The organism is Lysinibacillus sp. NPDC093190 (genome assembly GCF_050280425.1).
Lineage (GTDB): Bacteria > Bacillota > Bacilli > Bacillales_A > Planococcaceae > Lysinibacillus.
This window is the reverse complement of the sequence record NZ_JBNNVG010000037.1, coordinates 1-47,746: the sequence shown is the minus strand read 5'-3', so window position 1 is coordinate 47,746 and position 47,746 is coordinate 1. Positions and strand designations below refer to the sequence as shown.

37 protein-coding genes, 15 tRNA genes, 1 pseudogene, 1 riboswitch and 1 other annotated feature are annotated in these 47,746 nt (G+C 38.0%); of the genes and pseudogenes, 41 read left to right on the top strand and 12 right to left on the bottom strand.

The genetic code is table 11. The features are described 5' to 3' along the window. Position 1 precedes the first annotated feature (1 nt). The 16 genes from ACQKOF_RS21960 to ACQKOF_RS21885 all read left to right on the top strand — a co-directional run bounded on the left by ACQKOF_RS21960 (position 2) and on the right by ACQKOF_RS21885 (position 4,746). Positions 2 to 90, top strand: a tRNA-Leu gene (locus tag ACQKOF_RS21960). 19 nt (positions 91 to 109) lie between these two features. Further along, positions 110 to 186, top strand: a tRNA-Arg gene (locus tag ACQKOF_RS21955). 13 nt (positions 187 to 199) lie between these two features. Then, positions 200 to 276 (top strand) — tRNA-Pro (locus ACQKOF_RS21950). A 6-nt stretch (positions 277 to 282) separates the two neighbouring features. Beyond that, positions 283 to 358 (top strand) — tRNA-Ala (locus tag ACQKOF_RS21945). 26 nt (positions 359 to 384) lie between these two features. Next, positions 385 to 458 (top strand) — tRNA-Met (locus ACQKOF_RS21940). A gap of 7 nt (positions 459 to 465) precedes the next feature. Then, a tRNA-Ile gene (locus tag ACQKOF_RS21935) sits at positions 466 to 542 on the top strand. Between the two features lie 15 nt (positions 543 to 557). Next, positions 558 to 650: transfer RNA gene (locus tag ACQKOF_RS21930), tRNA-Ser, on the top strand. A gap of 49 nt (positions 651 to 699) precedes the next feature. After that, a tRNA-Met gene (locus ACQKOF_RS21925) sits at positions 700 to 774 on the top strand. 4 nt (positions 775 to 778) lie between these two features. After that, a tRNA-Asp gene (locus ACQKOF_RS21920) sits at positions 779 to 854 on the top strand. Positions 855 to 869: 15 nt separating this feature from the next. Continuing rightward, positions 870 to 945, top strand: a tRNA-Phe gene (locus tag ACQKOF_RS21915). A 3-nt stretch (positions 946 to 948) separates the two neighbouring features. Further along, positions 949 to 1,022: transfer RNA gene (locus ACQKOF_RS21910), tRNA-Gly, on the top strand. 1 nt (position 1,023) lies between these two features. Then, a tRNA-Ile gene (locus ACQKOF_RS21905) sits at positions 1,024 to 1,100 on the top strand. 4 nt (positions 1,101 to 1,104) lie between these two features. Next, positions 1,105 to 1,181 (top strand) — tRNA-Asn (locus ACQKOF_RS21900). A gap of 9 nt (positions 1,182 to 1,190) precedes the next feature. Next, a tRNA-Ser gene (locus tag ACQKOF_RS21895) sits at positions 1,191 to 1,281 on the top strand. 2 nt (positions 1,282 to 1,283) lie between these two features. Then, a tRNA-Glu gene (locus tag ACQKOF_RS21890) sits at positions 1,284 to 1,355 on the top strand. A 622-nt stretch (positions 1,356 to 1,977) separates the two neighbouring features. After that, positions 1,978 to 4,746 carry an S-layer homology domain-containing protein gene (locus ACQKOF_RS21885; RefSeq protein ID WP_427561712.1) on the top strand — a complete coding sequence of 923 codons (2,769 nt, stop codon included), beginning with the start codon at positions 1,978 to 1,980 and terminating at the stop codon, positions 4,744 to 4,746. Positions 4,747 to 4,853: 107 nt separating this feature from the next. Here ACQKOF_RS21885 and ACQKOF_RS21880 read toward each other — a convergent pair whose 3' ends face one another. After that, a complete protein-coding gene (locus ACQKOF_RS21880; RefSeq protein WP_427561709.1) occupies positions 4,854 to 5,492 on the bottom strand; it encodes an NAD(P)H-binding protein in 639 nt (212 codons plus the stop codon). A gap of 152 nt (positions 5,493 to 5,644) precedes the next feature. Here ACQKOF_RS21880 and ACQKOF_RS21875 point away from each other — a divergent pair, with 152 nt between their 5' ends. The 4 genes from ACQKOF_RS21875 to ACQKOF_RS21860 all read left to right on the top strand — a co-directional run bounded on the left by ACQKOF_RS21875 (position 5,645) and on the right by ACQKOF_RS21860 (position 9,305). Beyond that, the gene (locus ACQKOF_RS21875) at positions 5,645 to 6,856 is read left to right on the top strand and encodes a diaminopropionate ammonia-lyase (protein ID WP_427561706.1); all 1,212 of its coding nucleotides are present in this window, start codon (positions 5,645 to 5,647) and stop codon (positions 6,854 to 6,856) included. 191 nt (positions 6,857 to 7,047) lie between these two features. Next, positions 7,048 to 7,806: a MerR family transcriptional regulator gene (locus ACQKOF_RS21870; protein WP_427561703.1), complete on the top strand. Its 759-nt coding sequence runs from the start codon at positions 7,048 to 7,050 to the stop codon at positions 7,804 to 7,806. A gap of 74 nt (positions 7,807 to 7,880) precedes the next feature. Further along, complete coding sequence (locus tag ACQKOF_RS21865; protein WP_427561700.1) at positions 7,881 to 8,330, top strand: TraR/DksA C4-type zinc finger protein; 450 nt, start codon at positions 7,881 to 7,883, stop codon at positions 8,328 to 8,330. A gap of 48 nt (positions 8,331 to 8,378) precedes the next feature. Continuing rightward, positions 8,379 to 9,305 carry a dipeptidase gene (locus ACQKOF_RS21860; RefSeq protein WP_427561697.1) on the top strand — a complete coding sequence of 309 codons (927 nt, stop codon included), beginning with the start codon at positions 8,379 to 8,381 and terminating at the stop codon, positions 9,303 to 9,305. 26 nt (positions 9,306 to 9,331) lie between these two features. Here the strand turns inward: ACQKOF_RS21860 and ACQKOF_RS21855 are convergent, their stop codons facing one another. Next, positions 9,332 to 10,252 (bottom strand): 1,4-dihydroxy-2-naphthoate polyprenyltransferase, encoded by a 921-nt coding sequence (locus ACQKOF_RS21855; RefSeq protein ID WP_427561694.1) that lies wholly within the window; start codon positions 10,250 to 10,252, stop codon positions 9,332 to 9,334. A 382-nt stretch (positions 10,253 to 10,634) separates the two neighbouring features. Between ACQKOF_RS21855 and ACQKOF_RS21850 the strand changes: the two genes are divergently transcribed. The 6 genes from ACQKOF_RS21850 to ACQKOF_RS21825 all read left to right on the top strand — a co-directional run bounded on the left by ACQKOF_RS21850 (position 10,635) and on the right by ACQKOF_RS21825 (position 18,890). After that, on the top strand, positions 10,635 to 12,020 hold the full coding sequence (locus ACQKOF_RS21850) for an isochorismate synthase (protein ID WP_427561691.1): 1,386 nt from the start codon (positions 10,635 to 10,637) through the stop codon (positions 12,018 to 12,020). After that, complete coding sequence (gene menD, locus ACQKOF_RS21845) at positions 12,013 to 13,737, top strand: 2-succinyl-5-enolpyruvyl-6-hydroxy-3-cyclohexene-1-carboxylic-acid synthase (RefSeq protein WP_427561688.1); 1,725 nt, start codon at positions 12,013 to 12,015, stop codon at positions 13,735 to 13,737. The genes ACQKOF_RS21850 and menD overlap by 8 nt, the downstream gene beginning before the upstream one ends. Further along, positions 13,725 to 14,534, top strand: coding sequence for a 2-succinyl-6-hydroxy-2,4-cyclohexadiene-1-carboxylate synthase (menH, locus tag ACQKOF_RS21840; protein ID WP_427561685.1), 810 nt, complete (start codon positions 13,725 to 13,727; stop codon positions 14,532 to 14,534). Before menD ends, menH begins: the two co-directional genes overlap by 13 nt. A 64-nt stretch (positions 14,535 to 14,598) precedes the next feature. Further along, positions 14,599 to 15,417 carry a 1,4-dihydroxy-2-naphthoyl-CoA synthase gene (gene menB / locus ACQKOF_RS21835; protein WP_049667407.1) on the top strand — a complete coding sequence of 273 codons (819 nt, stop codon included), beginning with the start codon at positions 14,599 to 14,601 and terminating at the stop codon, positions 15,415 to 15,417. Positions 15,418 to 15,684: 267 nt separating this feature from the next. After that, the gene (locus tag ACQKOF_RS21830) at positions 15,685 to 17,109 is read left to right on the top strand and encodes an o-succinylbenzoate--CoA ligase (protein WP_427561682.1); all 1,425 of its coding nucleotides are present in this window, start codon (positions 15,685 to 15,687) and stop codon (positions 17,107 to 17,109) included. 563 nt (positions 17,110 to 17,672) lie between these two features. Then, a complete protein-coding gene (locus tag ACQKOF_RS21825) occupies positions 17,673 to 18,890 on the top strand; it encodes a transglutaminase domain-containing protein (protein WP_427561679.1) in 1,218 nt (405 codons plus the stop codon). Positions 18,891 to 18,973: 83 nt separating this feature from the next. Here the strand turns inward: ACQKOF_RS21825 and ACQKOF_RS21820 are convergent, their stop codons facing one another. The 4 genes from ACQKOF_RS21820 to ytzI form a co-directional block, all read right to left on the bottom strand. Further along, positions 18,974 to 19,975, bottom strand: a complete 1,002-nt coding sequence (locus tag ACQKOF_RS21820; RefSeq protein WP_427561676.1) for a metal ABC transporter solute-binding protein, Zn/Mn family — start codon at positions 19,973 to 19,975, stop codon at positions 18,974 to 18,976. A 109-nt stretch (positions 19,976 to 20,084) separates the two neighbouring features. Continuing rightward, on the bottom strand, positions 20,085 to 20,318 hold the full coding sequence (yidD, locus tag ACQKOF_RS21815; protein WP_082172819.1) for a membrane protein insertion efficiency factor YidD: 234 nt from the start codon (positions 20,316 to 20,318) through the stop codon (positions 20,085 to 20,087). Next, on the bottom strand, positions 20,315 to 20,476 hold the full coding sequence (locus ACQKOF_RS21810) for a hypothetical protein (RefSeq protein WP_370045009.1): 162 nt from the start codon (positions 20,474 to 20,476) through the stop codon (positions 20,315 to 20,317). Before ACQKOF_RS21810 ends, yidD begins: the two co-directional genes overlap by 4 nt. A gap of 70 nt (positions 20,477 to 20,546) precedes the next feature. Continuing rightward, the gene (gene ytzI / locus ACQKOF_RS21805) at positions 20,547 to 20,693 is read right to left on the bottom strand and encodes a YtzI protein (protein WP_427561673.1); all 147 of its coding nucleotides are present in this window, start codon (positions 20,691 to 20,693) and stop codon (positions 20,547 to 20,549) included. Positions 20,694 to 20,831: 138 nt separating this feature from the next. Here ytzI and ACQKOF_RS21800 point away from each other — a divergent pair, with 138 nt between their 5' ends. Further along, positions 20,832 to 21,149, top strand: a complete 318-nt coding sequence (locus tag ACQKOF_RS21800; RefSeq protein WP_132364602.1) for a transposase — start codon at positions 20,832 to 20,834, stop codon at positions 21,147 to 21,149. On the opposite strand, the gene ACQKOF_RS21795 is transcribed toward ACQKOF_RS21800, so the two are convergent. Further along, on the bottom strand, positions 21,133 to 21,393 hold the full coding sequence (locus ACQKOF_RS21795; protein WP_427561718.1) for an L-lactate permease: 261 nt from the start codon (positions 21,391 to 21,393) through the stop codon (positions 21,133 to 21,135). The genes ACQKOF_RS21800 and ACQKOF_RS21795 overlap by 17 nt on opposite strands. Positions 21,394 to 21,509: 116 nt before the next feature. On the opposite strand from ACQKOF_RS21795, the gene ACQKOF_RS21790 reads away from it, so the two are divergent. The 3 genes and pseudogenes from ACQKOF_RS21790 (at position 21,510) to ACQKOF_RS21780 (ending at position 23,757) form a co-directional block, all read left to right on the top strand. Next, positions 21,510 to 21,968: an NUDIX domain-containing protein gene (locus ACQKOF_RS21790; protein ID WP_427561670.1), complete on the top strand. Its 459-nt coding sequence runs from the start codon at positions 21,510 to 21,512 to the stop codon at positions 21,966 to 21,968. After that, positions 21,958 to 22,734, top strand: coding sequence for an alpha/beta hydrolase family protein (locus ACQKOF_RS21785; RefSeq protein WP_427561715.1), 777 nt, complete (start codon positions 21,958 to 21,960; stop codon positions 22,732 to 22,734). The genes ACQKOF_RS21790 and ACQKOF_RS21785 overlap by 11 nt, the downstream gene beginning before the upstream one ends. 83 nt (positions 22,735 to 22,817) lie before the next feature. After that, positions 22,818 to 23,757: pseudogene (locus ACQKOF_RS21780) on the top strand (MBL fold metallo-hydrolase). Between the two features lie 223 nt (positions 23,758 to 23,980). Here the strand turns inward: ACQKOF_RS21780 and ACQKOF_RS21775 are convergent. Both ACQKOF_RS21775 and pckA read right to left on the bottom strand, forming a co-directional pair. Further along, on the bottom strand, positions 23,981 to 24,937 hold the full coding sequence (locus ACQKOF_RS21775; protein ID WP_427561668.1) for an alpha/beta hydrolase: 957 nt from the start codon (positions 24,935 to 24,937) through the stop codon (positions 23,981 to 23,983). 335 nt (positions 24,938 to 25,272) lie between these two features. After that, the gene (gene pckA / locus ACQKOF_RS21770; RefSeq protein WP_427561665.1) at positions 25,273 to 26,859 is read right to left on the bottom strand and encodes a phosphoenolpyruvate carboxykinase (ATP); all 1,587 of its coding nucleotides are present in this window, start codon (positions 26,857 to 26,859) and stop codon (positions 25,273 to 25,275) included. 549 nt (positions 26,860 to 27,408) lie between these two features. Beyond that, positions 27,409 to 27,527: riboswitch (SAM riboswitch) on the top strand. Between the two features lie 288 nt (positions 27,528 to 27,815). Between pckA and metK the strand changes: the two genes are divergently transcribed. Then, positions 27,816 to 29,012, top strand: a complete 1,197-nt coding sequence (metK, locus tag ACQKOF_RS21765; RefSeq protein WP_370045038.1) for a methionine adenosyltransferase — start codon at positions 27,816 to 27,818, stop codon at positions 29,010 to 29,012. A 172-nt stretch (positions 29,013 to 29,184) separates the two neighbouring features. Here metK and ACQKOF_RS21760 read toward each other — a convergent pair whose 3' ends face one another. Further along, positions 29,185 to 29,706, bottom strand: a complete 522-nt coding sequence (locus ACQKOF_RS21760; RefSeq protein WP_427561661.1) for a gamma carbonic anhydrase family protein — start codon at positions 29,704 to 29,706, stop codon at positions 29,185 to 29,187. Between the two features lie 136 nt (positions 29,707 to 29,842). On the opposite strand from ACQKOF_RS21760, the gene ACQKOF_RS21755 reads away from it, so the two are divergent. The 3 genes from ACQKOF_RS21755 to ACQKOF_RS21745 all read left to right on the top strand — a co-directional run bounded on the left by ACQKOF_RS21755 (position 29,843) and on the right by ACQKOF_RS21745 (position 33,082). Continuing rightward, positions 29,843 to 30,649, top strand: a complete 807-nt coding sequence (locus ACQKOF_RS21755) for an alpha/beta hydrolase (RefSeq protein ID WP_427561659.1) — start codon at positions 29,843 to 29,845, stop codon at positions 30,647 to 30,649. A 127-nt stretch (positions 30,650 to 30,776) separates the two neighbouring features. Further along, positions 30,777 to 32,285, top strand: a complete 1,509-nt coding sequence (locus tag ACQKOF_RS21750) for an alanine/glycine:cation symporter family protein (RefSeq protein WP_427561657.1) — start codon at positions 30,777 to 30,779, stop codon at positions 32,283 to 32,285. Between the two features lie 158 nt (positions 32,286 to 32,443). After that, positions 32,444 to 33,082 (top strand): superoxide dismutase, encoded by a 639-nt coding sequence (locus ACQKOF_RS21745; protein ID WP_427561654.1) that lies wholly within the window; start codon positions 32,444 to 32,446, stop codon positions 33,080 to 33,082. Positions 33,083 to 33,370: 288 nt separating this feature from the next. Here the strand turns inward: ACQKOF_RS21745 and ACQKOF_RS21740 are convergent, their stop codons facing one another. Both ACQKOF_RS21740 and ACQKOF_RS21735 read right to left on the bottom strand, forming a co-directional pair. Continuing rightward, positions 33,371 to 33,949 carry a class I SAM-dependent methyltransferase gene (locus tag ACQKOF_RS21740; RefSeq protein WP_427561651.1) on the bottom strand — a complete coding sequence of 193 codons (579 nt, stop codon included), beginning with the start codon at positions 33,947 to 33,949 and terminating at the stop codon, positions 33,371 to 33,373. After that, on the bottom strand, positions 33,946 to 34,902 hold the full coding sequence (locus tag ACQKOF_RS21735) for a TIGR01212 family radical SAM protein (RefSeq protein ID WP_427561648.1): 957 nt from the start codon (positions 34,900 to 34,902) through the stop codon (positions 33,946 to 33,948). The genes ACQKOF_RS21740 and ACQKOF_RS21735 overlap by 4 nt, the downstream gene beginning before the upstream one ends. 271 nt (positions 34,903 to 35,173) lie before the next feature. On the opposite strand from ACQKOF_RS21735, the gene ACQKOF_RS21730 reads away from it, so the two are divergent. The 7 genes from ACQKOF_RS21730 (at position 35,174) to ACQKOF_RS21700 (ending at position 47,634) form a co-directional block, all read left to right on the top strand. Continuing rightward, complete coding sequence (locus tag ACQKOF_RS21730) at positions 35,174 to 36,352, top strand: MDR family MFS transporter (RefSeq protein WP_370045045.1); 1,179 nt, start codon at positions 35,174 to 35,176, stop codon at positions 36,350 to 36,352. Positions 36,353 to 36,521: 169 nt separating this feature from the next. Beyond that, positions 36,522 to 36,869 carry an ArsR/SmtB family transcription factor gene (locus ACQKOF_RS21725; RefSeq protein ID WP_370045046.1) on the top strand — a complete coding sequence of 116 codons (348 nt, stop codon included), beginning with the start codon at positions 36,522 to 36,524 and terminating at the stop codon, positions 36,867 to 36,869. Positions 36,870 to 36,934: 65 nt separating this feature from the next. Further along, positions 36,935 to 38,659, top strand: coding sequence for a SulP family inorganic anion transporter (locus tag ACQKOF_RS21720; RefSeq protein WP_427561645.1), 1,725 nt, complete (start codon positions 36,935 to 36,937; stop codon positions 38,657 to 38,659). Between the two features lie 490 nt (positions 38,660 to 39,149). Beyond that, positions 39,150 to 40,901: a dihydroxyacetone kinase subunit DhaK gene (dhaK, locus tag ACQKOF_RS21715; protein WP_427561642.1), complete on the top strand. Its 1,752-nt coding sequence runs from the start codon at positions 39,150 to 39,152 to the stop codon at positions 40,899 to 40,901. A gap of 205 nt (positions 40,902 to 41,106) precedes the next feature. Next, positions 41,107 to 41,319: a binding site (T-box leader), on the top strand. Between the two features lie 90 nt (positions 41,320 to 41,409). Further along, complete coding sequence (leuS, locus tag ACQKOF_RS21710) at positions 41,410 to 43,827, top strand: leucine--tRNA ligase (protein ID WP_427561639.1); 2,418 nt, start codon at positions 41,410 to 41,412, stop codon at positions 43,825 to 43,827. A gap of 1,453 nt (positions 43,828 to 45,280) precedes the next feature. Next, positions 45,281 to 46,552, top strand: a complete 1,272-nt coding sequence (locus tag ACQKOF_RS21705) for an L-lactate MFS transporter (protein ID WP_427561636.1) — start codon at positions 45,281 to 45,283, stop codon at positions 46,550 to 46,552. A 389-nt stretch (positions 46,553 to 46,941) separates the two neighbouring features. Further along, positions 46,942 to 47,634, top strand: a complete 693-nt coding sequence (locus ACQKOF_RS21700) for an AIM24 family protein (RefSeq protein ID WP_053485054.1) — start codon at positions 46,942 to 46,944, stop codon at positions 47,632 to 47,634. Positions 47,635 to 47,746 lie beyond the last annotated feature (112 nt).

Here is a 47,746-nt window from a genome sequence, read left to right as displayed (position 1 = left end):
TGCCGGGGTGGCGGAACTGGCAGACGCACAGGACTTAAAATCCTGCGGTAGGTGACTACCGTGCCGGTTCGATTCCGGCCCTCGGCACCATTTTTTATTTTAATAATTAGCGCCCGTAGCTCAATTGGATAGAGCGTCTGACTACGGATCAGAAGGTTATGGGTTCGACTCCTGTCGGGCGCGCCAAATTAATATTTATCGGAATGTAGCTCAGCTTGGTAGAGCACTTGGTTTGGGACCAAGGGGTCGTAGGTTCGAATCCTGTCATTCCGACCATTTTATGGGGCCTTAGCTCAGCTGGGAGAGCGCCTGCCTTGCACGCAGGAGGTCAGCGGTTCGATCCCGCTAGGCTCCACCATAAAAGATAACCAGTATAAAGATCCTGGCGGCGTAGCTCAGCTGGCTAGAGCGTACGGTTCATACCCGTAAGGTCGGGGGTTCGATCCCCTCTGCCGCCATCTTAAAGGACCTTTAGCTCAGTTGGTTAGAGCAGACGGCTCATAACCGTCCGGTCGCAGGTTCGAGTCCTGCAAGGTCCACCATTTATATAATGTTACGGAGGTATACCCAAGTCTGGCTGAAGGGATCGGTCTTGAAAACCGACAGGCGGGTAACACCGCGCGGGGGTTCGAATCCCTCTACCTCCTCCAGTTTATATTTAAATGGCGCTTGAAAAACTCGAAAAGAATATATTATTAACGCGGGGTGGAGCAGTGGTAGCTCGTCGGGCTCATAACCCGAAGGTCGTTGGTTCAAATCCGGCCCCCGCAACCAAAATGGTCCCGTGGTGTAGCGGTTAACATGCCTGCCTGTCACGCAGGAGATCGCCGGTTCGATCCCGGTCGGGACCGCCATTTTTTCAAAAATATGGGTCAGTAGCTCAGTTGGTAGAGCATTAGATTGAAGCTCTAAGTGTCGGCGGTTCGATTCCGTCCTGACCCACCATATGCGGGTGTAGTTTAATGGTAAAACCTCAGCCTTCCAAGCTGATGTCGTGAGTTCGATTCTCATCACCCGCTCCAAGGGCCTATAGCTCAGCTGGTTAGAGCGCACGCCTGATAAGCGTGAGGTCGATGGTTCGAGTCCATTTAGGCCCACCATTATTCCGAAGTAGCTCAGTTGGTAGTAGCACCTGACTGTTAATCAGGTTGTCGCAGGTTCGAGTCCTGCCTTCGGAGCCATTTTTTTGTGGGGAAGTACTCAAGAGGCTGAAGAGGCGCCCCTGCTAAGGGTGTAGGTCGGGTAACCGGCGCGAGGGTTCAAATCCCTCCTTCTCCGCCATTGGCCCGTTGGTCAAGTGGTTAAGACACCGCCCTTTCACGGCGGTAACACGGGTTCGAATCCCGTACGGGTCATACTGAAATGCAGTAGATGTAACTTACATCTACTGCATTTTTTTTATGATACTTTGTCAAAAGTTGCCCTTTAATCTAACAAGGCATTATTAAATTAGTGTTAGGCTTCGATTCATTTTTCCTCTAAAAACTTTTAAAATTGTTTTTTACGGCAGCACTCACGAAAAATGCTTTCTCATTCTCTCCTGCGCTGCTAAAAAGAATAGGTATCGCAAAATAAAAATCATTTTTCAACTCTTCCCCTCACGTGATAACAGCGAAAATCCCTTTCCGTCGATCTGCTGTTGCAGTTAGAATAGCCTGTTCCATCGATTTTGCTAATTCATACGTGTCATTCATTCGATAAATGTGACAACATTCTTTTGCTTATACGTTTAGAGACAATTGTGTATTACCTTTATTTAACCTTTGCTCTAAACTATCTAAAAAAGCCGCTAAAAACCATACCTTAAGATCCTCGCCTCTATCAAAAATAAGTTAATAGAATTTTGATTTGCTTTGTGCTCACTATTAGTTGGACAAATAATCCATGGAAAATCACTATAATATTGGTATATCCTTTGGAATAAATCTATCTTTCTTTTATAATGGAGATGAATATAATTCGTAGGAGGAAATAAATATGAAAAAAAAGCAAAGTAAATGGATTGTAAGTACAGCATCTGCTGCATTGGTTGCTGCAGCTGTTGTTCCTACTGCAAGTGCAGCTAACTTTACAGATATTGCAAAAAGTGACCATAAAGAGGCCATTTTGGCACTAGCAGATGCAAAAATTGTAGGTGGATATCAAGATGGCTCATTTAAGCCAAACTCGGTTCTTACAAAAGGCAATGTAACGAAATTTTTAGGGAAATGGCTTGTATCAGAGCACTTCCAAGTGCCAGCAGACTACAATAAAAAAGTACGTTTTACAGATTTGCCTACATCTTCAAAAGATAAAGAATTACTACAATATGCTGCGCTTATAAGTGATACTGGCATTTTCAAAGGGACTAACAATAAGTTATTACCTTCCGAGTATACCTCACGTGAACAAATGGCTTCTATTTTAGTACGTGCGATTGAAAAAGTTTACGATGTCGATTTAATTGCGATGTATAAAAAAGAAAACTTTAAATCTTCTATTACAGATTTAAAAGTAGCTTCAGCAGAAAATCGTGAAGCCATCATCGCATTAGAATATGCGGAAATTACAAATGTAAAGACATTTAATCCGAAAAACACATTAACACGTGGTCAATTTGCGTCATTTTTACATCGTTCGATGACGAATATCACTGAAATGGTAAAAGGTCCTGAAGTGTCCATCCAAACAGTTAAAGTTGTAGATGCAAATACACTACAAGTAACATTAACAGATGGGACAAGCCATAAGGTAACATTAGCAACACCGCTTACTGAAAATGTAGAAACAAAAGTAGACTTCAAAATTAATGACAAACCATATTCCGCAGTTGTTACATATGAAGTCAATGAGCTAAAAGTACAATCAATTGAGGGGATTAATGCCTCTCAGATTAAAATTGTTTTCAACCAAGCAATTGATCCACTATCTGTGCTAAAAGCAGATGGGAAATTACAGGATAATGTTGTAGCGTTCTCTAATGTGGATACTTTAAGAGCACTATCAGTAGTGAAAACAGAAATCAGCGCTGATCGAAAATCGATCATCTTTACAATGAATGAGCCATTAAAAGGTACACATCGCTATGTGTTAAATAACATCAAATCTGAAAAGGGCACAGTGCTTAACAAAGTAGATGCGAATTTCGTCATTGCTGGGGATACACAACCGCCTACTATTATAGGGACAACGCAAGGAAAAAATTCTTCAATCGTTAAAGTGCAGTTTTCTAAGCCAATGGCAGCATTCCCAAATGAACGCATTCAATTTACATTACCAAATGGTACAAAGGTATCGAATGTAGTAGGAAGCATTGAGCAAAACGCAACTGAAGCGACCTTTGACTTATCAGCTGCAACAATAAATGGTGTGTATTTAGCCCCTGGTACAGCTATTCAGATTACATTCGTAGCGGCAACAGATTTGTCAGGAAACATAATTTCACCAAACCCTGCTACTGTATCAGCGAAAAAGGGAGATAAGGATGGTGTTCCGCCGACATTATCTTCTGTGACACAAACTGGACCAAATACGTTCCAGCTATTGTTTTCAGAGGAGATTCAACCACTTTATCCATACGATCTTTCAATCAAAAGCGGTCAGACTTCAATTTCCGTTAGTAAAGTAGAGAAAGATCCTAAAAATGGTCGTTTATTTAATGTTATGGTTGATCCAAAAAGTATACTTCAAGGAATTACTACGATTAGTACAGCTTCTAGCCGTGTGATTACTGATTTATCAGGTGAAACAGCAACATTCTCAACAGTGTATAACTTTATAAGAGATGACAGAGCTCCTGCCCTAATGAGTTCTGAAATAGTTTACGAGGATAATGTAGAATATTTACAATTAACTTTCGATAAGCCAGTACAGTTGGGAGCTTACGCAAAAGCATCATTTAGTGGAAGCTATATGAATAACCACATTTTGTATGAGTTATCAAGAGGACCTCAAAGTGATATTTATAGCGTAAAAGATCAACCTACAAAATTACGTGTAAAAATAGCAGGACTGCTGGGCCCTTATGATTCAAAGGGAGCTTCTTACGATGGCAAACTATCTTTATCTAATGTTACAAATTTATACGGTGTGCCAATCAATGAAGTGCAAAATGTCAAATTTTCGCGTAATGGTGATTTAAATGTTAATGGTAATAAACTAGCATTAACACAGAACAATCCAATTCAAACATCTGCAACAGATTATTCTATAAAAGATAATAATATTGTTTATTTAAATTTCAATTATCCAGTCGATCCAGCACTTGCTCAAAACGTTCAAAATTATATTATTGATAATGCTCAGGTAGAAAGTGCAGTTGTAGAGGCATCCAATTTAAATCGTATTAAGCTAACATTGAAAAAGGATTCGAATTATTTTAGTGGCATACGTAATTTCACGATTAAAGGCTTAAGAGCAGCAAACTCTATGGAATCATTCGACGAGGTACGAACATCAGTTAATCTTAAAGAAAATATGGCACCAAAGGTTTTAACTGTTAATGTTAGCAATTCACAAACTTTAGAGGTTGTTTTTAGTGAGCCAGTAATAAACGTTAATAGTATGGACTTTGACATTATTGTGAATGGTTCTACAGTAGCGGCAACTACCTATTCACCAGGCAATGATAGAGTGTTGATTACAATACCACAGGGTGGATATTTATATGGAAATGTTACGATTCAAGCCTCACCTCGTAATGCTATTATGGATTCCAGTGGGAATAAGTTAGATTTCACTTCACAAACAATTACAGTACAAAGATAAAAGGAATTAGAATTTCCTAAGACAAAATGAGGTAAAATCCACACTAAAAATAGCATGCTAGATATATTCTCAGCATGCTATTTTTCTATGTCATGTTATTGCTCACACTAATGGGAGATAAACGGTGCTTTGTGCACATACTTTGTACTATCAATATGATCAATGATGAAGGTGGCGATATCTTGATTCGTAATTTTTGTACCAGGCATATCAGTAAGGTTTTCCTTTATCTGTTTTGATGTTAAGCTATCTTTTACAAATGGCAATCTAATTAAAGTCCATTTGATCTGTTTATTATTTGATAAAAATCCCCATTCCAATTTTTTATCCTTCATCATTTTCGAAAAGAAAACTTCAAATAACTTTGCTCCAAAACGATTCATTATGCTTTTTTTGTCCTCTTTAATCGTTAGAGAACCACCGGAAACACCTATATAACGACTAATGTTTAAATCTTTCATCACCTTAAAAATATTATTTGTAACTTTGCTATACATAGGTTCCTCTTTAGTTGGTTGACCAAATGTATTAATAACAACTTGACAATCTTTAAGAAGTTCTCGGATGTTTTCTATATCCTGTACTTGCCCTTTCACTATTTCAATTGCATCATTTTTATACAGTAACTTTTCAGGATTTCTAACAAGCATCCGAACATGATAGCCTTTTTGTATTGCATGAGTTGCTATATGCCTTCCTACTTTTCCTGTTCCTCCAATTATCGCTATCTTACAAGAGTTATCCATTATATACCTCCAATTAAATATACTAGTAGATATACGACAAATCTCTTTAAAAGGATTCGAATTTTTCTTTTTTTACCAAAGTATGTAAAATAGTTTTGTTTTGTGATTCTATAAGCTAAGATGATGATAGAACAAAAACTAGGGGGATATGGATGGGAAAATTATTGTGGACTGACAACCAACAATATTTGTTACAGAAGAACGTGGAGCAAGTAGCACCTTTTCTACGTAATTTTTCACCGGAACAAGTAAATCGTGTTGGTAGATTTCAGCGTACATATGAGAAATTTGAAAGCACACCATTACGTAGCTTAAATGCTTTTGCATCGTTAGTTGGGGTACGTAGTATTTTTGTAAAAGATGAATCATATCGATTTGGCTTAAATGCGTTCAAAGTATTAGGTGGCGTGTATGCAATTGGGCAGTACGTTGCCGAAAAGTTAAATAGAAATATTGATGAGCTATCGTTTGAGCAGCTTAAATCACCAGAAGTAAAGGAGCAGCTAGGGGACTTAACGTTTATTTCAACGACAGATGGCAATCATGGTCGTGGAGTGGCTTGGGCTGCTAGAGAGCTTGGTTTGAAAGCCCGCATTTATATGCCAGCTGGTAGTGCAGAGGAGCGCCTCCAAAATATTAAAAATGAAGGTGCATATGCTGAAATAACGACAATGAATTATGATGATACAGTTCGTTATACTTCACAACTAGCAATAGAAAATGGATGGGTCGTTATTCAGGATACGATGTGGGAAGGTTATGAGGAAATTCCGTTATGGATTATGCAAGGCTATACAACACTAATAAAAGAAGTCGTTGAGCAGTTGGAAAAAGTACCTACCCATGTATTTTTACAAGCCGGGGTCGGATCTTTTGCAGGTGCAGTTGTAGCTTTCTTACAACAATATTATGAGCAAGAGATTACATTTGTCTTAGTTGAGCCTTTTGCAGCGAATTGCTATTTTGAAAGTTTTAAAGCAGGAGCTGAGCAGTTTGTAACGGTTGGTGGAGAGATGCAAACAATTATGGCAGGTCTTGCTTGTGGTGAGCCAAATCCACTAGCTTGGGATTTGCTAAAGACTTATACGAAGGTGAGTATTTGCTGTGACGAGGAAGTTGCTGGAACAGGTATGCGCATTCTAGGAAATCCGCTAGCAACAGATGCACGAATTATTGCTGGAGAATCAGGAGCTGCACCAGTTGGATGTTTTTATGAATTGATGACGAATGAGCAATATACAGAATTGAAGGAAACATTACAATTAGATGAAAATTCTCGAGTATTGTTTATTAACACTGAAGGTGACACAGATTTAGATAACTACAGAAATATTGTGTGGCATGGGAAATATGCGAAAATTTAATTAAAGAAATAGCAAACTAGTGATAAAAAATGTTCTAGTTTGCTTTTTTCATTTACTGAGTCGGCTCATAGGACGAGCCTAGTCGGTAAGGAAATCAATCCAACGTTATGGATGAGCCAATTTTTCTTAATTTTTTTCTTGACCTTAACGTTGCGTAAACATTTACAGTAGCATTAGTGGAGGTGAAAAATGTGGAATATACAATTCAAGAGCTTGCTCAATTATCCGGGGTTAGCACAAGAACACTGCGTTATTACGATGAAATTGGATTACTGAAGCCTGCAAGAACCAATGAGGCGGGCTATCGATTTTATGGACAGTTTGAAGTTGATATGCTCCAGCAAATTTTATTTTACAGAGCATTAGATATGAAGCTAGCAACAATTAAGGAAATTATTCAAGCGCCTGATTTCCAACATACAGAGGCACTCAAAACCCATCGTGCTGCTTTACTGACACGCAAGGAGCAGCTGGAGAAAATATTACAAACAGTGGAAAAAACCATTCAATCTATTGAGGAGGAACAACCAATGACAAATGCAGAGAAATTTAATGGATTTAAAGAGAAGCTAATCGAGGAAAATGAAAAGCAATATGGTCAAGAAATTCGTGCAAAATATGGTGCTAAAACGGTTGAAGCATCAAATGCGAAGCTAATGAATATGACAGAGGAACAGTATGAGGCTATGCAGCAGCTAGAACAGCAATTATTTGATCGTTTAAAGGAAGCGATGGGAATCGGCGATACCAATAATGATGTGGCAATGGAGGTAGCGGAGCTTCATAAGCGTTGGCTAAGCTTTTCATGGTCACAATATTCTAAGGAGGCACATGCAGGTATAGCCCAGATGTATATAGCGGATGATCGCTTCTTAGCTTATTACGATGAACGTGTTTCTAAAGGAGCGGCACAATTTTTACATGATGCCATCATTAATTATATAAAATAAGTGATTCCTCCTCACGCTTTCATGTTTTAGAAATATTAATTTAGGAAAAAATGAAGGCATGAGGAGGAGATTTTTTGAACCCACAAGTAATGGAAAAGTTAAAAAAGCAATTAGAGCAGGAACTACAGGAAATAGAACAACAACTTGAGGAATCAGAGCGTCCACAAGCGACAGAGCTATCTAATTATGATAATCATCCAGCTGACAATGCGAGTGATTTAACGGATCAGCTAACGGAAATGGCGATTGATGAGCATCGAGGTGACGATGCCGAGGAAATAAAGGCTGCACTACAAGCGATGGAGGACGGTACGTATGGTAAATGCGCTGTATGTAGTGAAGAGATTCCTATTGGTCGCTTAGAAGCTATGCCAAAAGCATTGACATGTGTTGAGCATGCAGAGCACAAAGAGGATAATTTAAGGCCAGTAGAGGAAGATGTGTTGTCTTCTACGCCAAGATCGGATGATTTCATAGAACTTGAGGAATTTGGCTCTTCTGATACACCTCAAGATAAAAGTTAGTAAGCATTTTCGCTCACAGGCAGTATAATAGCTGTATGGGGTGAGAATATGGACATAATTGATTTACACTGCGATGCTCTATTGAAATTAACAACTTTAGAAGCGGCAAAATTTGAAGATGATGTACGTTTGCAAGCCAATCATCAGAGATTACAATTAGGGCGAGTTAAGGCACAAGTATTTGCTATTTTTATTAATCCTAAAATTCCGCAAAGTATGCAATTTTTAGAGGCAGTGCGGCAAATTGAAGCCTTCCATACACATGTATTACAAACTGAGGGCATGGTGCATATTACGGATTGGTCGCAATTAGATACTTTAGCTCCGCATGAAATTGGTGCAATTTTAAGCTTAGAGGGCTGTGGTCCAATCGGTGAAGATTTAGCAAAGCTTTCAGCAATTTTAGATGCAGGTGTAAAGCTTGTTGGCCTGACGTGGAATGAAGAAAATGCTGTGGCTCACGGTGCTGAACAGGATGCAAGCCTTGGTTTAAAACCATTTGGTAAAGAGGTTATAAACTTGCTAAATGAGAGAGATATTATTATCGATGTTTCACATTTAAATGAACAGAGTTTCTGGGATGTCTTGCCACTAGCGAAACATATCATTGCGAGCCATAGTAATGCACGTGCAATTTGTGATCATCCAAGAAATTTAACCGACGCTCAGGCAAAAGCACTAGTCAAGCATGGAGGGCATATTCATGTCGTTTACTACCCGCCTTTTATCCATGACAATGCTACGATGGATGATTTAGTAGCGCATGTGAAGCATCTGGCGAATATAGTAGGAGTAGAGCACCTTGGACTAGGTTCAGATTTCGATGGAATAGATGCTACTGTAAAAGGTTTAGCACACGCAGGAGAGGCACAAAATTTGTTAGAGGCATTACGTGAACATTTTTCAATCGAAGAAGTTCGTGGTATTGCGAGTAAAAATTTTCAATGTTATGTAAAAAATGCAGTAGCCCGTTAAGGCTGCTGCATCTTTAATGATGTATCTTAATAAAAGAAATATTGAATTAATAAACCGATTCCTAAGAGGAAGCCGAAGAATGTATTTGTTTGCGCTGTAAATTTCATCGCAGGCATAACTTCTTTCGCTTCTTTTTTATCGCGGAAAATTTGAATCGCACGAAGTGGTTTTGGAACGCTTAAGAAAATGATTAGAGCCCAAAAAGTAATACCATCAATTGCTACAAGAGCGATTACCCATAAGTACGAAACGATAAAAAAGCCAGATAGCACAGAAATGGCATTGTCTCGACCTACTAAAATAGCAAGCGTTCTTCGACCACCCTCTGTATCGCCAACGATATCACGGATATTGTTGGACAGCATGATAGCCCCAACTAAAATCATACTTGGAACTGAAAGTAAAACAGCATCAAATGTTACTGTAAGTGTTTGAATATAAAAGGCGATTAAGACAATACCCATTCCCATAACAGCACCAGATACAAGTTCTCCGAATGGTGAATAGGCTATTGGGTAAGGTCCTCCAGTATATAAAAAACCAACAAGCATACAAACAAGCCCGACAGCAGCAAGCCACCAAGAGGTAGAGGCACATATGTAAATGCCAAGCAGCATAGCGATTGCATAAAAGCTTAAGGCAATCATCATAATTGTTTTTGGTTGAACACCGTGACGCACAATCGTACCGCCGATACCGACAGAATTTTCATTGTCTAATCCTAATTTGTAATCGTAATATTCATTGAACATATTTGTTGCCGCTTGTATAAGCATACTTGCAATGAGCATAGCAAAAAATAGTCCGAAATCAATTGTTTGTTTTTCAATTGATAAGGCAATCGCTGTTCCTAAAAATACTGGAACGAATGAAGCGGTTAAAGTATGTGGACGTGTTAAATGCCACCAAACTTTAAAACCCCTATCAGCTTCAATGACTTTGGTCATAAGGTCTTTCTCTCCTTCAAATGTTGTAGACTATTCTTATTTTATACGAAGAATGAGAAAATGGGTAGGTTCACAGCTTATTACATACAGTTCAATTAAAAAAAATGATACAATAGAACATGCATTTATGAACTGAAAACAATAATTAAGATAATAGCAACAGTACGAAGAATAGGCTAGTAAATAAAAAATGACGGCTATTTTAACAAAAGAAAAATGATGTGGTAACAGTACAAACGCTCACTTTATGATGAAAAGCTTTGGTCAATTTATGTTAATGAAAAGCTAAAGCGGTTGATATTTATGACTGAAAGTGTAGAACGAGTACAAAATATACCGTGCGTCATTCATTATGTACATTGCAACAACGGAGGTAATTTTCATGCAACAGAAGTGGTACCAAGCCACAGAGGTAGAAGTGGACTCTTTGGGCCAAAGCCTTCATTTTTATATGGAAACAATTGAAGTTAGTCGCTTATCGGCGCTCGCATTTTATGCAGCGGGCGAGGAGCATTATAAAGGTGAACGATTTTATTGGCAAAATAGAGAAAAAACAATGACATTAGTAGGGCTTGGACATGCCTATACGATTCAAAATAACGCCAAAAATGATCGCTTCGATGCAGTAGAAGCAGAATGGAAAAGTTTAACGAAAAACTGTATGAAGGGACATAGCGAGCTACAGCCAATTTTGTTTGGCGGATTTACATTCGATCCACAAAATAATGTAGCTGGGGAGTGGACAGACTTTCCAGAGGCTTATTTTGCGCTTGCAACCTATCAGCTTGTCATACGTGATGACAAAGCGTTTGTAAGTATTCATCTTATTTCAAAAAATGAGCAAGCAGCGTCTCAATTTGAAGCGCTACGTAAAGAGCGAGATCATTTAATTCATGCTGCTCAAGTAAAAGAAGTGAAAACGTATTTAAAGCCTGAAATCACAAGTTATTTTGAGCCATATAAGGAGCCGTATTTAGCTTCGATTGACCAAGTAACAGCATTGATTAAGCAGAAGAAGGCAGATAAAGTTGTTATTGCACGCTCACTAGCATTGCAATTTAAAGAACAAATTTCTTCACCACAGGTACTCTCACAAATTATTCATGAGCAGCCAGAGAGCTATTTATTTGGTTTAGAACGCCAAGAATTATTGTTCTTTGGTGCGTCCCCTGAACGTCTTGTAAAAGTAGAAGAGGGCCGAGCCTTTTCATCTTGTGTTGCAGGATCTATTAAACGTGGTAAGACCGCAGAGGAAGATGAAGCCTATGGACAAAGCTTATTAAATGATTCGAAAAATGGTGGCGAGCATCAATATGTTGTCGATATGATTGCGGAAACATTCCGTAAAAATTGTGTAGAGATGAAAATACCGGATGGCCCTCGCTTACTAAAGATTAGAGATATACAACATTTATATACACCTGTTGAAGGTCAGTTAAATAATGAGGCAACAATATTACAACTGACAAAATCTTTGCATCCAACGCCAGCTTTAGGTGGTGTGCCAAGGAAAGAGGCAATGGCAGCTATACGTAAGTATGAGCCTATGAATCGTGGACTTTACGCTGCTCCAATTGGTTGGGTAGATGCTGACGGCAATGGGGAATTTGCAGTGGCCATTCGTTCGGCTGCTTTACTTAAGGATAAAGCTTATTTATATGCTGGTGGCGGTATTGTAGCAGATTCAGAGCCACAATCTGAATATGAGGAAACATTAGTGAAATTCCGTCCAATGCTTCGTGCGCTAGGAGGACAATTACATGAGTGAACGGAAAATTTTAACAGACTATGTTTATAAAATGGTAGCATCATTAGTGCAAGCTGGTGTTGAAGACGTTGTTGTCAGCCCTGGCTCACGTTCGACACCTTTAGCTTATGCATTTGCTTCAACGAAACAGCTCCATATGTATCGTCAGGTTGATGAACGATCAGCTGCCTTTTTTGCGCTAGGAATTGCAAAGGCTACAGCAAAACCTGTTGTTCTTTTATGTACATCTGGAACAGCTGCGGCAAACTATTTTCCTGCTATTGTTGAGGCAAGCTATGCCCGTGTACCGTTAATCGTCATCACAGCTGATCGTCCACATGAATTGCGAGGGGTGGGTGCGCCACAGGCTATCAATCAGCCGAATTTATATGGTACGCAAGTAAAATGGAGCGTGGATTTCCCGTTGGCAGATGGTGCCGCACCAACATTGCCGTTTATTGAGCGACATATTGCACGTGCAGTAGCGGTGGCAATGAGCGCACCATTTGGACCGGTACATATTAATGTGCCGTTCAGGGAACCTTTGTTGATTGATTTTCGAGAGGAACTTCCAGAAGCGACATTTAAGCTCAGTAGTATGGGTCAGTTAGTACCTTCAATGGCAACTCAACAAGAGCTATCGAAGATTTTAAGTGCAACTAAAAGAGGTTTTGTTATTATTGGTGAGCTACCGCTCGGCACGGATTTAACTATTATATGGAAGTTTATTCGCCAATTAAAATGGCCGGTCATTGTCGAGAGTTTATCCAATATGCGGTCTTCTGTCCCTGAGGATTGTCTACCTTATATGATCACGACGTACGATGCAATTATGAAAAGTGAAGATTTTAAAGCATTAGTTGAACCAGATACGGTACTACGTTTAGGAGCACAGCCAGTTTCTAAATTTATCATGCAATTTATTACTAAATCTCAGCCAAATGCTTATATTGTTGTCGATGAAGATCCGATGTTCCGTGATTCTACTAGTGTGTCTACTCATTTTGTTCATGCAAGTATTGGTGAGTGGCTCACGCAATTAGAAATCTCTGAAACAGCCCTAGAAACTGAGTATTTAGCTGAGTGGCAGGATGCTAATGATATTGCACTTGAGTATATTGAACATTATGTTGATGGTGCGATTGATGAGGGAGCAATGGTAAGTCGATTACTTAAAATGATTCCTAATGGCAGTGATATTTTTGTTAGTAGCAGTATGCCAGTGCGTGATATTGATACGTTTTTAATGGCGACACCGAAGGATATTCGTATTGTTGCGAATCGTGGTACGAATGGTATTGATGGCGTCGTATCAACCGCAATGGGCTTTAGTCAAGGAAATAATCGCGAAACCTACTTGCTTATTGGCGATTTGGCCTTTTTACATGATGTCAACGGTCTAATTGCTTCAAGATACCAGGATTGCAATATGACAATGATCGTTATGAATAATGATGGCGGCGGTATTTTCTCTTATTTACCACAATCTACTGTTGAAGCACATTATGAAGATTTATTTGGCACGCCAACTGCCCTAGAATTCTATGATATTGCCAACATGTACGGAATGGACTATATACGCGTAGACGATATTTCAGAGCTATCAGTAAAGTTCACTACTATGAAGAAACGACCACTGCGCTTAATCGAAATTTTCACCAATCGAGAAGAAAATGTGTATGCGCATCGGGCACTGTGGAATCGCATTAATGCGGGATTAAAAGCATGGCAAAGCTAATGATTCGAGGGCTTGAAACATACGTGGAAATCTGGAATGAAGAAGCGGAGCAAACGCTTGTTGCATTGCATGGTTTTACAGGTAGTACGGCTACATGGCGAAATTTAACGAAAGCTCTACCTAGTGTACGAGTTATTGCCATTGATTTAATTGGGCATGGTCAAACAGCTATACCTCAGCAAAGTAGTCGTTTCTCTATGCAAGAGCAAATCCAAGATTTAGAGGAAGTTTTTGGCCAGCTACAGCTCAAGAAATTTACGCTGTTAGGCTATTCAATGGGAGGAAGAGTTGCATTATCGTATGCAATCTCCTACCCTGAACGAATTGAAAAGCTGATCTTAGAAAGTGCTTCGCCAGGTTTACGAACTTCAAAGGAACGTTCTGAACGTCGTGTAAGGGATAACGCTTTAGCTGAAAAAATAATTAGTAACGGTTTGTTATCATTTGTTAATGCATGGGAGAACATTCCTTTGTTTGAATCTCAAAAGCGTTTACCGCACAGTGTACAAGAAGCGATTCGGTTAGAGCGACTTTCTCAGAAGGAGGAAGGCTTGGCAGGTAGCTTACGAGGGATTGGTACAGGCAGTCAGCCATCGAATTGGATGTCGTTGGAGAAGCTTGAATTTCCTGTTCTTTTAATTACAGGCTCATTTGATGAGAAATTTTGTAAAATCGCACTAGAAATGAAAGCGTTATTAAAAAATGCCAAGCATATGACAGTAAATGACGCAGGACATGCAATTCATGTGGAAAATCCCGCTGAGTTTGCTACAATAGTAGAGGAGTATTTAACGTAATAAAATTTTTACGTTATCGCCTCGATTTTGAACGAGACGAATTTAATTATTAGGAGGCAATTCAATGACACGTCAATGGACAAGCTTACATACTTATGAAGACATTAAGTATGAGTTCTATAACGGTATCGCAAAAATTACGATTAACCGTCCAGAAGTGCGCAACGCATTCCGACCAAAAACGGTAATGGAAATGATCGATGCTTTTTCACGTGCACGTGATGATAAAAATGTTGGAGCTATCATTTTAACTGGTGAAGGTGAGCATGCCTTCTGTTCAGGTGGAGACCAAAAAGTACGCGGTCATGGCGGCTACGTTGGTGAAGATGAGATCCCACGTCTAAACGTTCTTGATTTACAACGTTTAATCCGTGTTATTCCAAAACCTGTAGTAGCGATGGTTGCAGGTTATGCAATCGGTGGAGGACATGTATTACACGTTGTCTGTGACTTAACAATTGCTGCTGACAACGCTCGCTTTGGACAAACTGGACCAAAAGTTGGTTCATTCGATGCTGGGTATGGCTCAGGCTATCTTGCACGTATTATCGGTCATAAAAAGGCGCGTGAAATTTGGTTCCTTTGCCGTCAATATGATGCACAGCAAGCACTTGATATGGGATTAGTTAACACAGTTGTTCCTTATGAGCAATTAGAAGATGAAACTGTACAATGGTGTGAAGAAATGCTACAAATGTCTCCAACTGCTCTACGCTTCTTAAAAGCAGCAATGAATGCAGATACAGACGGTTTAGCAGGTCTTCAACAAATGGCTGGCGACGCTACTCTTCTTTACTACACAACAGATGAAGCTAAAGAAGGTCGTGACGCATTTAAAGAAAAACGTCAACCAGATTTCGGTCAATTCCCAAGATTCCCTTGATTATCTGAAGCGTTGAACGGCTCGTATCTTAATGAGATACGAGCTTTTTGTATATCTAAAGGGGCAAGACGGATAGACTTGCTAAAGCGACGGAAAGTTACGGCTTAGCGGTGGAACAGCATGCTTTAGCGGCAGAAAACCATGTCAGAGCACCAAATAGACTTTTCAAAAGAACAGATTACCTCATGGACATATCTCGTCAAACTAACAAATAGACGGATGATGCGATGAAGCGGTAAGATTAAGGCTGATTGGAGGAATAACGAGATGTATCTAAATTGGATTTTACAGCGAGCGTATTTAACACCTTTACGAAACGGTTTAACATATAATGGGCAGACTTGGACATTTCAAGAATTAAATGATTTATCGTTAAAACGTGCTCGTCAGCTTACAGCACTGGATATTAAGCAAGGGGACCGTATTGCAATAATGGGGCCGAGTAAGCCTTCCCTTGTCATTATGATGTATGCGTGTATGCATTTACAATGTGAAATGGTCATGCTAAATCGTAGGCTAACACAGGATGAAATTACCTATCAGCTAGAGGATTCAGGAGCTTTGGCGGTATTAATTGCGGATGAGGATATAGAAAAATTACCATCACATACATCTTATTTTTTATTTTCTACTATAGAAAAAAGTACAGAAGTGGCTATTGATATTACGAAAGAATGGTCTTTAAACCAAACAACATCGATTATGTATACATCTGGTACTACTGGTTTTCCAAAGGGCGTTTGTCAAACAGTTGGAAATCACCAGGCAAGTGCAACGGCCTCCGTTTTAAATATAGGTTTGCATGCGGATGATACTTGGTTATGTGCTGTACCGCTGTTTCATATTAGTGGCTTTTCTATTTTAGTGCGCTCACTATTGTACGGTAATAAGGTGCATTTATATGATCAGTTTGATGCAGCAGCCATTTCCCAAAATATAATGGATGGCGAGGTTACACATATGTCAGTAGTTGCTGTCACATTGGAAAGAATTCTACATACCCTTGAACAGAAAAACGCGAAAGCTTCACCAAAATTTAAAATGATGTTAGCGGGTGGTGGACCTGTGCCAGTAGATTATTTAAAGAGAGCTCATGCATTAAATTTAGCTGTAGCTCAAACGTATGGTATGACTGAAACTTCGTCACAAACGGCAACATTAACAAATGAAGATGCGATGCAAAAAATTGGTTCTGCGGGAAAACCACTATTTTTTAATCAAATTCGCATTGCTGAACCTAATGACAATGGTGAAGGGGAAATTTGCATACGTGGCCCACATGTTACACCAGGGTACATTGGTCGTTTTGCCCAAAATGGCGCAACGATTGATGGCTGGCTCCATACTGGAGATATTGGTTATATAGATGAAGAAGGTTATTTATTTGTCATTGATCGTCGGGCGGATTTAATTATTTCAGGTGGCGAAAATATTTATCCTGCTGAAATCGAAAATGTGCTACTTACACATCCTGCTGTTAAGGAAGCGGGAGTATGTGGCATTGATGATGATGCGTGGGGGCAGGTACCAATCGCCTTTGTTGTATTAAAAGAAGAAGTACAGGTAGAGCAAATACAAACATTTTGTCAAAAGAAGCTTGCTAAATATAAAATACCAAAAGAAATTATTGTTACGGACGAGCTCCCTCGAAACGGTGCCAACAAGCTACTTCGTAGAAAATTAATGGACTAATAACAAAAAGAAGCCTTCATTGATAAGATGGCTTCTTTTCGTGTTGTTGAAAAACAATTACAAAGTAAGGCTCAATCATTATTTATCTGTTTTTTTATGATATTGTTTGTTATCCTCTGATTTTTCAAGCTGACCATGTCAACTAAACGCTCCAATGCTTTACGGTTAGCCAGAATAGCTTTTTGCAAACTCTAAGCTATTTTTTCTTTTAGTTCCATCATAAACCTCCTTTGGTATAAGAATGACCACCATATGCTTGTCATTTGAACGGGCACGAATCAACATTGCACACCTTGATTATCATCTTTGTTAAATACCCGTAGCCTTATTGAAACTCTTCAAATTGATTGGCTTTCCATCGTTTTTGATTTTCTGCTACGTACTGCTCCACTGATAGTAATCGATTATCTTGTACCATTACTTATCTTTAATGTTCCAGAATAGAGGCTTCTTTTATTCGTTTTAATAGTCATTTTTAGTAAACTCTTAGGATTAAATTAATCATTCATTAACATAATAAGAAATGACAGACATAAACTAGTTAGTAAAGGAGAATGGCTCATATGAGAAAATATATATATAATGTTGTCATTATATTATTTGTTCTACAAATGAGTCATGTGCAAGTATTCGCAAACTATGAACAAAAGAATATTGCAACTGCCAATTCAATAGAAACACTACAACATCTAATTCAAAAACAAGTCATGCAATTATCTACTGAATTTGACATTCGTTATACTGGTAATACATCCGAAATAAAAGATGAACTATCTGAGCTAATTAAACATGCTATTCAGGATCCATATATTTACGCCAATATTTCTAGTTTTAAATGGAAATATGATGGTTATGCCAATAATATTGTCATTACATTTAAGTTTACCTATCATATTTCACAGGAAGAGGAGGCATTTGTAGAACAAACTTTGGCGAATATTATTGCACCTATGCATGGATTAAGTGAATTGCAGAAAATACAGGCTGCACATGATTTTATCGTTCTATCTGCTGAATATTCAAAGGAAACGAAAGGAAGTCAATATTCTCCCTACACATTGCTTACGGAAAACAAGGGAGTTTGTCAGGCATATGCTTTAGTGCTTTATCGAATGCTAGAGATGCTAGGCTTTGAGGTACAATATGTACCAGGAAAAGTAGGGGAACAGCTACACGCCTGGGTCTTAGTGAAGCTTGATAATGCATGGTATCATATCGATGTTACGTGGGATGATCCATTGCCTGATCGTAAGGGTGAGGTACTTTATAATTATTTTTTAGTTTCTGATCGCCAATTAGCACAGGATCACTCTTGGGACTATACGAGTTTCCCAGCCGCTACAAGCGAAGCCTATATTGATTTACAAAAAACGAGTAAGGTTGAAGTTCTTACAAAACCAATAATGGATAGTCATTTTACCTTTGATGAAGGGCTGTCCGTTTTAAGTAAAAATAAACAAATAGTTAAACAAATAATAGAACAGTCTAGACTGCTTTTAAAAGGTCATAAAAGCGATAATCCTGTTCAGGTTCATTTAAATGAATGGGAACCCATTATTTTAGAAAGTAATATAGCCCAAGTAAAGGATAATCGAAAGAAAATACAAATTGCTATCCATAAGAAAAAAGGGCTAATTAGTATTTATAGAGCGGAAAAACGAATGCCACAAGAAAAGTACGTCATAATAAAGGAGGTGCCCCATACTATGTTCGGGGCACCTCCTTACTCATTTATTTGTGAACGTTTAACTTCTTTCAGCGGGTGTCCAAACACCCGCTGAAAGAAGTTAAAGCCTCCGGCGGATGTCACGGAATCGGCTTTGTGCTTGCACAAAGCCGATTCCCGACACAATTATGCCGAGGCCTAATTGATTGCAGTATTTAAAGTTTTAATATTTCTCTTCATAAGGGTGAAGTATGTTTCATTATTCTTCACATCATCTGCTGTTAAAACGCTTAAATTGTGCAAGACAAGAGAGTCTGCTCCAACCTCTTTTTGGATAACCTCGGCTAATTTAGAAGAGACATTTTGCTCGAATAAAATGTAGTGAATATGCAAATCATTTGCTTTATCAACAATCGCCGTAAGTTCTTTTTGAGAAGGCTCATTTTGTGAGTTTAAACCGGCTATTGGAACTTGCTTTAAGCCGTATTGTCCTGCGATATAGCCAAATGCTGCATGTGATACGAAGAACGTCTTCTCTTGCGCTTTATCAGCCATTGCTTTATATTCGCTGTCTAAATCTTGTAGTTCTTTTACTAGTGCCTCGTAGTTAGCTGTAAATGTAGCTTCTTGCTCTGGCATTTTTTCAACTAGTGTGTTTTTAATGGAAAGTGCTAAGTCTTGACTGATAATTGGAGATAGCCAAACATGTGGATCTACATTACCGTGATCATGATCATCATGTCCGTCTTCATGGTCATCATGTCCGTCTTCATGATCATGATGTGCTTCCTCTTCATCATCATGTGTATGACCTGTGCTCACAGCTAATTTTTCATCTGAAACCTGATCTGCAGTAGCCACCATTGTTACATCTTCATTAGCTAGAGTTTTTTTAGCATTTTCAACAAAGCCTTCGAGACCTAAGCCGATATAGAAAAATATATTAGCATCTGCTAATTTCATCATATCCTTTTGTGTTGGCTCAAATGTGTGCTCATTGGCACCAGTAGGATAAATAGAAGAAACCTCTACAAAATCGCCACCAATTCGTTGTGCAAAATAACTTAATGGATAAACAGTTGTGTAAATTGTTAATTTATCCTTTGTCTCTGACTGTTTGGATGTTGTTGACTTATTCCCACAGGCAGCAGTAAATAGGGCAAGGACTGCAACTAAAAATAACAAAAATACTTTTTTCATCTTATAGCATACCTCTTTCAAATAGTAATCATTACGATTTATTTTTTTAGAACAGTTCCTATAATAACGCACATCAGAAAAAAGTACAAGAAAAAATGACCCTCGAAAATTAATTCTTTTTCGAAGGCCATTTTTCAGGTACTGGATCAAAGCCACCTGGATGGAATGGATGGCATTTTGATATACGTTTAATCGTTAAATAGAATCCTTTAATGGCACCGTGTTTTTGAAAAGCTTCAAGTCCATAGGAGGAGCAAGTAGGATGGAAGCGACAAGATGGCGGCGTCATGGGTGATATAAATTTTCTGTAAAACTTAATGAGCCATATAAAGGGATATTTCATATTTGTTTATCCTTTTGTTGAGCGTTAATTTGCTTAGGCTTAGCATCAATAGTTTGTGTAAAGAAATTGCCTTTTTTCTTCAATAAGACAATGACAGAAACGCCAAACATAAGCATCATCATTGCGATCATAATGATTATTGGTAATGGTACTCCCATTGCGTTCACTCCAAATTCTATTTATTAATAATATTATAAAAGAATCTCTTGAAAAAATGTAGAAATTGAACTAGTCATCATCTTGATGAAAGCTTTGCTGTGGTTTTTCATCAACTGTATGTTTAAAAGCATACGCACGATTGACACTTAAAATAGTCGCGACCGTTACTAAAATAACGATGATTGCTGCTACAACTAAGAGTGTGATTAAACTCATGGCATTCACTCCGTTCCTTATTCATACTTCCTATTATAAATTAGATAATATTACTTAGTTGTGAAGGAAGTTTGACATTCCAGCGAATAAAACAGTCCTTTTACCACCATACTATGGTAAAAGGAGTGTTTTGTAGAGATGGATCGTCAGCGTGTATATTTTTCACTTGCCAATAGAACGTATTATACAAATCCATATGCAGGACAGTGGAACTTTGAACTCAACATAGATCGCCAAGCATTAGATGTATTTGAAAAGATTTTTCAGCAAATGCAGATGTTGGAAATTGCGAATGCATGGCGTGCGCAATTGCCATATATACAGTATCATCTTGATAGAGAAAATGATGAAATTGATTTACGATTAAAAAAAATCTATGCACTTGTTCATGAGTATGGAGATGCGGATACGAAGGCATTTGTAGAACAGCTTCCTTACTTCAACAAACGTGTCTAAAAGTAGGATCACTGAAACTTCGGTGATCCTTTTTTATTTGCCAATTCACTAATTGGCAAACTGAACAGCTAAGAGCAACTCTTGAGGGATTAACCATTGTCATAAGAGAGGAGCTCACATTTTGAGCACTAGCAGCTAGCAGTGAAGAAATTCCAATTTTTTGCGCTTTTGCTGTTTGCAATCGAATAAATATAGTATTAGATGTGGTATTACTTCCCGTTAAAAAACTCTCTATTGCACCGATTAATGGAAGTTGAATATTAGTGATTTAATTTGTTGATTGTAGCTACATGATTACACTATAGTGAAATAAAAGATCATAATCGTGACGCTGAAGAACGAAAAAAGGAGTTGAGGAGCATGTTTACATTTACAGATTTAAATGGTTTACAAGTGGATTTAAGTTTTAATAAAGGCGAATTGGCTATTGAGCCTAAGCATGTACTTGTTTTATTAAAGCATGAAAATAAGTGGTTATGTACAATTCATAAACGCCGTGGTGTCGAGGTTCCAGGTGGTAAGCAAGAACCAGGGGAAACATTGGAGCAGGCAGCAATTAGGGAAGTATTCGAGGAGACTGGTGTTCATGTAAAAAACCTTAGATGGTTTGCAGAATACGCCGTTTATGATGATATCTTATTTTGTAAAACGGTCTTTACTGCACAGTTTGTGGGGCAGGAGGACATTGATTTTGATTTAGAAACTTCAGGGATGACTTGGCTAACGGATGAAGAATTTGCTCATCATCCTAATTTAAGCTTTCATATGAAGGATGAAGGTATGCAGAAAATGCTGAAGGAGTTGAAGCATTATGACTAATGGTAAGATCGTTGGAAAACGTCCATATCCTTCGCCTAATCCAGCTATTCGTTTAACGGAAATCACGTATATGTCACAGGGTATACGTGTGAAAGGATTACTAGCGGAGCCTAAGGCAGAAGGTACATATGATGGCTTTTTATATTTGCGGGGAGGCATGCAAAGCATTGGCATGGTTAGACCTTCGCGTGTCGCACAGTTTGCAGCTCAAGGCTTTATTGTTTTTGCTCCATATTACCGCGGTAATCGAGGTGGAGAAGGTCGAGATGAGTTTGCAGGAGCTGATCGTTATGATGCTGTATACGCAGTAGACGTGCTAAAACAGTTCTGTAATGATAATATTCATGTCTTTGGTTTTTCACGTGGTGGTATTATGGCACTTTGGACCGCAATCTTACGTAGAGATATTACATCCGTTGTGACATGGGCAGGAGTATCTGATGCAACAGCTACATATTGGGAGCGTACAGATATGCGCCGGATGATGAAGCGTGTTATCGGAGGGACACCTAATCGTGTACCAGAGGCTTATGATGCTCGAACACCTCTATTTGAGATAGAGCACATTACAGCTCCAGTGCTTATTATTCATGGCTATCGTGATGAAAATGTAGATATTGAACATGCAAGACAGTTAGAATTTTATTTAAAGGATGCTAATAAAAGATATGAAACATGGTATGATCTTCGCTATGCTCACCAGTATCCACCGGTCAAAAATAGAGAAACAGTACATGCACTTTGCGAGTGGATGAAACGTCAATAATATATTATGTTTTGAGAGGAGAGTATTGTTTGAAATACATAATAAGTAAAAGACGCAAGATTATTATTGTAGGATTAGTATTGATGATAATTGCTTCCACTTTTGTTTATTATAAGTTTTTAACACCTTCAGCAGATATTCAACAATACAAGGAATATTACGCTCCGAAAACAAAGCAAAAAGCATTAAATCAAGGTCAGATAAAGGTCACGTTTTTAGGAACATCATCTTTTTTATTTGATGATGGCAACACACAATTAATGATTGATGGTTTTATTTCTAGGTCGCCCTTATTAAAAATGTTGCCTTTCAGTACTGTAAAAATTGATGCAGATGCTGTAAATAAAGCCTTTAAGAAAATAGGAATTGATAATAATAAGCTTCGGGGATTGTTTATCGCTCATACACATTATGATCATGCGTTAGATTTAGCTTATATCGCTAAACAAACTGGGACGCATGTATACGGTTCAGAATCAGCAATTAATATAGGACTTGGTAATGGTATAAATATGAAACAGATGTCTGTATACGAAGTAAATAAGGCTATGCAGTTTGGTAATTTTACTGTCACTGTCCTTCAATCAAAACATTCACCAACCTTTGACGAAGGAGAAGAAATAAAAGAGCCACTTAAACAACCAGCAAAAGCCCTAGATTATCATGAAGATTCTTCATTACGCATAACAATAAAACACTCTTTGTTAAACCAAGTGCTAACTATATAGAAGGGGCATTAGATGACATTCATGCTGATGTTTTATTTTTAGGAATAGGAGTATTAGGTGCTCAAGATCAAGATTTTAAAACATGTATTATGAGCAAACTGTGCGGAAAGTACAACCGAAATTTATTATTCCAATACATTGGGACAACTTCAACCAACCTTTAACAGATGCTCTTGAAGCATTGCCTAAATTTGCCAGATAACACAAAAAAGGATTAGATTTTATTATTCAAAGGACAAAAGCAGATAAAATTGATTCACAAATACTTCAAGGTTTCCAAAGCATTTATTTCTAAAAATTGTAGGGGAATTGCTACAAATTTCATTTAGAGAGTTTACTCCATTTTGATTAACTCTTTTTCAAAAAGGAGTTTTTTGTTCGAAAAAACGTTCAGGTAGACCGAAGAATCGCTCGGGCCAAGTGAAAAACTGCTTTGGGCAAGTATAAAACTACTCGGGTAAATCTAAAACCGTTCAGGTGCTTTATGGCAGGCTCCTGAACGGTAGAAAAAAAGACATTTAATCTATATATTTTGCTAAAAAGTTATTAATAGTTTCCCAATAAGCGTCTCCAGCAATGCTTTCTGCACCGCCATGTCCAGCACCTTCAACAATAAATTTCTCCTTCGGTACATTGGCAGCTTCATATACTTCATTTAGCATATCAGATGGAACAAATGTATCATTGCTTCCATGAATGAATAGCATCGGCGTTTTCGATTGGGCTACTTGCTCGACAGTATTAGCTTCACCAAGCGTATAGTCAGCTCTTAATTTCGTAACAATTGAAGAAAAGTTCATAATAGGAAAGGCCGGTAAATGAAAGATCTCTTGCAATTGGTAGGAGAATTCACCCCAAACTGAGGAATAACCGCAATCCTCAATAATAGCCTTAACATTGTTCGGTAGATCCTCTCCTGAGGCCATCATCACTGTAGCACCTCCCATGGAAATACCATACAAAATAATTTCAGCGTTTTTATCAGAATTGGTAACATTATTAATCCAAGAGACCACATCAAGTCGATCATGCCAACCCATACCAATATAGTCACCCTCACTTTTTCCATGAGCCCTTGCATCAGGTACGAGAACATTATAGCCTGTATCATAAAAATGCTTAGCGTACTTTGACATTTGGGAGCCATCAGATGAATAGCCATGGAAAACAATTGCCCATTTATTTGTTTCGTTTTTATTTTTCAGCGTATAGGCATGTAATTTCAAATCATCAAAAGACTGTATAAAAGAGTCCTCATAATTCTCTTTAAACCACTCTTCACGCTCTTCTTTTTCTTTAGCCTCTTCAGGGCTAACAACAATTGAATTGATCGGCGCATCAAGCACGGCTGACTTATCTGTATTAGGATTTAAGGCGAGATTATAAAAATAATTCCCTGCAAAAAATCCAGCTCCAACAAACAATACTAATAGAATACTGACAATGGTAATAATCACTTTATACTTTCTTTTCATATATTTCCCCCTAAAACTACTATTATGAATTATACACAAAGTTAACAATATGAAAAGTAGAATTCTCTAAAGTAGGGGAATATAAAAAAAGGAACGACCCTAATCGTTCCTTTTTATAGGGTTGAAAAACAAAATAGTTAAGTAAATCTTTGGTGGGTTTTGTCTGTGCGAAAGCGAAGCGTCAGCGACAAAGCGCCCAGTCGGAACGGAAATCAACCCCTCGTTGTGCAGAAGAGCCTTACTTTATTTAATAGGACACCTTAATGTTATTGAAATTAAAGTTTTTCAATACAAAAAAGGGAACGACTTTTAAATCGTTCCCTTTGCATAGTAAATTATTTTAATGGACCACCAAGTTTAGTGATAGCTTCAGAAACATTTGAGAATTTCTCGAAGTTTTTGTTGAATAAACCAGCAAGTTCAGCAGCTTTAGCATCATAAGCAGCTTTGTCTGCCCATGCATCACGAGGATTAAGCACTTCTGTTGGTACACCTTCAATAGAAGTTGGAATGTTTAAACCGAATACTGAATCTTGAATTGTTTCAACATTAGCTAATTTGCCATCAATTGCAGCACGTACCATTGCACGAGTGTAAGAAAGCTTCATACGGCTACCAGTACCATATTCGCCACCAGTCCAACCAGTGTTCACTAAGAATACTTGTGCACCGTGCTCGTCAATTTTTTGACCTAACATTTCAGCATAAACTGTTGCTGGAAGTGGAAGGAATGGAGAACCGAAGCAAGTTGAGAATACTGGTTCTGGCTCTGTTACACCACGCTCTGTACCAGCAAGTTTAGATGTGAAACCGCTTAGGAAGTGGTACATTGCTTGCTCTTTTGTTAATTTACTGATTGGAGGTAATACACCAAATGCATCAGCTGTTAAGAAGATGATTGTTTTTGGGTGACCTGCAACAGATGGATCAACAATATTTTCAATGTATTGAATTGGATAAGCTACACGTGTATTTTCTGTTAATGAACCATCATCATAGTTACAAACTCGAGTTTCTGGATCAACAGCTACGTTTTCTAGAACAGAACCGAAGCGGATTGCGTTGTAGATTTCTGGTTCTTTTTCAGCAGAAAGGTTAATTGTTTTTGCATAGCAACCGCCCTCAATGTTGAATACACCATTATCAGACCAACCGTGTTCATCGTCACCGATAAGCTTACGGTCAGGATCAGCTGATAAAGTAGTTTTACCAGTGCCAGATAAACCGAAGAATAATGCAACATCACCAGCTTCACCAACGTTTGCTGAGCAGTGCATTGAAAGGATGCCTTGTTGTGGTAATAAGTAGTTCATAATACCGAAAATAGATTTTTTGATTTCACCAGCGTATTCAGTACCACCGATTAGGATAATTTTCTTTTCAAGTGATACAATGATGAAAGTTTCAGAGGCTGTGCCATCAACAGCAGGGTCTGCTTTAAAGTTAGGAGCTGAGATAACCGTGAAGTCAGCAACATGAGAAGATAATTCTTCTGCAGTTGGACGGATAAATAATTGATGAGCGAAAAGATTGTGCCAAGCATATTCATTGATTACTTGGATGCTTAATTGCGAATCTTTGTCAGCACCAGCAAAGCCTTTGAATACGAATAATTCGTCACGTTCTTTTAAATATTTTACTACTTTTACATATAAGTTATCGAACACTTCAGAAGAAATTGGTCGGTTAACTTTGCCCCAGTCAATTTTATCTTTTGTGCTATCTTCTTCTACCGTATATTTATCTTTAGGTGAACGACCAGTGTATTTGCCAGTTTCTGCACGAACTGCACCATCTACTGTTAACATAGCTTCACCACGAGAAGTAGCCTTTTCAGCTAATTGTGGTACTGAAAGTTGAACATTAATGTTACCGCCGCTTAATAATTCCTTCAGTTCGTTTGCAATTTCTACTGAATTCATCGATTAAATACCATCCTTTTTTATAGTATTCCCTAGAGTTTGAGGGAGATTTTCTTAATTTCAAAAATAGTATAACACAATTGCTTAAATAATCTATACTAATTCAGAAATTATTTTTCAGATTTTATTACTTTTCAAGAAAACGACAAAAAGTAAATTGATTCGTTTTGATAATGCTTTTTACCCTATTTATAATAAGTGATCACACAATCACTTTCGACACAGCAAAATTGCGTTTGGAAGCTCTTGGCTAACATGAGGTTCGCACAGGATGTGAAGTCTTAGCTGGTTTTTTTATCAGTTGGAGCTTGTTGTCAACTGAAAAGAGGCTACAATCATATTCATCCACCACATGTTTTGTAGCTACAAAATGTGCTGTAAAGGGGTCACACATATGTTAACACATGATGTGAGGTGGAGAATAGGGATTATTTTGTTTCAAATTACAGCATAATCCAAATTATAAATCCCATACTTTCTTTAAAAGAATACATTAAAAATATTTGACAACGTTCGACCTTTTACGTATTATGAGATATTGAACGGATACTCTTATCCCGAGCTGGTGGAGGGTCAGGCCCTGTGAAACCCGGCAACCTGCATGAACTATTTCACGACATGCGCTGGTGCCAACCTGATGCAAGGGGAAACCCCTTGAACGATAAGAGTGAAAGGTTATGAAGTCATTATTCCTTTCCTCATGTTAAGTAAACGTGAGAAAAGGATTTTTTTATTGTTAAAAACAAATATAAAGGTAAGTATATAGTCCTTTCCTTATTAAAATGACGGATCTTTCGAAACCCTCGTGTTAAGAGCAACAGCTGTTTTATTGTGCGAAAGTGAAACGACAGCAACAACGGCTTAAGAGTTCACTCCTTAGGGGCGGACTTGACATGGGTAATGAGTACCGTATTAATTCGCAAATACTATTTGTAAAAGTAATAGGAGGAAACCAAATGACAAAACGTCGACTGTTTACATCAGAGAGTGTAACAGAAGGACATCCAGACAAAATTTGTGATCAAATTTCGGATGCCATTTTAGATGCTATTTTAGCAGAAGATCCAAACGCACGTGTAGCGTGTGAAACAACAGTAACAACAGGCTTAGTTTTAGTAGCAGGAGAAATTACTACTTCTACTTATGTAGATATTAAAGGTATCGTTCGTGATACTGTAGCAGAAATCGGTTATACACGTGGAAAATATGGCTTTGATGCTGAAAACCTAGCAGTACTTGTTGCTATTGGTGAGCAATCACCTGATATTGCTCAAGGTGTTGACCAAGCATTAGAGGCGCGTGAAGGCTCTATGACAGATGCTGACATTGAAGCAATTGGTGCAGGTGACCAAGGCTTAATGTTCGGTTATGCATGTAACGAAACGCCAGAGCTTATGCCATTACCAATCAGTTTAGCGCATAAATTGGCTCGTCGTTTAACGGAAGTACGTAAATCTGGTGAACTAGCATATTTACGTCCAGACGGAAAAACGCAAGTAACGATTGAATATGATGAAAACAATGTACCAGTGCGCGTGGATACGATTGTCATTTCAACACAGCATGACGAAGAAGCTACACTTGAGCAAATTCAAGCAGACTTAAAAGAATTCGTTATTGCTCCAGTTGTTCCAAGTGAATTACTAGATGCAAATACTAAATATTTCATCAACCCAACTGGCCGATTCGTAATTGGTGGTCCAAAAGGGGATGCTGGTCTAACTGGACGTAAAATCATCGTTGATACATACGGTGGCTATGCACGTCATGGTGGAGGTGCTTTCTCTGGTAAGGACGCAACTAAGGTAGACCGTTCAGCGGCATATGCAGCACGCTATGTGGCAAAAAATATCGTAGCAGCAGGTTTAGCAGAACGTGCTGAAGTACAACTAGCTTATGCGATTGGTGTTGCTCAACCTGTATCTATTGCTGTTGATACATTTGGGACAGGAAAAGTTACGGAAAGTGAAATTGTAAAATGGGTACGCGAGCTATTTGATCTCCGCCCAGCAGGGATTATTAAAATGCTTAACCTTCGTCGCCCTATTTATAAGCAAACTGCAGCATATGGTCACTTCGGTCGTACAGACTTAAATGTACCTTGGGAACAAACAGACAAAGCTGACGCATTAAAAGAAAAAGCAGGCTTATAAGCTATTCAGCTAAAGTAATGAAGTAGCTGGAAAAACATTTTAAAATACTATTACAGAAAGGGGCTCAACATTCTAATAGCCCCTTTCGCTGTTTTTATCGAAAAAGAGAAGCTCCCTAATCATAATTATGTATGGCTCGGTTGTTCAAGCAAACGTGGAGCTGTTGAAATAGCTATTTATTTTCTGTTTGAAGAGATTTATAGTATTGTCCTTTTTCTACATATTCACGTATGATGCGTTCCATATCTTCTTTATCTTCATCGTTTAATTCTCTTACAACCTTTGCAGGACGCCCTAATGCTAAGCTATTTGGAGGAATGACTTTGCCAGGAGGTACAAGACTACCCGCCCCAATGAATGCACCCTCTCCAATCTCCGCTCCGTCTAATACTATAGAGCCCATACCTATTAAGGCTTTTTTACGAATCGTACAGCTATGTAAAGTTACTTGATGTCCGACTGTTACTTCATCTTCAATAATGAGCGGATATTTAGGGCTTTGATGTAAGCAACAGAGGTCTTGAATACTAACTCGTTTTCCGATAATTGTTGGTGATACATCCCCTCGAATAACTGTGTTAAACCAAATTGTTGTTTCAGCACCTATTGTAACGTCACCAGTAACGGTTGCATAATCGGCAATAAAAACAGATGGATCGATATTTGGTTTTTTACCTTTAAATGGATAGATCATTAGGATCGCCTCTTTTCTTTCTATGATGTAATATTATCGTATCAAATACGCAACTTGATGGAAATATAAAATTAAAATGAGCTAGATATTCCGATATAATCATTGTGTAATTATTTTTTTAGGAGGACTATGTGAAATGTGGAAATGGGAAGCTGATGGACAAGCAAAGGCTGTGGTTGCTATTTTTCATGGTGCATATGAAAATCACCGATGGTATGCATGGCTTATAGAAAAACTTAGATTGGAAGGCTTCCACATAGTCATGGGGGATTTACCTAACCATGGAGTAAATGTAGGATTTTCTCGTGTTCACGATGAAGATTTTAAAGAATACAACAAATATACAAGGCATTTAATGGAGAATGCTTTTTCGTATAATTTACCTGTCTTTTTTATAGGACATGGGCTTGGTGCGACACTATTACTACATACCATGCAAAAACGAAAATATGAATGCGCAGGGATTATCTTAACTTCACCTTGGCTTCATTTAAAGCTATTGCCAGGTAAACTATCAAATGCTTTAACTAGTTTAAGTGCCCTGACTGCAAATGTGAAGCTGACCCATGAAATTACATTAGAATCATTAACGCGCAGTTTAGAAGGTAGAGATGAGATGAAGGATGAGGTTCCTTTTTCGTCAGTCGTTTCAGTGAAATGGTATCGAGAACTACAGCAAATGATGCGCAATTTAGTGTTATTGCCTAAGGCTGAATTCCCTAATATGCCTATGTTAGTTATGACAGCTGAAAAAGATAATATTACTGAAACTAAACAAACACGTAACTGGCTACATCAGATGGAATTTACAGAGTTTCAATTCAAAGAATGGGCAAACTGTTATCATAATCTATTTCATGAAGTAGAGCGTGACGAGATTTTTGTTTATATACGTGATTTTATTAATAATGCTCTTCGAAGAATTGGCTATATAATTGAATAGTGAATTACCTCTCCAATTAACTAGAAAAATTACTAACTTTTTGTTACTCGAATATAATATTGTAATTTTCTGAAAAATGTAATACTATAATGACTCAAAGTATTATTTTTCTAATTGGAGGGGTAAAATGGAAGCAATCGTTGGGAAAATTAATGAGATTTTATGGGGACCGTGGTTTATTTATGGCATTTTGTTAATAGGGCTCTTTTTTTCGATCATTACACGGTTCCTACAAGTAAGACACATTAAAGATATGTTTGTTTTAATGTTTAAAGGCGAAAAATCAGAAAAGGGGATTTCATCTTTCCAAGCGATGTCTATCGCATTATCTGGTCGAGTAGGTACAGGTAATATTGCCGGTACAGCTACAGCAATTGGAATGGGGGGACCTGGTGCTGTTTTTTGGATGTGGGCAATCGCATTTATCGGTGCGGCAACTGCTTACGTTGAGTCGACATTGGCTCAAATTTATAAAGAAGAGAAAGATACAGAATATCGTGGTGGGCCAGCTTTTTACATAGAAAAAGGAATGGGGCAAAAGTGGTTTGCAGTTATTTTTGCTGTTGCCGCATTAGCTGCCATGTTAGTTTTGATGCCGGGTGTTCAATCGAATGCAATTGCGACAGCGGTTGAAAACGCTTTCGATGTTAAGACGTGGATTACAGGACTTATTATTGTTGTATTATTAGGTACTATTATTATCGGTGGGATTAAATGGATTGCCAATGCTGCACAGATCATTGTACCGTTTATGGCATTAGCATATATTTTGATGGCCATCATCATTATTGCGATGAATATTAAAGAAGTACCAGCTGTGTTTTCATTAATTTTTTCTAGTGCATTTGGTGCACATGAAATCTTTGGTGGTATTATTGGCTCCGCTATTGCATGGGGGGTTAAACGCGGTATTTATTCAAATGAGGCAGGTCAAGGGACAGGTGCGCATCCAGCAGCAGCAGCAGAAGTATCACACCCTGCTAAACAAGGTATCGTACAAGCAGCATCTGTGTACATTGATACATTATTAATTTGTTCAGCTACAGCGTTTATGATTTTGTTTACTGGTATGTATAATGTGCACGATGAAAAAGCAGCAGGTGGCGCTGATTCATATGTTCATGTTGGTGATTTCAATAAAGGCGGATTAACTGGAGAAGAACAAATAACATTTGCGAAAAGTATTAAAGAAGGTGCAGCCTTTACACAATATGCAGTCGATTCTTCACTACCAGGTTTTGGGGGACCATTCGTAGCAATTGCCTTATTCTTCTTTGCTTTTACGACAATTATGGCATACTACTACATTGCCGAAACAAACGTGGCTTATTTATTCTCAGGAACTACAGAAAAAGTCGTCATTTGGCTGGCGAAATTTGCAATTTTAATTGCTTCGTTTTACGGTACTATCCGCACATCCGACCTTGCTTGGGCTATGGGGGATGTTGGATTGGGCTTAATGGTTTGGATTAACGTTATAGCGATTTTAATTATTATGAAGCCTGCTATAGTCGCATTAAAGGATTATGAGAAACAGAAAAAAGAAGGAAAAGATCCTGTTTTTGATCCTCGTAAACTAGGAATTAAAGGTGCAGATTTCTGGGTAGATTATAATGAAAAACGTAAAAATAAATAGACAATAACTAGAAAGCTATTTAATAGATTTTTATTCTATTAGATAGCTTTTTTGTTTTATAAAAAATTTCTATTGACGGCAATAGAAAAAGAAGGTATATTTTGTCTTAAGGAAATTATCTTTCCTTTAAGAAACTTTTTTTGGGAGGGGGTGAAAAAATGACCGTGTTCCATTTACCGAAACTATCATATGATTATGATCAGTTGGAGCCCTATATTGATGCTAGAACGTTAGAAATTCATCATTCAAAGCATCATGCTACGTATGTTAATAATTTAAATGCGGCCTTAGAAGGTCATAAGGATTTACAAAATCAGTCGTTGGAAGATTTATTAAGCAATCTTGATGTGCTTCCAGCTGACATTCAAACAGCTGTACAAAATAATGGTGGAGGACACTATTGCCACAGTTTATTTTGGGATTTGATGAATCCCAATGGTGGTGGTGGGGCAAATGCTGATATTGGAAAGGCGATTGATTATTATTTTAAAACGTTTGATAATTTTCAGGATCAGCTTTCTAAAGCAGCCATTACTCGCTTTGGAAGTGGATATGGATGGCTAGTGCTGGATGGCGAACAATTAACCATTATGAGTACAGCTAACCAAGACACACCTTTAAAAGAAGGGAAAATTCCTCTACTCGTTATTGATGTATGGGAGCATGCATATTATTTGAAATATCAAAATCGTCGCCCTGAATTTGTTACGAATTGGTGGAATACTATCGATTGGGATAAGGTCAATCAACGATATGTGGATGCAATGAAACAACAAACACTTTTAAAATCTAACTAGCTAAGTTAATTAAGGTAATTTGACATGAAAGTAAAGAATAAGTACTCCTCCCTATCCCCCGCGCCATCGGGGGATATTTTCTTTTCTAAAATCAATTATGCCTCGGCAATCTCACCACCTATAGAGGTAGGAGACTTCTGTACCTGTCGCTTTGCTTTTTCTACCAAAACAGTAACTGCCGTTTCACTTTCGTTACAGAAAATAGTTGCTGAAAGAAGTTAAAAGGCATGATTCCGATGCGCTTTCGGAATCATGCCTTCAATAAATTTTAATATTGAAACGTTCTAACTAACTTAACGAATAATCTTTCATTTTTTCCAAAGCAATCACAAATGGTGGATCATTTTGTTGATTTAGAAACTCGTATTTTAATACATGTACATATTTTTGGGGAAGTTGACTGACATATTCTATCACAGCATCTCGTTCTTCCTTACCTCCCTGATGACCGTGATAAATGACAAGGACAATAAGACCACCGATTTTGAGCAGCTTTAGCAAATCTTCAATCGCTTGTAACGTAGTATTTGGCTGTGTAATGATGTCGTGATTACTACCAGGCAAATAACCAAGATTAAAAATTGCAGCAGTTACTGGCTTATGGACATAGTTGGCTACTTCTTCATGCCCTCTATGTAAAACAAGTGCACGATGCTCTAAGCCATTATCTAAAAGGCGATGGAGAGTTGCATCAACAGCGCTCTTTTGAACATCAAAGGCGTATACTTGACCTTCATCACCGACAAGTTGTGCTAAAAATAATGTGTCGTGGCCGTTTCCTGCTGTGGCATCCACTACAGTGTCGCCCACTTCAACTGTATCCTCTATTAGCTGTTGTGCATACTGTAAAACGCGTTGTAGCTTCATTTCGTAACCTCAGCATTATAAAATTTCCCTTGCCAGCTTCCACGGCGTTCAAGCTCAGCATCAATTCCATTTAATACTTCCCATTTATTAACGCTCCACATTGGGCCAATCATTAAATCAATTGGTCCATCGCCTGTGATACGGTGAATAACCATATCTGGTGGTAGAATTTCAAGTTGATCTGCTACAAGTTTTGTATAAACGTCCTGATCTAAAAATTCTAACATGCCCTTTTCATATTGCTTAACCATTGGTGTACCCTTTAAAAGGTGCAGTAAATGAATTTTAATACCTTGTACATCAAGCTTTGCAACTTCACGAGCAGTTTCCATCATCATGTCAGAGTCTTCAAGAGGAAGGCCGTTAATAATGTGCGAGCAAACACGAATACCATGCTTTCGTAGCTTTTCAACACCTTCCACATAGGTTGCATAATCATGGGCACGGTTGATAAGATTTGCTGTTTTTTCATGCACAGTTTGAAGTCCGAGCTCAATCCATAAATAGGTGCGCTCGTTTAATTCAGCTAAATATTCAACTACATCATCTGGCAGACAATCTGGGCGCGTCGCGATGGATAATCCAACAACACCTTCTTGGGCTAAGGCTGCTTCAAATTTTTCTTTTAATACTGGTAGTGGTGCATGTGTATTTGTATACGCCTGGAAGTAGGCCATGTATTTGCCGTCCTTCCATTTTTGATGCATTTTGTCACGAATTTCAGCAAATTGTACCTCGATAGGATCAACTTTATTGCCTGCAAAATCACCAGAACCTGCTGCACTACAAAACGTACAACCTCCGAATGCAACTGTACCATCACGATTTGGGCAGTCAAAGCCTGCGTCTAATGCTACTTTAAAAACTTTATGACCAAATTGCTCACGTAAATAACGATTCCATGTATAATATCTTTTCCCATCTGAAGGAAAAGGAAAGTTTGTTTCTGTCATTTATTTCACTCCTCTAACACTATATTTTATCACGTGCTAGTGCTTCCGTCATGAGGGAAGAATTTAATATTATGTGAATGACCTGATCGAATGAGGAGGGAAGCCAAGCGAAAAGTACATCGACCAGAGTAAATCATGAGGAGGACCGAAAAAAACTACACAAAAAATATTCTTAAGCCTATGTAAAAAGAGTAAAATTATTTTTCTTGTGCTTTTGTATTTTTCAACATAAACTAACTATTTAGAGTAGCGAAATAATGGAGGACATTCTATGCCAAAAAGTGTTTGGTTTTTAATTATCGGAATGCTTGTGAATACGACGGGCAACTCGTTTTTATGGCCTTTAAACGCCATTTATATGCACGATTATTTAGGGAAGTCACTTGCGATGGCGGGCTTTGTGTTGATGTTGAATTCTGCTGCTGGCGTATTAGGGAATCTCTTAGGTGGTTATTTATTTGATAGAATAGGTGGCTATAAATCAACAATGTTGGGCATTCTTTTGACGATTGCCTCATTAATTGCTTTAACGATTTGGCACGGCTGGCCACATTATGTGTGGATTTTAACGATTCTTGGCTTTAGTGGAGGTATTGTTTTCCCAGGAATGTTTGCTTTAGCTGGAACTGCGTGGCCTGAGGGTGGACGAAAGGCCTTTAACGCAATTTATTTAGCTCAAAATTTAGGAGTAGCAATTGGTCCTGCACTTGCCGGCGTTGTTGCTGATTATAAATTTGACTACGTTTTTAAGGTCAACTTAGCTATGTATATTTTGTTCTTTTTTATAGCGTTTTTTACTTTTAAACGATTAGAAGCGGGGAGCATTGCACCGAAGAATGTCGTGGGTGAAAGTAAGCGAATTATAAATAAAGCGCCGTTTTATGCATTATTAATTATAAGTTCTTCCTCAGTACTATGCTGGCTAGCTTATTCACAATGGAGTGCGACTATTTCTTCCTATACGCAAGATCTAGGATTAGGATTGAAACAGTACAGCTTACTTTGGACTATTAATGGTCTACTTATCGTTTTAGGGCAACCGCTAATTGCGCCGCTAGTGAAACGTTGGGAAAATAAATTGAAGCGTCAATTAGTATTTGGCGTTATCCTTATCGCAATATCCTTTGGAATCATTGCATTTGCAAGTGATTTTAAAATGTTTGGAGCAGCGATGGTTGTGCTAACTTTTGGTGAAATGTTTTATACACCTGCTTTACCTACCATCGCCAATCAGCTTGCACCAAAAGGACGTCAGGGCTTTTATCAAGGAATTATTAATAGTGCAGCAACAACTGGTCGTATGATTGGTCCCCTGTTTGGCGGTATTATGGTCGATCAGTTTGGCATGATTGTACTTGTATTAATCCTAGTAATTATAGTATTGTTTGCGATTATTCCATGTCTTATCTATGATTATCCTTTACGAAAGAATAAAACAGTGACAGATTAATAGTTGAATTTAACAAAAATATTTTCAAAACGAGCAAAAACTGTGTGGGAAACACGTTTTTTGCTCGTTTTTTAATGTTTGATATTGAAAGTTAACATATATTAGCGTACAATCTATCATACATATTCAAATATTTGAATATATGAATATGATGCTTGGAGGGATTTATGTGGAAGAGGGCTTGCAGCAATTTAAGGCAGATTTTTTTAAAGCTTTAGCACATCCATTACGAATTAGAATTCTAGAATTACTAGTAGATGGTAAAAAAAATGTCAATGAAATTCAAAGCTGCTTAGAAAAAGAGGGCTCAGCTGTTTCTCAGCAATTAAGTGTATTACGAGGCAAAAATATTGTGCATGGGACGAAAGAGGGGAAAAAAGTTTACTATTCTTTAAGTGATCCGATGATTGGAGAATTACTTGGTGTTGCAAAGGATATTTTCAACAATCATTTGATAAATACAATTTCAAGATTAGAAGAAATGACTATTAACGAAAATAATGAAGAGGATATGTAAATTTTGTAGACTGAGTTCTTATGAAACATTTACCTTGCTTATTATTTTGAAGGGAAGATTTATAGATGAAGTCACTGTTTACAGGACGATATGAAGGATATTCTGTTCATCATTTGAAGAAAGATTTAATTTCAGGGATTATTGTCGGGATTGTGGCAATACCGCTGGCAATGTCCTTTGCTATTGCGTCAGGTGTTAAGCCTGAGTATGGAATATATACAGCTTTTATTGCTGGAATACTTATTTCTCTTTTTGGTGGTTCGAAGTTTCAAATCGGAGGCCCTACAGGTGCGTTTGTGCCAATTCTGTTAGGGGTAGTCATTTCATATGGCTATGAAAACTTACTTATCGCTGGATTAATGGCAGGGGTTATTTTGTGTCTAATGGGCTTGTTTAAGCTTGGCTCATTAATAAAATTTCTCCCTCGACCCGTGACAATAGGTTTTACAGCAGGAATTGCAGTTATTATCTTTACAGGCCAAATTGCCAATTTTTTAGGTTTGACTAATATAAAAAGACATGAGTATTTTATTGACAATGTAAAAGAAATTGTTCTGCATATTGGTACGACAAACTTTTATAGTATTTTAACGGCAATCATTAGTCTTATCATTATTTTAATAACACCGAAAGTTTTACCCAAAGTTCCAGGGGCGTTAGCAGGCATTGTTGTTTCTACATTAGTTGCAACGTTCTTTTTTTCTGAACAAGTGGCCACAATAGCAACAGCCTATGGTCAAATTCCAAATACATTACCTAATTTTGCCGTTCCGGACATCACATTAGAACGAATTCAGCTACTTATTGGACCAGCGTTTGTGATTGCCATGCTTGGTGGAATTGAATCACTTCTATCTGCAGTGGTAGCAGATGGAATGACAAATACAAAACATAATAGTAATCGAGAACTTGTTGGTCAAGGAATTGCTAATATCGTCACTCCTTTCTTTGGAGGGATCCCTGCAACAGGGGCTATTGCTCGTACTGCGACAAATATTAAAACAGGTGCAGTATCACCAATATCAGGTATTATTCACGGTGTATTTGTATTAGTCACTTTATTATTATTAGCGCCCTTTGCTTCACATATTCCATTAGCAAGTATGGCTCCAGTTTTAATGGTTGTAGCTTGGAATATGAGTGAGCAAAAGCATTTTGCGCACATCGTTAAATTAAAATCAGGAGATTCCCTCGTTTTAATCATTACGTTTCTTCTTACGGTTTTTACAAGTTTAACATTAGCTGTAGAGGTAGGGCTTGTATTAGCAGTTGTATTATTTGCGAAGCGTATGAGCGAAAAGCTTGTAGTAACAAAAGTATTACCAGACCATTCGTTAAAGAGCGGAAAGATGCAATCACATGTTGTTCATCAGAAGCGTGACTGTCCACAAATTAGTATTTATACAATTGAGGGCCCACTTTTCTTTGGTGCAGCCCAAACTTTTGAGCAGGCAATTGTAAGTTCTATTCATCAACAACAAAAAGTTTTGATATTACGCATGAGTAAAGTTCCTTTTATGGATTCAACTGGTGAGGCATATTTCGGTAATATCATTCGGAATTTTGAAGCACAGGGTGGTACCATTTTAGTTACAGGTGTGCAAGATGAATTAAAATTAGCACTACAAAACAACGGCTTATATGCTGAAATTGGTGAAGAGAATTTCTATCATCATACAGGAGAGGCAATTAATAAAGCTTTAAGCTATTTAGATACAAATAAATGCATTGGATGTCAGCATTTTGCTTTTCGTGAATGTCAGGAATTATCCCGCGTTAACGGGCAGTAAGTTATCTGGGAGATAAACTGCCCGTAAACGCCCGATTGGTGAAGACTAATAAGCAGTGGGGATGGAGAAAATCCCCACTGCTTAAAGTTTCACTTTATCCCACGTTAACGGGCAGTAATTTATCTATACCGAAAGCGAAGCGTCAGGTACAAATCTCCCGCCTCAAAATTTTAGCGAAAGCAGAGAAGTTAGGTAGGAGATGCACTGTCTGGGAGATCATTATAACCATCCCCACAATTTTATTCGTTATTGTGACATGAGTGCCTTTAGACAAATCGTTCATTCTGTCATAAAACGCTTTCATTTTACTATAGTTAATAAGAATACGCCTTTAACTTCTTTCAGAGGGTGTCTAAACATCTGCTGAAATAGCTAATTCAGAAGTGTATGATCATGGCAGAAACCGTCCTTAAGAATTATTATAATTATGAAAGTATGAATACGAATAGGCTGCGAATAATGTAACAGAACTTACAGGGGAGGAATAAAAATGAAAAAAATTATGAATCAACCTGAAACACTTGTTATGGAAATGTGCAATGGGATGGTTATGGCTCATCCGGAACTTGAGTTGTTAAAAAAATATAAAGTAATTAAGAAAAAAGAAATGAATGAAAATAAGGTAACTTTAATTAGTGGTGGCGGTAGTGGACATGAACCTGCACATGCGGGGTTAGTAGGAAAAGGAATGCTGGATGCTGCGGTGTGCGGTGACGTCTTTGCTTCTCCGTCACAAATACAGGTATATCAAGCAATTAAAGCTACAGCAAGTAAAAAAGGTACACTGCTCATTATTAAAAATTACAGCGGAGATATTATGAACTTTAAAAATGGTGCTCACTTAGCTACTGAGGATGGCATTCAAGTAGAGTACGTCCGCGTAGATGATGATATTGCAGTGGAAGATAGTCTTTATACAGTAGGACGCCGCGGCGTTGCGGGAGTTGTGTTAGTGCATAAAATCGTTGGTGCGGCAGCAGAAGAAGGTATGGATTTGCTGCAGGTCAAAGCTGTAGCGGAAAAAGCAGCGGCAAATGTTCGAACAATTGGTCTAGCACTAACTTCCTGTACGGTTCCGGCTAGTGGATCCCCAACTTTCAGATTGGGTGAAGATGAGATGGAATATGGCGTCGGTATTCATGGAGAACCAGGAAGAAAACGGGAAAAAATGATGACTGCAGATGAATTAGCCTTTCGCATGACAAATGACCTTATGAAAGATTTAGGACTAGATGAAAATGCTGAGATTGCTGTTCTAGTAAATGGTTTCGGCGGTACACCGCTTCAAGAACTTTATCTGTTTAACAATGCAGTGACTAGAGAGTTGAGTAAAAGAAATATACGAATTAATAGAACGTTTGTCGGCAATTACATGACAAGTATTGATATGGCTGGGATTTCTCTAACAGTAATGAAACTAGATGATGAGCTGAAAACATTACTATCGAAAGAATGTAATACACCTGCATTTAAAGTAGATGGACCAGTCGAGAGTGTTGAATACGTAGATATTAATGACCACGTAGAAGAGAAGCAAGTTTTCTTTGAGACGGAAACAGCGGAAGAACACGCTATCATCAAGAGTGAGGTAATCACATTAAATAATATGATATATCTTGTAGATAAAATGAGCGAAATTATTATTAAGAACGAAGTGCCTTTCTGCGAATTGGATACCCATGCAGGTGATGGCGATTTCGGAATGAGCGTTGCTAAAGGATTTAAACAATTAAAACGAGAATGGAGCTCGATTCTAGGTCAGGAACATTTAAATATTGGAACTTTCCTTGATGCGTGTTCTATGATAATTATGGAACATTGCGGAGGAGCTTCTGGTCCAATTTGGGGCGGGGCTTTCCGAGCTGCAGGTAGAGCTGTAGAAGGAAAAATGAAATTAACAGTCGGAGAGTTTGCTGAAATGTTACAAGCTGCGCTTAAAGGTATACAGTCTATCGGTGAACGCTCTTTCGGAAGAGGGGCAGAGGTAGGCGATAAAACACTTGTAGATGCGCTTGTACCTTGTGTGAATGTTTGGACAGAAAGCGCTGCAGCTGGTGCGGATTTTAAAACAGCTTTTGAAAAAGGAGCAAATGCTGCTGTTAAAGGAGCAGAATATACAAAAGAAATCGTTGCTCGAATGGGCCGTGCTGGTACAGTTGGTGAAAGGAGTTTAGGTTATCCGGATGCGGGTGCTTATGCGCTAGGGGTTATTTTTACGGAGCTTTCTTGTAGTTTAAAATAATGGAAGTTCAATTGTGTAGACGAATAAAAGGACAATAGGAAAAGGAATTAATCCCTGTAGGCATTTTCGTACTGGGGTGTTCTCTGAACCTATATTATTCCGGGTATTGCTACCTTTAAAGGGATTGAATTGTTCAAAAAATGGGTAGTATGTAAACAAAGTCTTGTGCTTTTCAGTACTTTCCATTAGAATAAATGCAATACATGTAAAGACAATGATGAGGAATAGTAAATTTGTGGTTCTTTTTAGAGAGCTAGCGGTTGGTGGGAGCTAGTAGGAAAGCAAATTGAACTCGCCTTCTGAGTCTGCCCGCGTGAAAATAACGCGTGCCGTTCCTTCCGCGTTAAGGAAGCTAGAGCCGAGTGTGATCACTAATTTGGGTGGTACCGCGGGAGATACGAATTCTCTCGTCCCTTTCTGACAAAGAAAGGGACGAGTTTTTTTATTTTTTAAATATTTTGTCAATTCTTAAGGTGAAAAGCATGACACATTTAAAGGAGGAAAAATAATGAGTTTTAATCATCAACAAATCGAAAAAAAGTGGCAGCAATATTGGGCTGATAATAAAACTTTCAAAACTGAAAATGAAACAGAAAAACCAAAATTTTATGCGTTAGATATGTTCCCATACCCATCTGGTGCAGGCCTTCATGTAGGACATCCGGAGGGCTACACAGCAACAGACATCCTTTCACGCTTCAAGCGCATGCAAGGCTATAACGTCCTACATCCTATGGGTTGGGATGCATTCGGTCTACCAGCTGAACAATATGCACTTGATACAGGAAATGACCCAGCAGAATTTACAGCGAAAAATATTGCGACATTCAAGCGTCAAATCCAAGAGCTAGGCTTTAGCTATGATTGGGATCGTGAAATTAACACAACAGATCCAGAATATTATAAATGGACACAATGGATCTTTATCCAACTTTATAAAAAAGGCTTAGCCTATGTAGATGAAGTAGCTGTAAACTGGTGTCCAGCACTTGGAACAGTACTTGCAAACGAAGAAGTTATTGATGGAAAATCAGAGCGTGGTAGTCATCCTGTAGAACGTCGTCCGATGAAGCAATGGATGCTTAAAATTACTGCCTATGCTGATCGTTTAATCGATGACTTAGAGGAAGTTGATTGGCCAGAGTCTATTAAGGATATGCAACGTAACTGGATTGGTCGTTCGGAAGGTGCAGAAGTAACATTTAGTATAGAAGGCACAGATGAAAACTTCACAGTGTTTACAACTCGTCCTGATACATTATTTGGTGCTACATACTGTGTTGTTGCACCTGAACATCAATTAGTGGAGCAAATTACAACTGCCGAACAACGTCAAGCTGTTGAAGCTTATTTAGATAAAGTAAAAATGAAATCTGATTTAGAGCGTACAGATTTAGCGAAAGAAAAAACAGGCGTATTCACAGGTGCCTATGCAGTGAATCCGATTAACGGTAAAAAAATGCCGATTTGGATTGCAGACTACGTATTAGTATCATATGGTACAGGTGCAATTATGGCGGTTCCAGCACATGATGAGCGCGACTATGAATTCGCAACAGAATTTGGCTTAGAAATTATCCCTGTTCTTGAAGGTGGAGACATTAGTAAAGAAGCATTCACAGGAGATGGTAAGCACATTAACTCTGACTTCCTTGATGGCTTAAACAAAGAGGACGGTATTGCTAAGGCAATTGAATGGCTTGAGGAAAAAGGCGTAGGAGAGAAGAAAATCTCTTACCGTCTTCGCGATTGGTTATTCTCTCGTCAACGTTACTGGGGTGAGCCAATCCCTATGATTCATTGGGAAGATGGTACAACGACGCCAGTACCGGAATCAGAATTACCATTAATGCTTCCAAAAACAGATAATATTCGTCCTTCAGGCACTGGTGAATCGCCATTAGCGAATATCTCTGAGTGGGTAAATGTTGTTGATCCTGAAACAGGCAAAAAAGGTCGACGCGAAACGAACACAATGCCACAGTGGGCAGGTTCTAGCTGGTACTTCATACGATATATTGACCCAACAAATAAAGAAGCAATTGCAGATCCTGAGTTACTGAAACGTTGGTTACCAGTTGATATTTATATCGGAGGGGCAGAGCATGCAGTACTACACTTACTATACGCTCGCTTCTGGCACAAAGTATTATACGATTTAGGTGTTGTACACACGAAAGAGCCATTCCACAAATTATTTAACCAAGGGATGATTCTTGGTGAAGGTAATGAAAAAATGTCTAAATCAAAAGGCAATGTCGTTAACCCTGATGAAATCATTTCTTCACACGGTGCGGATACTTTACGTCTATATGAAATGTTTATGGGTCCACTTGAAGCATCTGTTGCATGGTCAACAAATGGCTTGGACGGGGCACGTCGCTTCTTAGATCGTATTTGGCGTCTATTTGTCAATGAAGAAGATGGTGCAATCGCAGCGAAAATTCAACCTTCTGATGACAAAACTCTTGAAAAATCATATCATCAAACTGTGAAAAAAGTGACAGAGGATTACGAAGGTATTCGCTTCAATACAGCTATTTCACAAATGATGGTATTCATCAATGATTGCTACAAAGTGGATGTTATTCCAACAGCTTACGCTGAAGGTTTTGTGAAGATGCTAGCTCCAATGGTTCCACACGTTGCTGAAGAGTTATGGCAGATATTAGGCCATGGCGAAACACTTTCATATGTGCAATGGCCAACATATGATGAGTCTAAACTTGTTGATGATGAAGTGGAAATCGCGGTTCAAGTTGCCGGTAAAGTACGTGCAAAAATCATCGTAGCGAAAGATGCTTCAAAAGAAGAAATCGAAAAAGTAGCACTTGCCGATGACAAAGTACAAGAGTATATGGCAGGCAAAAACTTAGTAAAAGTCATTGTCATTCCAGGTAAGCTTGTGAATATCGTCGTTAAATAAATGAAGGAAACAAACAATTACATGCTTCTATAAAAAGTTAAGATTACTTGTTACAGAACTGGGGTCTTAACGGAAGCACTCTAGGTGGTTGGATCTTTTCACAATATGATTAAAGACAGAATCAAATTTTGGTTCTGTCTTTTTTTCATTTTATCGATCTTTATTAGTCGCGAAGTTGAGACTAGGCGACTCATTGGGGATCAGCAATAAAGGAACGAAGGCTAAAACCATCACATCCTGTGATAACTCCTTCGTGACCAACATCGTGTTGGCTCGAGACTCTGGAGCGCAAGCGAGTAGGGGACGAAGGCTAAAAGCATCACGTCCTGTGATAACGCTTTCGTGACTAACATCGTGTCGCTGTCGCTACGTTAGCACTACGCTTTCGCACAAAAAACATCTGTTAGCCCGAGCCCCCCAGGAAAGCGCACAATCGGAACGGAAATTTGGTGCTGAGACACAGTCTTTTTATATTTACCCTGTTTATTGTGAAAAACCTGCATAAAAACTTTTTTTCTACTGAAACCAACTGAGATTTCGATATGACTATAGTGTGATTGGGAATAGGAGGTGTTTGTGTGAGTGAGCATTTAGCAAAAATTATGGATGAGCATGGTGATTACAATAGGAATTAAGATATTAAAACAACAAATAATAAAATTAAAATCAATAAAGACTGTGTTGATATTTACATAAATAAATCTAGATTGGAATTTTATTCTATTAACAATATTGGCTAAAAAGTTACTGTTTTTACTTGTGTGCTATAGCAAATGTTTTTGTTATAACCGATTGGTTTAGTTATTTTAAGTTTAATAAGCAAGACTAGCCATAAGTCTAATAAGAATGTGCAGGATTCTTTTTAAATGAAAAAATATATATTTGAATAATAAAAATGGATGGGTAATGATTATTCATATTGAAATATACATAATGTGTATTGGATTTATTTAATTGATTAGCCATTAAAAGTTAAATGTGTTGTTTAATATTATTTTTTCAGCTCCTTTTTGTGTGAAAAAAATTCTTTCATTTAAGTTTAAAAATTCTCTTTTATTCTAAATATTTCTACATAACGAATATATGTTTATGATCTTTTAAAGAAATGCGAATAAATTATGAGAGTTAGGAAAAGTGGAATATACATTGAATGTATGTGAAGATATGCACGAAATTAATTATATCAAGATAATTTATGTAGAGTTGAATAATAGAGTAGAAAAATAATTTTAGCTAAAAAATGTTGTGGTTTTTGTTTAATAAACATCTATTTACTTAGAGGCTGTAGGGTTTTCGTTATAAGAATACTAGGGTGAAAAATAAAATACTTTTTGGAGAAATAGTATTTTTTAAAAAAACATCTTGCATTTGAATAATTCTAAGTGGTAAATTGTTTTACATGGACGTTCATAAAACTTTCACAGGTAGCAAAAGAGGGGAGAAAAGAGAAATTATGAATAAAAATAGATGGTTAATTGCATTATCCGCAATCGCTATTCACCTTTCGATCGGTGGAGCATATGCATACAGTGTATACAAGCTACCGATTGTCACAGAAATGGGATGGAGTGAAACAAACGTAACGGTTGCTTTCACAATAATGATGGGGCTTGCTGGTTTTTCAGCAGCATTATTTGGTAACTTAGTAGAAAAAATGGGGCCACGTAAATCTGCAATGATAGCAGCTGTTCTATTTGGGGCAGGACAAGCTGGTGCGGGTGTAGCGATTTCAATGGATTCCGTAACATTGTACTGGTTAACATATGGTTTACTAAGTGGATTGGGTATGGGTATTGGTTATATTGCGCCTGTATCGACATTAGTAAAATGGTTCCCGGATCGCCGCGGTTTAGCAACAGGTATGGCTGTACTTGGATTTGGTTCAGGGGCACTTATTACAGCGCCAGTCGCAGCTAACTTAATGGAGGCTGTGGGTATTTCTACAACGTACTTTATTTTAGGGGCAAGTTATTTCACGTTAATGATTTTAGGGGCTTCATATATAGCACCGCCTGCACCTGATTATATGCCAGCGAATATGAAGGCTGCTGCAAATAATGGTAAAGAAGTAGTGAAAAAAGATTTAGCTGTCATGTCAGCACGTGAAGCTGTGAAAACTAAGCATTTCTGGATGCTTTGGTCGATGCATTTAGTAAACGTAACAGCAGGTATTATGATGATTTCTGTTGCATCTCCAATGGCTCAAGAAATTGTAGGATTATCAGTTGCGGGAGCCGCAGCAATGGTAGGAATAATGGGATTATTTAATGGTGGTGGTCGTTTAATATGGGCTGCTGTGTCTGACTATATTGGTCGTTCGAACGTCTTTGTAATTTTCTTTATCGCACAGCTAGTTACATTTATCGTCTTACCACATACAACAAACGTTATTATTTTCCAAGCACTTATTTTCTTAGTTGTTAGTTGCTATGGTGGAGGTTTCTCGAATCTACCTGCATTTGCAAGTGATTTATTCGGTACGAAACAACTTGGGGTTATTCATGGTTATTTATTAACGACTTGGTCATTAGGTGGTATTTTCGGCCCGCTTTTAGTGAGCACAATTAAAAACTCTTATGGAAGTTATATTCCAGTATTCTATGTGTTTACAGGTTTAATTGCAGTGTCATTAATTATTTCATTAACTTTACGTGCAGATGTACGTAAACGAACAGCATTAAAAGAAGCTTCTCAAAAGGTTGGAGACGTCTCCGCTACACAATAAATATTACTTTCAATTCGCACTTGAAAGGTATTGGCCATATGAGTGTCATTTCGCACATGACGCTTGTATGGTCTTTTTATTGTAGCTATTGTTATATAACACTTGATCAATCTCTGTTTAATGTATAACAGTAGATGTCTGATGTCAATATCATTATGGTAAATAAAGTGATTTCGCTACCAAAAGAGAAATTTTGTAACGGAAAGCAAATGAGAGGTTCATTTTTAAGAGGGCGGTCTAAAACTGGTTTTTTATCACGCTCCCTTAAAGCTAGTCTTTTTAATAGAGCCATCTAATAATTCAATTGTTTGTTTTTATCACCTCTTTCATTAGATTGAATCTTTTCATATGTTAAAACGTATATAAAATAAATAAGGAGGCAATGTGATATGGGGAAATTTTCTTTAAATGAATTTATCAATAAAACACAGCAAGACGACAACGAAAATGAATATTTCGAGTTAGAAACTGAGCGTGTATTAGAGGTCAACCTAAATGGCGAGGTTTGGTCGAAAATGGGCGCGATGATTTCTTATATAGGAGATATAAAATTTGAGCGTGAGCGTGTGCTGGAGCATGGCCTCGGTAAAATGTTTAAAAAAGCATTAACAGGCGAAGGTACACAACTTATGAAAGCGAAGGGTAAGGGGCGACTTTATTTAGCCGATCAAGGGAAAAAAATAACGGTCTTCGATTTAAAGGATGAAAGTATTTGTGTAAACGGCAATGATTTACTTGCCTTTGAGCCAAGTATTGATTGGGATATTCATTTAATGCGTAAAATGGCAGGTGTGATGTCAGGTGGGTTGTTTAATGTAACCTTACAAGGAAGAGGGAAGGTAGCTATCACAACTCATTTCGAACCGTTAACATTGTTAGTGAAGCCTGGTGAAACGGTCTATACTGATCCGCATGCCACAGTAGCATGGTCAGGTAATCTGGCACCAGAGTTTAAAACAGATATTAGCTTCCGAACATTTATCGGTCGTGGTAGTGGTGAATCCATTCAAATGGCGTTTTCAGGTGAAGGATTTGTCATCATTCAACCATTTGAGGAAGTATATATGTCTAAAGATAGCTAAAAAAGCGTGTCCATTTCGGGAGGGCACTGAAAAAGTCTATACCTTCTCACATCGCGAGGTATTTAACGAGTAAATCGTTGAATACCTCGCTTTTTTCATTTGGCACTGTGAC

Excerpts from the sequence above, each read along its gene's own strand:
- ACQKOF_RS21885 (WP_427561712.1), top strand. The coding sequence starts at position 1,978 with ATGAAAAAAAAGCAAAGTAAATGGATTGTAAGTACAGCATCTGCTGCA.
- ACQKOF_RS21880 (WP_427561709.1), bottom strand. The coding sequence starts at position 5,492 with ATGGATAACTCTTGTAAGATAGCGATAATTGGAGGAACAGGAAAAGTA.
- ACQKOF_RS21875 (WP_427561706.1), top strand. The coding sequence starts at position 5,645 with ATGGGAAAATTATTGTGGACTGACAACCAACAATATTTGTTACAGAAG.
- ACQKOF_RS21860 (WP_427561697.1), top strand. The coding sequence starts at position 8,379 with ATGGACATAATTGATTTACACTGCGATGCTCTATTGAAATTAACAACT.
- ACQKOF_RS21855 (WP_427561694.1), bottom strand. The coding sequence starts at position 10,252 with ATGACCAAAGTCATTGAAGCTGATAGGGGTTTTAAAGTTTGGTGGCAT.
- ACQKOF_RS21850 (WP_427561691.1), top strand. The coding sequence starts at position 10,635 with ATGCAACAGAAGTGGTACCAAGCCACAGAGGTAGAAGTGGACTCTTTG.
- menD (WP_427561688.1), top strand. The coding sequence starts at position 12,013 with ATGAGTGAACGGAAAATTTTAACAGACTATGTTTATAAAATGGTAGCA.
- menH (WP_427561685.1), top strand. The coding sequence starts at position 13,725 with ATGGCAAAGCTAATGATTCGAGGGCTTGAAACATACGTGGAAATCTGG.
- menB (WP_049667407.1), top strand. The coding sequence starts at position 14,599 with ATGACACGTCAATGGACAAGCTTACATACTTATGAAGACATTAAGTAT.
- ACQKOF_RS21830 (WP_427561682.1), top strand. The coding sequence starts at position 15,685 with ATGTATCTAAATTGGATTTTACAGCGAGCGTATTTAACACCTTTACGA.
- ACQKOF_RS21825 (WP_427561679.1), top strand. The coding sequence starts at position 17,673 with ATGAGAAAATATATATATAATGTTGTCATTATATTATTTGTTCTACAA.
- ACQKOF_RS21820 (WP_427561676.1), bottom strand. The coding sequence starts at position 19,975 with ATGAAAAAAGTATTTTTGTTATTTTTAGTTGCAGTCCTTGCCCTATTT.
- yidD (WP_082172819.1), bottom strand. The coding sequence starts at position 20,318 with ATGAAATATCCCTTTATATGGCTCATTAAGTTTTACAGAAAATTTATA.
- ACQKOF_RS21810 (WP_370045009.1), bottom strand. The coding sequence starts at position 20,476 with ATGGGAGTACCATTACCAATAATCATTATGATCGCAATGATGATGCTT.
- ytzI (WP_427561673.1), bottom strand. The coding sequence starts at position 20,693 with ATGAGTTTAATCACACTCTTAGTTGTAGCAGCAATCATCGTTATTTTA.
- ACQKOF_RS21800 (WP_132364602.1), top strand. The coding sequence starts at position 20,832 with ATGGATCGTCAGCGTGTATATTTTTCACTTGCCAATAGAACGTATTAT.
- ACQKOF_RS21790 (WP_427561670.1), top strand. The coding sequence starts at position 21,510 with ATGTTTACATTTACAGATTTAAATGGTTTACAAGTGGATTTAAGTTTT.
- ACQKOF_RS21775 (WP_427561668.1), bottom strand. The coding sequence starts at position 24,937 with ATGAAAAGAAAGTATAAAGTGATTATTACCATTGTCAGTATTCTATTA.
- pckA (WP_427561665.1), bottom strand. The coding sequence starts at position 26,859 with ATGAATTCAGTAGAAATTGCAAACGAACTGAAGGAATTATTAAGCGGC.
- metK (WP_370045038.1), top strand. The coding sequence starts at position 27,816 with ATGACAAAACGTCGACTGTTTACATCAGAGAGTGTAACAGAAGGACAT.
- ACQKOF_RS21760 (WP_427561661.1), bottom strand. The coding sequence starts at position 29,706 with ATGATCTATCCATTTAAAGGTAAAAAACCAAATATCGATCCATCTGTT.
- ACQKOF_RS21755 (WP_427561659.1), top strand. The coding sequence starts at position 29,843 with ATGTGGAAATGGGAAGCTGATGGACAAGCAAAGGCTGTGGTTGCTATT.
- ACQKOF_RS21750 (WP_427561657.1), top strand. The coding sequence starts at position 30,777 with ATGGAAGCAATCGTTGGGAAAATTAATGAGATTTTATGGGGACCGTGG.
- ACQKOF_RS21745 (WP_427561654.1), top strand. The coding sequence starts at position 32,444 with ATGACCGTGTTCCATTTACCGAAACTATCATATGATTATGATCAGTTG.
- ACQKOF_RS21740 (WP_427561651.1), bottom strand. The coding sequence starts at position 33,949 with ATGAAGCTACAACGCGTTTTACAGTATGCACAACAGCTAATAGAGGAT.
- ACQKOF_RS21735 (WP_427561648.1), bottom strand. The coding sequence starts at position 34,902 with ATGACAGAAACAAACTTTCCTTTTCCTTCAGATGGGAAAAGATATTAT.
- ACQKOF_RS21730 (WP_370045045.1), top strand. The coding sequence starts at position 35,174 with ATGCCAAAAAGTGTTTGGTTTTTAATTATCGGAATGCTTGTGAATACG.
- ACQKOF_RS21720 (WP_427561645.1), top strand. The coding sequence starts at position 36,935 with ATGAAGTCACTGTTTACAGGACGATATGAAGGATATTCTGTTCATCAT.
- dhaK (WP_427561642.1), top strand. The coding sequence starts at position 39,150 with ATGAAAAAAATTATGAATCAACCTGAAACACTTGTTATGGAAATGTGC.
- leuS (WP_427561639.1), top strand. The coding sequence starts at position 41,410 with ATGAGTTTTAATCATCAACAAATCGAAAAAAAGTGGCAGCAATATTGG.
- ACQKOF_RS21705 (WP_427561636.1), top strand. The coding sequence starts at position 45,281 with ATGAATAAAAATAGATGGTTAATTGCATTATCCGCAATCGCTATTCAC.
- ACQKOF_RS21700 (WP_053485054.1), top strand. The coding sequence starts at position 46,942 with ATGGGGAAATTTTCTTTAAATGAATTTATCAATAAAACACAGCAAGAC.